This is a genomic window from Sphingomonas sp. RS6 (assembly GCF_054489705.1).
On the sequence record NZ_JBTMWM010000004.1, the window covers coordinates 165907 to 219164 of the forward strand.

The 53258-nt window shown below is 67.0% G+C and carries 61 protein-coding genes and 2 tRNA genes (2 of these 63 only partly in view); 36 read left to right on the forward strand and 27 right to left on the reverse strand.

The window, feature by feature from the left end; all coding sequences use genetic code 11:
- The 3 genes from ACX40Y_RS10040 to ACX40Y_RS10050 form a co-directional block, all read right to left on the reverse strand.
- Positions 1 to 139 carry the 5' end (the start) of a GH25 family lysozyme gene (locus ACX40Y_RS10040; RefSeq protein ID WP_459119413.1) on the reverse strand. Its footprint begins 716 nt before the window's first position, so the window shows 139 of its 855 coding nt (coding positions 1–139); its start codon is at positions 137 to 139; the stop codon falls past the left edge of the window.
- Entirely contained in the window at positions 139 to 474 is a 336-nt protein-coding gene (locus ACX40Y_RS10045; protein WP_459119414.1) for a hypothetical protein, read from the reverse strand. The genes ACX40Y_RS10040 and ACX40Y_RS10045 overlap by 1 nt, the downstream gene beginning before the upstream one ends.
- Before the next feature lie 167 nt (positions 475 to 641).
- Entirely contained in the window at positions 642 to 1172 is a 531-nt protein-coding gene (locus ACX40Y_RS10050; protein WP_459119415.1) for a porin family protein, read from the reverse strand.
- A gap of 239 nt (positions 1173 to 1411) precedes the next feature.
- Between ACX40Y_RS10050 and ACX40Y_RS10055 the strand changes: the two genes are divergently transcribed.
- From ACX40Y_RS10055 to grxD, 13 genes are all read left to right on the forward strand, one after another.
- Positions 1412 to 2119 carry a CoA transferase subunit A gene (locus tag ACX40Y_RS10055; protein WP_459119416.1) on the forward strand — a complete coding sequence of 236 codons (708 nt, stop codon included), beginning with the start codon at positions 1412 to 1414 and terminating at the stop codon, positions 2117 to 2119.
- Complete coding sequence (locus ACX40Y_RS10060) at positions 2116 to 3015, forward strand: 5'-nucleotidase, lipoprotein e(P4) family (protein ID WP_459119417.1); 900 nt, start codon at positions 2116 to 2118, stop codon at positions 3013 to 3015. The genes ACX40Y_RS10055 and ACX40Y_RS10060 overlap by 4 nt, the downstream gene beginning before the upstream one ends.
- Entirely contained in the window at positions 3015 to 3665 is a 651-nt protein-coding gene (locus ACX40Y_RS10065) for a CoA transferase subunit B (protein ID WP_459119418.1), read from the forward strand. The genes ACX40Y_RS10060 and ACX40Y_RS10065 overlap by 1 nt, the downstream gene beginning before the upstream one ends.
- 114 nt (positions 3666 to 3779) lie before the next feature.
- Complete coding sequence (locus ACX40Y_RS10070; protein WP_459119419.1) at positions 3780 to 4742, forward strand: bile acid:sodium symporter family protein; 963 nt, start codon at positions 3780 to 3782, stop codon at positions 4740 to 4742.
- 245 nt (positions 4743 to 4987) lie between these two features.
- Entirely contained in the window at positions 4988 to 5374 is a 387-nt protein-coding gene (locus ACX40Y_RS10075) for a hypothetical protein (protein ID WP_459119420.1), read from the forward strand.
- Between the two features lie 95 nt (positions 5375 to 5469).
- On the forward strand, positions 5470 to 6912 hold the full coding sequence (gene leuC / locus ACX40Y_RS10080; protein WP_459119421.1) for a 3-isopropylmalate dehydratase large subunit: 1443 nt from the start codon (positions 5470 to 5472) through the stop codon (positions 6910 to 6912).
- A gap of 20 nt (positions 6913 to 6932) precedes the next feature.
- Entirely contained in the window at positions 6933 to 7073 is a 141-nt protein-coding gene (locus tag ACX40Y_RS10085) for a hypothetical protein (protein ID WP_459119422.1), read from the forward strand.
- A gap of 98 nt (positions 7074 to 7171) precedes the next feature.
- A complete protein-coding gene (gene leuD / locus ACX40Y_RS10090) occupies positions 7172 to 7801 on the forward strand; it encodes a 3-isopropylmalate dehydratase small subunit (protein ID WP_459119423.1) in 630 nt (209 codons plus the stop codon).
- Positions 7764 to 8765: an NADPH:quinone oxidoreductase family protein gene (locus ACX40Y_RS10095; RefSeq protein ID WP_459119424.1), complete on the forward strand. Its 1002-nt coding sequence runs from the start codon at positions 7764 to 7766 to the stop codon at positions 8763 to 8765. Before leuD ends, ACX40Y_RS10095 begins: the two co-directional genes overlap by 38 nt.
- Before the next feature lie 101 nt (positions 8766 to 8866).
- Positions 8867 to 9265 carry a hypothetical protein gene (locus tag ACX40Y_RS10100; protein ID WP_459119425.1) on the forward strand — a complete coding sequence of 133 codons (399 nt, stop codon included), beginning with the start codon at positions 8867 to 8869 and terminating at the stop codon, positions 9263 to 9265.
- A 138-nt stretch (positions 9266 to 9403) separates the two neighbouring features.
- Positions 9404 to 9727 (forward strand): DUF1476 domain-containing protein, encoded by a 324-nt coding sequence (locus ACX40Y_RS10105; protein ID WP_459119426.1) that lies wholly within the window; start codon positions 9404 to 9406, stop codon positions 9725 to 9727.
- 1 nt (position 9728) lies between these two features.
- Positions 9729 to 9968: a BolA family protein gene (locus ACX40Y_RS10110; protein ID WP_064313164.1), complete on the forward strand. Its 240-nt coding sequence runs from the start codon at positions 9729 to 9731 to the stop codon at positions 9966 to 9968.
- A gap of 3 nt (positions 9969 to 9971) precedes the next feature.
- A complete protein-coding gene (gene grxD, locus ACX40Y_RS10115) occupies positions 9972 to 10304 on the forward strand; it encodes a Grx4 family monothiol glutaredoxin (RefSeq protein WP_459119427.1) in 333 nt (110 codons plus the stop codon).
- A gap of 308 nt (positions 10305 to 10612) precedes the next feature.
- On the opposite strand, the gene ACX40Y_RS10120 is transcribed toward grxD, so the two are convergent.
- Positions 10613 to 11137 (reverse strand): PEPxxWA-CTERM sorting domain-containing protein, encoded by a 525-nt coding sequence (locus ACX40Y_RS10120; RefSeq protein ID WP_459119428.1) that lies wholly within the window; start codon positions 11135 to 11137, stop codon positions 10613 to 10615.
- 395 nt (positions 11138 to 11532) lie between these two features.
- On the opposite strand from ACX40Y_RS10120, the gene ACX40Y_RS10125 reads away from it, so the two are divergent.
- The 6 genes from ACX40Y_RS10125 to nadA all read left to right on the forward strand — a co-directional run bounded on the left by ACX40Y_RS10125 (position 11533) and on the right by nadA (position 17168).
- Positions 11533 to 11901: a BlaI/MecI/CopY family transcriptional regulator gene (locus ACX40Y_RS10125; protein WP_459119429.1), complete on the forward strand. Its 369-nt coding sequence runs from the start codon at positions 11533 to 11535 to the stop codon at positions 11899 to 11901.
- Complete coding sequence (locus ACX40Y_RS10130; RefSeq protein WP_459119430.1) at positions 11898 to 13535, forward strand: M56 family metallopeptidase; 1638 nt, start codon at positions 11898 to 11900, stop codon at positions 13533 to 13535. Before ACX40Y_RS10125 ends, ACX40Y_RS10130 begins: the two co-directional genes overlap by 4 nt.
- Before the next feature lie 121 nt (positions 13536 to 13656).
- The gene (locus ACX40Y_RS10135) at positions 13657 to 14529 is read left to right on the forward strand and encodes an MBL fold metallo-hydrolase (RefSeq protein WP_459119431.1); all 873 of its coding nucleotides are present in this window, start codon (positions 13657 to 13659) and stop codon (positions 14527 to 14529) included.
- Positions 14530 to 14618: 89 nt separating this feature from the next.
- Positions 14619 to 15377, forward strand: coding sequence for a hypothetical protein (locus tag ACX40Y_RS10140; protein WP_459119432.1), 759 nt, complete (start codon positions 14619 to 14621; stop codon positions 15375 to 15377).
- Positions 15378 to 15429: 52 nt separating this feature from the next.
- Positions 15430 to 16080, forward strand: coding sequence for a PEPxxWA-CTERM sorting domain-containing protein (locus ACX40Y_RS10145; RefSeq protein WP_459119433.1), 651 nt, complete (start codon positions 15430 to 15432; stop codon positions 16078 to 16080).
- Positions 16081 to 16157: 77 nt separating this feature from the next.
- Positions 16158 to 17168: a quinolinate synthase NadA gene (gene nadA / locus ACX40Y_RS10150; RefSeq protein ID WP_459119434.1), complete on the forward strand. Its 1011-nt coding sequence runs from the start codon at positions 16158 to 16160 to the stop codon at positions 17166 to 17168.
- On the opposite strand, the gene ACX40Y_RS10155 is transcribed toward nadA, so the two are convergent.
- Entirely contained in the window at positions 17163 to 17531 is a 369-nt protein-coding gene (locus ACX40Y_RS10155; RefSeq protein WP_459119435.1) for a helix-turn-helix domain-containing protein, read from the reverse strand. The two genes, nadA and ACX40Y_RS10155, sit on opposite strands and share 6 nt — an antisense overlap.
- A 94-nt stretch (positions 17532 to 17625) precedes the next feature.
- Between ACX40Y_RS10155 and ACX40Y_RS10160 the strand changes: the two genes are divergently transcribed.
- The 3 genes from ACX40Y_RS10160 to ACX40Y_RS10170 are packed head-to-tail and all read left to right on the forward strand — an operon-like array spanning position 17626 to position 20250.
- Positions 17626 to 18639: a winged helix-turn-helix domain-containing protein gene (locus ACX40Y_RS10160; RefSeq protein ID WP_459119436.1), complete on the forward strand. Its 1014-nt coding sequence runs from the start codon at positions 17626 to 17628 to the stop codon at positions 18637 to 18639.
- A 32-nt stretch (positions 18640 to 18671) separates the two neighbouring features.
- Entirely contained in the window at positions 18672 to 19517 is an 846-nt protein-coding gene (nadC, locus tag ACX40Y_RS10165; protein WP_459119437.1) for a carboxylating nicotinate-nucleotide diphosphorylase, read from the forward strand.
- Positions 19518 to 19533: 16 nt separating this feature from the next.
- Positions 19534 to 20250, forward strand: coding sequence for a ribonuclease T2 family protein (locus ACX40Y_RS10170; protein ID WP_459119438.1), 717 nt, complete (start codon positions 19534 to 19536; stop codon positions 20248 to 20250).
- A 15-nt stretch (positions 20251 to 20265) separates the two neighbouring features.
- On the opposite strand, the gene ACX40Y_RS10175 is transcribed toward ACX40Y_RS10170, so the two are convergent.
- A complete protein-coding gene (locus ACX40Y_RS10175) occupies positions 20266 to 20688 on the reverse strand; it encodes a DUF4112 domain-containing protein (protein ID WP_459119439.1) in 423 nt (140 codons plus the stop codon).
- Positions 20689 to 20693: 5 nt separating this feature from the next.
- Positions 20694 to 22151, reverse strand: a complete 1458-nt coding sequence (locus ACX40Y_RS10180; RefSeq protein ID WP_459119440.1) for an ABC transporter substrate-binding protein — start codon at positions 22149 to 22151, stop codon at positions 20694 to 20696.
- A gap of 115 nt (positions 22152 to 22266) precedes the next feature.
- Between ACX40Y_RS10180 and ACX40Y_RS10185 the strand changes: the two genes are divergently transcribed.
- Positions 22267 to 22770: an NUDIX domain-containing protein gene (locus ACX40Y_RS10185; protein ID WP_459119441.1), complete on the forward strand. Its 504-nt coding sequence runs from the start codon at positions 22267 to 22269 to the stop codon at positions 22768 to 22770.
- Between the two features lie 11 nt (positions 22771 to 22781).
- Here ACX40Y_RS10185 and ACX40Y_RS10190 read toward each other — a convergent pair.
- From ACX40Y_RS10190 to aroA, 5 genes are all read right to left on the reverse strand, one after another.
- A tRNA-Leu gene (locus tag ACX40Y_RS10190) sits at positions 22782 to 22868 on the reverse strand.
- 47 nt (positions 22869 to 22915) lie between these two features.
- Positions 22916 to 23194 (reverse strand): integration host factor subunit beta, encoded by a 279-nt coding sequence (locus tag ACX40Y_RS10195; protein ID WP_459119442.1) that lies wholly within the window; start codon positions 23192 to 23194, stop codon positions 22916 to 22918.
- 177 nt (positions 23195 to 23371) lie between these two features.
- Complete coding sequence (rpsA, locus tag ACX40Y_RS10200; protein ID WP_459119443.1) at positions 23372 to 25084, reverse strand: 30S ribosomal protein S1; 1713 nt, start codon at positions 25082 to 25084, stop codon at positions 23372 to 23374.
- A 275-nt stretch (positions 25085 to 25359) separates the two neighbouring features.
- Positions 25360 to 25992 (reverse strand): (d)CMP kinase, encoded by a 633-nt coding sequence (locus tag ACX40Y_RS10205; RefSeq protein WP_459119444.1) that lies wholly within the window; start codon positions 25990 to 25992, stop codon positions 25360 to 25362.
- A gap of 59 nt (positions 25993 to 26051) precedes the next feature.
- Entirely contained in the window at positions 26052 to 27380 is a 1329-nt protein-coding gene (aroA, locus tag ACX40Y_RS10210; RefSeq protein WP_459119445.1) for a 3-phosphoshikimate 1-carboxyvinyltransferase, read from the reverse strand.
- A 103-nt stretch (positions 27381 to 27483) separates the two neighbouring features.
- On the opposite strand from aroA, the gene ACX40Y_RS10215 reads away from it, so the two are divergent.
- The 3 genes from ACX40Y_RS10215 to ACX40Y_RS10225 all read left to right on the forward strand — a co-directional run bounded on the left by ACX40Y_RS10215 (position 27484) and on the right by ACX40Y_RS10225 (position 28449).
- Complete coding sequence (locus tag ACX40Y_RS10215) at positions 27484 to 27807, forward strand: TIGR02300 family protein (RefSeq protein WP_459119446.1); 324 nt, start codon at positions 27484 to 27486, stop codon at positions 27805 to 27807.
- Between the two features lie 82 nt (positions 27808 to 27889).
- Positions 27890 to 27965 (forward strand) — tRNA-Ala (locus tag ACX40Y_RS10220).
- A 25-nt stretch (positions 27966 to 27990) separates the two neighbouring features.
- Positions 27991 to 28449 carry a DUF1810 domain-containing protein gene (locus ACX40Y_RS10225; protein ID WP_459119447.1) on the forward strand — a complete coding sequence of 153 codons (459 nt, stop codon included), beginning with the start codon at positions 27991 to 27993 and terminating at the stop codon, positions 28447 to 28449.
- Here ACX40Y_RS10225 and ACX40Y_RS10230 read toward each other — a convergent pair.
- Complete coding sequence (locus ACX40Y_RS10230) at positions 28422 to 28769, reverse strand: L-rhamnose mutarotase (protein WP_459119448.1); 348 nt, start codon at positions 28767 to 28769, stop codon at positions 28422 to 28424. The genes ACX40Y_RS10225 and ACX40Y_RS10230 overlap by 28 nt on opposite strands.
- A gap of 179 nt (positions 28770 to 28948) precedes the next feature.
- On the opposite strand from ACX40Y_RS10230, the gene ACX40Y_RS10235 reads away from it, so the two are divergent.
- Positions 28949 to 29365 carry a flagellar basal body rod protein FlgC gene (locus tag ACX40Y_RS10235; RefSeq protein ID WP_459119449.1) on the forward strand — a complete coding sequence of 139 codons (417 nt, stop codon included), beginning with the start codon at positions 28949 to 28951 and terminating at the stop codon, positions 29363 to 29365.
- A gap of 52 nt (positions 29366 to 29417) precedes the next feature.
- Here ACX40Y_RS10235 and ACX40Y_RS10240 read toward each other — a convergent pair whose 3' ends face one another.
- The gene (locus ACX40Y_RS10240) at positions 29418 to 29843 is read right to left on the reverse strand and encodes an organic hydroperoxide resistance protein (RefSeq protein WP_459119450.1); all 426 of its coding nucleotides are present in this window, start codon (positions 29841 to 29843) and stop codon (positions 29418 to 29420) included.
- Between the two features lie 136 nt (positions 29844 to 29979).
- Between ACX40Y_RS10240 and ACX40Y_RS10245 the strand changes: the two genes are divergently transcribed.
- Entirely contained in the window at positions 29980 to 30411 is a 432-nt protein-coding gene (locus ACX40Y_RS10245) for a MarR family winged helix-turn-helix transcriptional regulator (RefSeq protein ID WP_459119451.1), read from the forward strand.
- A gap of 61 nt (positions 30412 to 30472) precedes the next feature.
- Here the strand turns inward: ACX40Y_RS10245 and ACX40Y_RS10250 are convergent, their stop codons facing one another.
- Positions 30473 to 31630, reverse strand: a complete 1158-nt coding sequence (locus ACX40Y_RS10250; RefSeq protein ID WP_459119452.1) for a saccharopine dehydrogenase family protein — start codon at positions 31628 to 31630, stop codon at positions 30473 to 30475.
- Positions 31631 to 31801: 171 nt separating this feature from the next.
- Between ACX40Y_RS10250 and ACX40Y_RS10255 the strand changes: the two genes are divergently transcribed.
- Entirely contained in the window at positions 31802 to 33412 is a 1611-nt protein-coding gene (locus ACX40Y_RS10255; protein WP_459119453.1) for an NAD(P)/FAD-dependent oxidoreductase, read from the forward strand.
- A gap of 72 nt (positions 33413 to 33484) precedes the next feature.
- Positions 33485 to 35254 carry a putative bifunctional diguanylate cyclase/phosphodiesterase gene (locus ACX40Y_RS10260; RefSeq protein ID WP_459119454.1) on the forward strand — a complete coding sequence of 590 codons (1770 nt, stop codon included), beginning with the start codon at positions 33485 to 33487 and terminating at the stop codon, positions 35252 to 35254.
- Between the two features lie 150 nt (positions 35255 to 35404).
- On the opposite strand, the gene ACX40Y_RS10265 is transcribed toward ACX40Y_RS10260, so the two are convergent.
- Positions 35405 to 35728, reverse strand: coding sequence for a hypothetical protein (locus tag ACX40Y_RS10265; RefSeq protein WP_459119455.1), 324 nt, complete (start codon positions 35726 to 35728; stop codon positions 35405 to 35407).
- Between the two features lie 41 nt (positions 35729 to 35769).
- The gene (locus tag ACX40Y_RS10270; protein ID WP_459119456.1) at positions 35770 to 37548 is read right to left on the reverse strand and encodes an ABC transporter transmembrane domain-containing protein; all 1779 of its coding nucleotides are present in this window, start codon (positions 37546 to 37548) and stop codon (positions 35770 to 35772) included.
- 152 nt (positions 37549 to 37700) lie between these two features.
- Between ACX40Y_RS10270 and ACX40Y_RS10275 the strand changes: the two genes are divergently transcribed.
- Complete coding sequence (locus ACX40Y_RS10275; protein ID WP_459119457.1) at positions 37701 to 38933, forward strand: polyhydroxyalkanoate depolymerase; 1233 nt, start codon at positions 37701 to 37703, stop codon at positions 38931 to 38933.
- 27 nt (positions 38934 to 38960) lie between these two features.
- Here the strand turns inward: ACX40Y_RS10275 and ACX40Y_RS10280 are convergent, their stop codons facing one another.
- From ACX40Y_RS10280 to ACX40Y_RS10305, 6 genes are all read right to left on the reverse strand, one after another.
- The gene (locus ACX40Y_RS10280; RefSeq protein ID WP_459119458.1) at positions 38961 to 39329 is read right to left on the reverse strand and encodes a YkvA family protein; all 369 of its coding nucleotides are present in this window, start codon (positions 39327 to 39329) and stop codon (positions 38961 to 38963) included.
- 31 nt (positions 39330 to 39360) lie between these two features.
- Positions 39361 to 39852, reverse strand: coding sequence for a pyridoxamine 5'-phosphate oxidase family protein (locus tag ACX40Y_RS10285; RefSeq protein WP_459119459.1), 492 nt, complete (start codon positions 39850 to 39852; stop codon positions 39361 to 39363).
- 44 nt (positions 39853 to 39896) lie between these two features.
- Complete coding sequence (locus ACX40Y_RS10290; protein ID WP_459119460.1) at positions 39897 to 40844, reverse strand: glucokinase; 948 nt, start codon at positions 40842 to 40844, stop codon at positions 39897 to 39899.
- Between the two features lie 93 nt (positions 40845 to 40937).
- Positions 40938 to 41429: a DUF805 domain-containing protein gene (locus tag ACX40Y_RS10295; protein WP_459119461.1), complete on the reverse strand. Its 492-nt coding sequence runs from the start codon at positions 41427 to 41429 to the stop codon at positions 40938 to 40940.
- Positions 41430 to 41516: 87 nt separating this feature from the next.
- Positions 41517 to 42692: an acetyl-CoA C-acyltransferase gene (locus ACX40Y_RS10300; RefSeq protein ID WP_459119462.1), complete on the reverse strand. Its 1176-nt coding sequence runs from the start codon at positions 42690 to 42692 to the stop codon at positions 41517 to 41519.
- A gap of 98 nt (positions 42693 to 42790) precedes the next feature.
- Positions 42791 to 43222 carry a MaoC family dehydratase gene (locus ACX40Y_RS10305; RefSeq protein ID WP_459119556.1) on the reverse strand — a complete coding sequence of 144 codons (432 nt, stop codon included), beginning with the start codon at positions 43220 to 43222 and terminating at the stop codon, positions 42791 to 42793.
- Between the two features lie 157 nt (positions 43223 to 43379).
- Here ACX40Y_RS10305 and ACX40Y_RS10310 point away from each other — a divergent pair, with 157 nt between their 5' ends.
- Positions 43380 to 46313, forward strand: coding sequence for an L-glutamate gamma-semialdehyde dehydrogenase (locus ACX40Y_RS10310; protein WP_459119463.1), 2934 nt, complete (start codon positions 43380 to 43382; stop codon positions 46311 to 46313).
- A 414-nt stretch (positions 46314 to 46727) separates the two neighbouring features.
- Here ACX40Y_RS10310 and ACX40Y_RS10315 read toward each other — a convergent pair whose 3' ends face one another.
- Together ACX40Y_RS10315 and ACX40Y_RS10320 are read right to left on the reverse strand one after the other, a co-directional pair.
- A complete protein-coding gene (locus ACX40Y_RS10315) occupies positions 46728 to 47909 on the reverse strand; it encodes a mechanosensitive ion channel family protein (RefSeq protein WP_459119464.1) in 1182 nt (393 codons plus the stop codon).
- A 13-nt stretch (positions 47910 to 47922) separates the two neighbouring features.
- Positions 47923 to 48936 (reverse strand): DNA topoisomerase IB, encoded by a 1014-nt coding sequence (locus ACX40Y_RS10320; RefSeq protein ID WP_459119465.1) that lies wholly within the window; start codon positions 48934 to 48936, stop codon positions 47923 to 47925.
- Positions 48937 to 49050: 114 nt separating this feature from the next.
- Here ACX40Y_RS10320 and ACX40Y_RS10325 point away from each other — a divergent pair, with 114 nt between their 5' ends.
- Together ACX40Y_RS10325 and ACX40Y_RS10330 are read left to right on the forward strand one after the other, a co-directional pair.
- Positions 49051 to 49602, forward strand: a complete 552-nt coding sequence (locus ACX40Y_RS10325; RefSeq protein WP_459119466.1) for a type 1 glutamine amidotransferase domain-containing protein — start codon at positions 49051 to 49053, stop codon at positions 49600 to 49602.
- Between the two features lie 259 nt (positions 49603 to 49861).
- Entirely contained in the window at positions 49862 to 50710 is an 849-nt protein-coding gene (locus ACX40Y_RS10330) for a hypothetical protein (protein WP_459119467.1), read from the forward strand.
- A 3-nt stretch (positions 50711 to 50713) separates the two neighbouring features.
- On the opposite strand, the gene ACX40Y_RS10335 is transcribed toward ACX40Y_RS10330, so the two are convergent.
- Complete coding sequence (locus tag ACX40Y_RS10335) at positions 50714 to 50887, reverse strand: hypothetical protein (protein ID WP_459119468.1); 174 nt, start codon at positions 50885 to 50887, stop codon at positions 50714 to 50716.
- A 430-nt stretch (positions 50888 to 51317) separates the two neighbouring features.
- On the opposite strand from ACX40Y_RS10335, the gene ACX40Y_RS10340 reads away from it, so the two are divergent.
- Together ACX40Y_RS10340 and ACX40Y_RS10345 are read left to right on the forward strand one after the other, a co-directional pair.
- Positions 51318 to 51938 carry a S24 family peptidase gene (locus tag ACX40Y_RS10340; RefSeq protein WP_459119469.1) on the forward strand — a complete coding sequence of 207 codons (621 nt, stop codon included), beginning with the start codon at positions 51318 to 51320 and terminating at the stop codon, positions 51936 to 51938.
- Positions 51935 to 52570, forward strand: coding sequence for a class I SAM-dependent methyltransferase (locus tag ACX40Y_RS10345; RefSeq protein ID WP_459119470.1), 636 nt, complete (start codon positions 51935 to 51937; stop codon positions 52568 to 52570). Before ACX40Y_RS10340 ends, ACX40Y_RS10345 begins: the two co-directional genes overlap by 4 nt.
- A gap of 81 nt (positions 52571 to 52651) precedes the next feature.
- On the opposite strand, the gene glnA is transcribed toward ACX40Y_RS10345, so the two are convergent.
- On the reverse strand, positions 52652 to 53258 hold the final stretch of the coding sequence (gene glnA, locus ACX40Y_RS10350) for a type I glutamate--ammonia ligase (RefSeq protein ID WP_459119471.1). It continues 806 nt past the right edge of the window; 607 of the gene's 1413 nt are visible here — the last part of the coding sequence; its start codon lies beyond the right edge, outside the window; it ends in the stop codon at positions 52652 to 52654.

The following is a 53258-nucleotide window of genomic DNA, read 5'->3' on the forward strand; positions in this document are numbered from 1 at the left end:
GATCGCCGGTCACGACCTTGCTGATCGCCAGCACCGTGCCCGGGTTCATCGTCGCCACTCGCGGCGAATCGAGGCGGGGCGCGCCGCGGCGCAGATTGAGCCGGGTGGTGACACGCAGCCGGCGCTCGCCCGCCGCCATCAGCGCGCGCCCGTCAGCCGGCTTGCGCCTCCGACGATCCCTTCGACGAAATCGGCGCCCGCATAGCCGGCGGCGATCAGCGCCAGCGCCTGTTCGGTCGCGATCCGGCTGGCGTCGCCGATGACGACCACCGCTGCGAGCGCGCCGGCAATCGCCCCGATCAGCAGGGTGACGGCGATGCGAGAGGCGTCGGCGCCGAGTTCGAGCGGTGCGCCGGGTGCTGCAAGCAGCCGCTTGTGGATGCCCAGCGCCAGCCGGATCGCCTGGCCGATCAGCCCGGCAACGCCGCCAAGTCCCAGAAGCACGAGCCAGTTGAGCGCGTCGTTCGTCGCCATGTCCGATGTTCCTCGCTGCCAGACCGGCCGAATCGCCGATCGATGAACGAAATCCGGCTGCGTCACCTACATTGCAAGATTTTTGTATCTGCTTTGTTCCAACGCAAGGCGCAAAAAAAGGGCGGCGCCGATGGTTCGGCGCCGCCCCCTTTGCTCGATCGCTGCGATCAGAAGCGATAGCCGATGCCGGCCAGCACCTGATGGCGCACCACGTCCTGCGACGCGTTGGTGTAGCGATACTCGACCTTGCCATAATAGTGGCCGAAGGTCCGCTCGACACCGGCACCGAGGCGGACGCCGTCGAGGTCTTCGGTCAGGCGGACGTCTTCGACGCGGCCGATCACGCGGCTGTTGTCATAGCCGACCTTGCCGTACAGCAGGGTGCCGGGCGCAACGACGTAACCGATGCGGGCGCCGGCGTAGAAGTCGCGGCCGCCCTTCACGTTGACGGTGCCGATCGTCTTGTCGGTGGTGGTGCCGGTGACTTCGCCGTCGATGCCGAGCACGACGTTGCCGCGCTGCAGGTCATAGCCGATCGCGCCGCCATAGACGAAGCCCGAACCGCTGAGGCCATCGGTCTTGATGTTGTCCCAACCGGCGACTGCTTCGACGCGCGGACCCTGGAAGGTCGCGTCCTGGGCGAGGGCGGGGGTTGCGACTGCCGTCAGGGCGAGCGCCGTCACTGCGAAAATACGCATGATGTTATACCTTTGGACTTGATACTTGTTATATCCGGATGGCCATCCAGGCCCCCTAGTTAGGCGTCCGGTTCGCAGGTGCAATATTACAAATGCATTACATTGGTATGTGTTGCACAAGTGCAACGGTCGGCGATTCCGCAGGGGAAGGCGATCGAGTTGAAAGTCGGTTCAGGTTCGCTTGACCCGCGCCGCCCGCCGGTACTATCGCCGCCGCAACCAGATGGAGGGAATCGCCGATGGACAAGCTCTACCCCAACGCGGAAGCAGCGCTGGAAGGGCTGCTGTTCGACGGGATGATGATCTGCGCGGGCGGTTTCGGCCTATGCGGCATTCCCGAACGGCTGATCGATGCGATCCAGGCTTCGGGCGTCAAGGACCTCACCATCGCCTCGAACAATGCCGGCATCGATAACGAGGGCCTGGGCAAGCTGCTGCGCACGCGCCAGGTCAAGAAGATGATCTCCTCGTACGTCGGCGAGAACAAGGAATTCGAGCGGCAGTATCTCTCCGGCGAGCTGGAGGTGGAGTTCTGCCCGCAGGGCACGCTCGCCGAGCGCTGCCGGGCAGGGGGCGCGGGCATCCCCGGCTTCTACACCAAGACCGGCGTCGGCACGAAGGTGGCCGAGGGCAAGGAAGTGAAGCTGTTCGACGGCGAGGAATATGTCCTCGAGCGCGGCATCCGCGCCGATATCTCGATCATCAAGGGCTGGAAGGCCGACGAGGCGGGGAATCTCATCTTCCGCAAGACCGCGCGCAACTTCAACCAGCCGATGGCCACCGCCAGCCACCTGTGCGTGGCCGAGGTGGAGGAAGTGGTGCCGGTCGGCAGCCTCGACCCCGACCAGATCCACCTGCCGGGCATCTATGTGAAGCGGCTGGTGGTCGGCGCGCCCTACGACAAGAAGATCGAGTTCCGCACCGTGCGTCCGCGCGAGGCGGCGTGATCCGGGCCGCGCTGCTGCTGGCGGCGTCGGGTCTGGCGCTGTCGGGCTGCGTCGTCGACGCGAGCGTGACGCAGGCGCCGCCTGCGCCGGCGCCCGCTGCTTCGGGCGGGGTCCCGGCCGGGATGCAATATCTCTATGGCTCGGGCGAGGCGGCGGCGCTGAGCGTGCAGGCCTATAACGCGCTGGTCGACCAGGTCCGCGCGCGCATGGCGAAGGACGATCCGAACGGCCCGCACCCCCGCAACTCGGTGGTGCTGACGCCCGACTCCACGCTGGCCACCCCGCGCTTCCAGTCCTGCGGCAACAAGCCGGCGGCGGCGGTATTCGACGTCGACGAGACGATGCTGCTCAACCTCGGCTATGAGGGGGACGATGCGAAGCGTTCGGGCGGCTGGGATTCCGCGCGCTGGGATCGCTGGGAAAAGACCGGCGCGATGAAGGTCGCCGCCGTCCCCGGTGCGCTCGACGCGGTGCGCGCGCTCCGGGCGATGGGCGTCACGGTGATCTTCAACACCAATCGCGCCGCCGCCAATGCCGAGGAAACCGAGGCGGCGCTGAACTTCGCGGGGCTGGGCCCGGCGAAGCATGGCGAGACGCTCTTCCTCAAGGGCGATGTCGGCGGCAAGTCGGGCAAGGATGCCCGCCGCAACGCGATCGCCCAGCGCTGGTGCGTGGTGGCGATGGGCGGCGACCAACTCGGCGACTTCACCGACCTGTTCGCGGGTCTTACCCCGCCCGAGCGGCGCGCGGCCGCCGCGAGCCCGGCGATCGCCGCGCTATGGGGCCGCGGCTGGTTCGTGCTGCCCAACCCCGTCTACGGAACCGGGCTCGGTTCCACCTATGACCAAACCTTCCCGCCGGCGACGCGCTGGGCGGATCCGCAGGAGAAGCACTGATGGCCTGGACCCGCGACGACATGGCGGCGCGCGCCGCGAAGGAACTGCAGGACGGCTTCTACGTCAATCTCGGCATCGGCATCCCGACGCTGGTGGCGAACCACATTCCCGAGGGGGTGGAGGTGACGCTCCAGTCCGAGAACGGCATGCTCGGCATCGGCCCGTTCCCGCTCGAGGGCGATGAGGATCCCGACCTTATCAACGCCGGCAAGCAGACGATCAGCGAACTGCCCAGCTCGGTCTATTTCAGCTCGGCCGACAGCTTCGCGATGATCCGCGGCGGGCATATCGACCTGACCGTGCTCGGCGCGATGGAAGTGAGCCAGGCCGGCGACATCGCCAACTGGATGATCCCGGGCAAGATGATCAAGGGCATGGGCGGCGCGATGGACCTGGTCGCCGGCGTGAAGAAGATCATCGTGGTGATGGAGCACAACGCCAAGGACGGCAGCCCCAAGTTCATCCCCGAGTGCACGCTGCCGCTGACGGGGAAGAACGTGGTCGACATGATCATCACCGATCTCGCGGTGTTCCAGCGCGTGGACCATGCCTCGCCGTTCCGGCTGGTCGAACTGGCGCCGGGCGTGACCGCGGAGGAAGTCGCCGCCAAGACGACGGCGCACTATGAGGTCGCGTTGGCGACGGCCTGATCCGCCGGCGCGCGGTCGTGCGCCTGTCGTCAAGCTGGATGGCGCCTGCGCCGCTTGCAGCCCGGCACGCGGGGCGCCATTGCGGCGCACACCCATTGTATCGCGAGTGTCTGCATGGCCGCCCTTCGCCGCTGGATCGACCCCTATCTGTTGCTGCTGATCGCGACCGTGGCATTGGCCGCTGTGTTGCCGGCGCGGGGGATATGGGCGCCGGTGGCGGACCAGGCGGTGTCGATTGCGGTCGCGCTGCTGTTCTTCCTCTATGGCGCGCGGCTGGCGCCCGCCGCCATCTGGGCAGGGCTTACCCACTGGCGGCTGCAACTGACGGTGTTTCTCAGCACCTTCCTGTTCTTTCCGCTGATCGGCATGGGCGCGTTCGCACTGGCGGGAAAACTGCTGCCGCCCGGCATCGCCACCGGTATCCTGTTCCTGTGCCTGCTGCCGTCGACGGTGCAATCCTCGATCGCCTTCACCTCGATCGCGCGGGGCAATGTTCCCGCAGCCCTGTGCAGCGCATCGCTTTCCAATCTTGTCGGCGTGCTGATCACGCCGCTGCTCGTCGCGCTCTTGCTGCCGCACGCGAGCGGGGCGGGTTTCTCGCTGTCCTCGCTCGAATCGATCGCGATGCAGATCCTGCTGCCCTTCGCGGCGGGGCAGGCGGCGCGACCGCTGATCGGCACGTTCATCCTGAAGCACCGCACGCTGACCATGGTGGTGGATCGCGGATCGATCCTGCTCGTCGTCTACGCGGCCTTCAGCGAAGGCATGGTGGCGGGGGTGTGGAGCCGGGTGTCGCTGGCCGATCTGGCGCTGGTGCTGGCGTTCAACGCGGTGATCCTGGCCATCGTGATCGTCGCGACCACGATCGGCAGCCGCCAGATGGGGTTCAGCAAGGAGGATGAAATCGCGATCGTCTTCTGCGGATCGAAGAAGAGCATGGCGAGTGGCATCCCGATGGCGACGATTCTGTTCGCCGGCGGTACCGTAAGCCTGATCGTGCTGCCGCTGATGATCTTCCACCAATTGCAGCTGTTTGTCTGCGCGGTGCTGGCGCGGAAATATGGGGCGCGGGATTGATGTGTGACTCGCGGCACAGCGTGTGTATTTGCGGGGACGGCGCCGGTTGGAATTGATGGATCACAATTGGGTTGGAAGTAGTGATTTTTGTGTCTAGCTTGCGACGACAGAGTTAGGGGGAATTGATCGTGGCATGTCGCGTTGCCGTGCTGTTAGCATCGGGCTTCTTGTTGGTTTCAATGCCCAGTTTGGCGAATGACTGGAAAATCGCGGCCCCTAGCAGTGGCCACGGCGAGACACTCTCCGTGGAAATCGATCCGCAGCGATCCTACACGTTCGAGTGCACGCCGGACGCTGTTGCCATTACCTACGCTGGCGCAACCGATCTGCTTAACATCCGCGGTGAGGGCAAAGTCGGCGATGCGCCCGGATCCGCTATGCCAGAGGGGGCCGCAATGATGGCCCTTTACACCGGCAAGGACGAACCTCAGTTCATGCCTGCCGAGTATAAGCCCAGTGCGGGGCAAGGCTGGGATTTGACGATCCGGCTGGCGAAGAATGACAAAGCGCTGAAAGGCTTGGAGCGGGCCGACATGCTTTCGCTCTTCACAACGGGCTATACGGCTGCGCGTCCGCTGGATGCGGACGCGCGCGCGCAGATCAAAGGTTTTCTGGCGCGCTGCCGGGGCTGATGGGAAACTTGCGACCTATCCTCCCTCCGTGAGTGAGGTAGGCAGAAAATGTCCCTCAACCTTGCATCTGCGCACGATTCGATTAAAGCGCGGCCATGTCGCGTGAACCTCGCACCCTGTATGAAAAGATCTGGACCGACCATGTCGTCGAGCGCCGGGACGATGGCACCTGCCTGATCTATATCGATCGGCACCTCGTCCACGAAGTCACCAGCCCGCAGGCCTTTGCCGGGCTTCGCGCGGCGGGCCGCAAGGTGCGCCGTACCGATCTTACCCTCGCGGTGCCCGATCACAATCTGCCGACCACCCCGCGCGTCGATGCCGCCGGCAACCCGCTGCCGATCGCCGACCCCGCCAGCGCGGGCCAACTCTCCGCCCTGCGCAGCAATGTCGCCGAGTTCGGCGTGCCCTATATCGACGCGCTCGATGCGCGGCAGGGGATCGTCCATGTCGTCGGGCCGGAACAGGGCTTTACCGTACCGGGCGCGACGCTGGTGTGTGGTGACAGCCACACCTCGGCGCATGGCGCGCTGGGCGCACTGGCGTTCGGCATCGGCACCAGCGAGGTCGAGCATGTGCTCGCCACCCAGACGCTGCTGCTCAAGCAATCCAAGACTATGGAAATCCGCGTCGACGGCAAACTCGGCCACGGCGTCAGCGCCAAGGATGTGGTGCTGGCGATCATCGGCAAGATCGGCGCGGCGGGCGGCACCGGCTATGTCATCGAATTCACCGGTGAGGTGATACGCGACCTTTCGATCGAGGGGCGGCTCACCATCTCCAACATGTCGATCGAGGGCGGGGCGCGCTCGGGCCTGATCGCGCCGGACGAGAAGACCTTTGCCTATCTCAAGGGCCGGCCGCTGGCGCCGACCGGCGAGGCATGGGATCGCGCTATCGCCTATTGGCAGACGCTGCCGACCGATGCCGGCGCCCGCTATGACGCAGTGGTGAAGCTCGACGCGACCGACATCGCACCGTCGCTGACCTGGGGCACCAGCCCCGAGGACGTGGTGCCGATCACCGGCGTCGTGCCCGATCCGGAAAGCTTTGCCGATCCCTCGAAGCGCGCCGCCGCGCAGCGCTCGCTCGACTATATGGGGCTCACCCCCGGCACCGCGATGCAGGATATTCCGGTCGAGCACATCTTCATCGGGTCGTGCACCAACAGCCGGATCGAGGATCTGCGCGCCGCCGCCGCGGTGGTGCAGGGCCGCAAGGTTGCCGACCGCATCCGCCAGGCGCTGATCGTGCCGGGCTCGGGGCTGGTCAAGCGCCAGGCCGAGGAAGAAGGGCTCGATCGCATCTTCCTGGAGGCGGGCTTCCAGTGGCGCGAGCCTGGCTGCTCGATGTGCCTGGCGATGAATCCGGACAAGGTTCCCGCCGGAGAACGTTGTGCTTCCACTTCGAATCGCAATTTCGTAGGACGCCAGGGTCCCGGTGCCCGCACGCACCTCGTCTCGCCCGCAATGGCGGCGGCGGCGGCGGTGACCGGGCACCTGACGGACGTTCGCGAGTTGATGGCGAACCAGGCGTAAGACGTAAGGGGATAGACGCCATGAAAAAGGCGCTGGTCGCATTGATTGCCGGAACGATCCTGAGCGGTGTCGCCGCTGCCTATGCGGGTGCCTATCCGCGGCCCGAGACGCCGATCAAAACTACCCCGGCGCTCGAGCGGGTGGTCGTCGCACCGCGCTGACGCGGGCGGCGGATTGCCGAAGAATTGGGGTGGCCTCCGCCACTCGTTAGGAAAGCTGTGTCCATGCATCTGAACACCGTATCGGCGGAGCGCCGCTGATGGAGCCGATCCAGCAGGTTTCGGGTCGCGCCTATCCTTGGGGCGCCAAGAACATCGATACGGATATCATCATCCCCGCGCACTGGCTGAAGACCACGACGCGCGAGGGGCTGGGCAAGGGCGCGTTCGAAAGCGTCCGCGCGGAGCCGGGCAATCTGTTCGACGATCCCCGCTATGCCGGCGCGCCGATCCTGGTGGCGGGCGAGAATTTCGGCTGCGGCTCCAGCCGCGAGCACGCCGCCTGGGCGCTGGCCGACATGGGCATCAAGGCGGTGATCGCGCCGAGCTTCTCGGACATCTTCTCGGGCAACGCCTTCAAGAACGGCATCGTCACCGTGGTGCTGCCGCAGGAGGCGATCGACCGGCTGGTGCAGGTGGCGACCGCCAACGAGATCACCGTCGACCTGGAGACGATGACGGTCACGACCGACTTCCAGGACCGCTTCGCCTTCGCGCTCGACCCGTTCCGCCGCGACTGCCTGATGCAGGGGCTGGACGAGATCGGCATGACGCTGGCACAAGATACCGCGATTTCGAAATTCGAATCCGCGGTTGCGCACGAACGCCCGTGGATCGCTGTAGGAGGCGGACATGAAGGCGTTGCTGTCGAAGGCATCGGGCGGACCTGATACTCTAAGCCTGGAAGAGGTGGCTGACCCGCAAGTCGGGAAAGGCCAGGTGCTGGTTGGCGTGCAAGCCTGCGCGATCAACTATCCCGACGTGCTGATCATCGAGGATCGCTACCAGTTCAAGCCGCCCCGGCCGTTCGCGCCGGGCGGCGAGATCGCCGGCGTGGTCGAAGCCGTGGGCGAGGGTGTCACCGACTGGGCGCCGGGCGACCGGGTGATCGCCGTGCCGGGCCATGGTGGGCTGGTCGAGAAGCTGGTGCTGAGCCCGGCGCAGCTCTACCGGCTGCCCGAGGGCCGCAGCTTCGAGGACGGCGCGGCGCTGCTGCTCACCTATGCGACGACGATCCATGCGCTGCTCGATCGGGGCAGGCTGAGCGCCGGCCAGACGCTGCTCGTGCTGGGGGCGGCGGGCGGCGTCGGGCTCGCGGCGATCGAGCTGGGCAAGGCGTACGGCGCGACGGTGGTGGCGGCGGTCTCCTCCGAGGAAAAGGCCGAGGCAGCGCGGGCGGCGGGGGCGGATGCGACGCTGGTCTATCCGCGCGGGCCGCTCGACAAGGAGGCCTCGAAGGCGCTGGCCGAGGCGTTCAAGGCGGCGGTCGGCCCCAAGGGCGCGGACGTGATCTACGATCCGGTCGGTGGCGACTATGCCGAGCCGGCGCTGCGCGCGATCGGCTGGGAGGGGCGCTATCTGGTGGTCGGCTTCCCGGCGGGCATCCCCAAGCTGCCGCTCAACCTCACCCTGCTCAAAAGCTGCGACGTGTGCGGCGTGTTCTGGGGCGCCTTCGCCGCGCGCGATCCCCAGGCCAACCGCGCGCATGTCGACACGCTGTTCCGGCTGTGGAGCGAAGGCAAGATCGCGCCGCGGGTGACGGAGGTGTTTCCGTTCGCCGAGGGCGGCGCTGCGATCGCCAAGATGGCGGCGCGGGCGGTGATCGGGAAGGTGGTGGTGCGGGTGGCGGGTTAGGTCCCGAGGCCTCGCGATTGCGCCGGCAGACCGACGCTTGCGTCACGTTGGCCTCAAATGTCTCGCCGGATTATAGTGGAGCGAGACGCGGGAGATTTCGCTTGTTCGGCTGGCTTACGAGAAAGCGTGCTCGGATCGTTGATCGGCCCGTGTTTGCTGCGTTCCGCTTCGACAAGATCGATACGGTCAAGCGGTCGGCTCAATATGGCAACACGGGGCCGCAAGGTTGGGGGTTCACGCTTTGGGGATCTTCCGATGGCGACGAGTTCATGTATCGCCATCTCCTCGAGACGTTTGCGGCACAAAATCGAGATGCCCTGCTCACCCTCCCGGAATGGACCGAATACGAGGACCTCATTGAGGGTGCGCTTCTTTGGCGCTCACACACCATCTGGGTTTGGTACGAAACCGTGCTGACCCACATCTGGCTGTGGTCGACCGACAAGCAGGTTATGGAAGACCTGCGGGTCGAATTGATGAAGCTGGTAAAAGCGAGCTGATCGTCAGCCGATGAGTCTCTCTGCGCTTGGCGGATGCCTTGTAACCGTATCGCCAACCCCCGCCATCCGGAACCTCCCCCGTTGCCAGCGCGGCCCCGCCCTCCTATCTCGGGCCCGAGTTTAGCTAAGGGGCATATGATGACCGCATTCGACGATCGCGAACGGGCGTTCGAGGCGAAGTTCGCGCGCGACGAGGATATGGCGTTCCGCATCACCGCGCGCCGCAACAAGCTGCTCGGCCAGTGGGCCGCCGCCAGGATGGGCCTCACACCCGAAGAGACCGACGCCTATGCCAAGGCGGTCGTCCAGGCCGATTTCGAGGAAGCCGGCGACGAGGACGTGATCCGCAAGCTGCTCGGCGACATGCTCGCGGCGAATGTCGAGATCGACGACGCCACCGTGCGCCGCGCGATCGAGGAAAAGACCGTCGAGGCCCGCCGCCAGCTGATGGAATCCCAGTAACATGCCGATGCCCGCTGCCGAGATCGAGGCGCTGATCCGCGCCGGCATCCCCGACGCCCAGATCGAGATCACCGATCTGGCCGGCGACGGCGACCACTATGCAGCGCGGGTTGTCGCCCCCATGTTCCGGGGCATGCCGCGCGTGCGGCAACACCAGGCCGTCTATGCGGCGCTGGGTGGACGGATGGGCGGCGTGCTCCACGCGCTCCAGCTGACCACCGAAGCGACGCCCGAGGAGTAAGCAATGACCGACGATACCCAGGCCCGCATCCAGCAGCTGGTCGACGGCAGCGACGTGCTGCTGTTCATGAAGGGCAGCCCCCTGTTCCCCCAGTGCGGCTTTTCCAGCCGCGCGGTGGCGATCCTCAACCATCTCGGCGTCGAGTTCGAGAGCGTCGATGTGCTGCAGGACCAGGCCGTCCGCCAGGGCATCAAGGCCTTTTCCGACTGGCCGACTATCCCCCAGCTCTATGTGAAGGGTGAGTTCGTCGGCGGTTCGGACATCATGATGGAAATGTACGAAAGCGGCGAGCTGACCCAGCTGATGGCCGACAAGGGCGTCGCGGCTTCGGCCTGACTTCGCGCCCGGTACGGCCGACGACAGAAAAAGGCCCTCGCGCTGCGGGGGCCTTTTTTCGTGTCATGGCTGCGTGCTGCCCGGTGCGGGCGGGTCGATGCGAGACCGGTTGAGCATCGACCCGCCCGGAAGCGTCAGGGAACGCTTGGGGTGTCTTCCTTCTAGCAGGGTGCGTGCCAAAATCACGAAAGCCCGGGTTTGCGCCCACACGATGGTTAATTCGCGAACCGGACGGCACGCAGGTGTAAGACATTCCGACAACGCTGCTCCGCTCGGGCGCCTGACCGAGCGGAGGCTGGTTGCGGTGCTTAGGCGTAGGTAACCTTCACCCGTGCGCGGTGACGGACCGCCGAGCCTGCGAGCGCAAAGCCGCCGATCAGCATGCCCCACGCGGCCGGTTCCGGCACGCCCGCGGGCTCCAGCGCGGTGACCGCGATCGTGCCATCGGGATAGCCGTCCGGAATCGTCAGGATCTGGAACGACAGCGTGTCGCCTGCCTGCAGATAGATCAGCCCGCGCGTGAACTTGCCGGAATCATAGGCCGCGTCGGGGTCGGTCAGATAGGTACCGTCGTCGATCGGCGACAGGGCAGAGGCGAAAATGACGCCGTTGATGAAGATGTTATACTCGTCGCCGATCACGTAAAGATCGGTGAACTTCGCCGTGATGGCGACGGGCGCGTAATAGGTGTTCTCGAAAAAATCGCCCGGTTCGCCGAAATAGTCCTGAATGTCCCAGGATCCGATCAAGGTCGTCAGGTCGATCGGGTCGGCCATTGCCGGAACGGGTGCCAGCGCCAGCGCCGGGATTGCAATGCTCAATAGCTTGGTCATGCGCATGATGTACCCCCATCACTACGAATCGCTGCTGCGGTGCAGCAAGCCAAAAATCACGAAAATCAGCAATGGAGTCAATTTGAATATTCATTGTATAAAAACGACAATAGCATCCTATTTTGACGAAAATATTTTCGTTACGTTCTCGTAATACACCAAAGATAGTAATTTACGTCGCAATTCAATTGCTTTGGCGCCGTATTTGGTGTGCGCTGCATCGTGTGTTTAGGCGGTGCGGCTTGCCCCTCATGCCGCACTGCAACCTGAAATGGTGCGATGCGGGCGGCGAAGCGGATTGTTTTCGCCACGAACCGAGTGGCGGCGAGGGGCACGGCACCGCTTGACTACATGCGTAATCAATGCGACTACGGGTGTAGTCATGAGAGGGTGGTATGAGCGAGCGTATCAGTGAAGCCGAACATGCAGTGATGGAAGTGCTGTGGGAGGAGTCGCCGCTCACCGCGCAGGAAGTCGCCGAGCGCGTACCCGCCGAGCGGGCGTGGAGCGCCAACACGGTCAAGACACTGCTCGGCCGGCTGCTGGCCAAGAACGTCATCGCGCATGAGGAGGAGGGGCGCCGCTATCGCTATCGGCCGCTCGTCGCGCGCGGCGATTATGTTGTCGGTGAATCGCGGCGGCTGATCGATCGGCTGTTCGACGGCAAGCTGACGCCGCTGGTGGCGCATCTGGCGGAGCGCGACGCCATCACCGATCAGGACATCGCCGAGATCGAGGCGCTGCTCAAGGCGCTCAAGCAATGATCGGCTGGTGGATCGAAACCCTCGCGGCAAGCACGTTGCTGATGCTGCTCGCGCTTGCCCTGCGCGGTCCGGTCCGCCGCGCCTTCGGGCCGCAGCTTGCCTATGCGCTGTGGCTGCTGCCCGCTGCCAGGATGGTGCTGCCGCCGATGCCGGGCCAGTGGCAGCTGAGCCATTGGCTCGCGCCGCTGACGCGCTCGGCCGAACAGGGGCAGGGCGTGGTGATGGGCGTGCTGAACCCCGCCACCTTGCCGCCGACGGCCGACCAGGGGGCGGTGCTGGAGATCGACCTCAGCGCGCTGGGCCATCATCAGCCCGCCGCGCTGGTCGCGCCGACGCATGTCGCTGGCGGGCCGAGCGTGGCGATATTGCTGCTCGGGCTGTGGGCGATCGGCGCGCTGCTGTTCCTCGGCTATCACCTGATCGCGCATCGCCGCTTCTGCCGGCACCTGCTCTCTCGCGCGCGCGTCGACCGCACGGTCGCGCAGGGCCGGGTGAAGGTAATCGAAACCGATGCCGCGCACGGGCCGCTGGCCTTTGGCATCTTCCGCAAGTTCGTCGCGTTCCCGCGCGACTTTTCGGAGCGCTATGACGAGGTCGAACGCGATCTCGCGCTGGCGCACGAACTCGGCCACCATCTGCGCGGCGATCTGATCGCCAACTGGGTCGCGCTGATCGTGCTGGCCGCCCATTGGTTCAATCCAGTCGCATGGCGGGCGTTCCGCGCCTTCCGTGCCGATCAGGAAATGGCCTGCGACGCCCTGGTGCTCGCCGGCCGCGCCCAGGCACTGCGCCATGCCTATGGCCGTGCGATCGTCAAGTCCGCGCATGGGGGCGCGGTCTCGGCGGCATGTCATCTGCACACGATCAACGACGTCAAAGGGAGGTTACGCATGCTCTCGATCCACCGGAAGCTTTCCCCCATCCGCATCGGCGTGGGGCTGGCCGGAATTGCCACGGTTTCGCTCGCCGCGCTGGCGCTGACCGCATCGGGCAGCGAGGCGGCCGAGCGGCTGCGCGACGGCGTGGCTGCCGCCGGGCAGGAACAGGCGGTGCCGGCGCCCCCGGCGCCGCCCGCCGCGCCTGCGGCCCCGGCCCGACCCGCAGTGCCAGCGGCACCCGCAGTGCCGGCAGCGCCCGCCGCGTCCGCTGCACCGGCAGCGCCGGCCGCACCGGCTGCGCCCGAAGCGCCGAGCGTCCGGCACCAGATGGTGCGTGTCGATCGCACCGTGACTGATGGCCGCGCGATCGAGAAAATGGTGATCGTGCGGCGCGACGGAAAGCGGCAGGAAATCACCATGCCCGACATGGCGGCGATCCAGGCGAGCATCCCGGAGATCCGCGACGGCAATTGCGGCAAGGGGGACTGGGCCACGGTCGAGCACCGCACCGAAGGCACCAGGAAGATCATGATCATTTGCCAGGATCGGATTGCCGCAATGACCGCCGAAGCCACGCGGATGTCGATGCACGACAAGCAGATGGCGATGCGCAGCGCGCAGGCGAGCCTGGCGTTCGCGCGCCGCACCGTGGAGGCGCAGTCGGGCCTCACCGCCGAACAGCGCGCCGACGCGCTGAAGGGCATCGACGAGGCACTGGCCGAACTGCGCGACGACGCGAACGACGACGGAGATTGACCACAGGGCGCCGCCGCGCAACCGGGCGGCGGCAACCCTGGCGGGGCCGGCCTGTTCCTTCGGGGCCGGCCCCGCTCCCCACCGGCTTGCCTCGGCGCGCGGAATGCCCAAATGCGCTTGCATGACCGATGATGCGCCCACGGGCCTTGCGATCGCGCTCGAGCCGCTGGTGACGCGGGTCCTCGCGAACAATCCCTCGCCCTTCACCAACACCGGCACCCAGACCTATCTGGTGGGGGTCGACGATCTGGCGGTGATCGATCCCGGCCCCGACGACGCGGCGCACCTGGCCGCGCTGCTCGCGGCGATCGGCGGACGGCCGGTGCGGGCGATCCTGTGTACCCATACGCACCGCGATCACAGCCCCGCCGCGCCCGCGCTCAAGGCGGCGACGGCGGCACCGGTCATCGGCTGCGCCCCTCTGGCACTCGCCGATGACGGCCCGCGTGCCGATGCCTCGTTCGATACCGGCTATGCGCCCGATCGGGTGCTGGCGGATGGCGAGCAGGTTGCGGGGCAGGGCTGGACGCTGACCGCCGTCGCGACGCCGGGGCACACGTCGAACCATCTTTGCTTTGCGCTGGAGGAGCGCGGCGCGCTGTTCACCGGCGATCATGTGATGGGCTGGTCGACGACGGTGGTGGCGCCGCCGGACGGGAACATGGCGGACTATATGGCAAGCCTCGACCGGCTGATGGCGCGCGAGCAGGATCGCATCTATTATCCCGCGCACGGTGATCCGATCGAAAAGCCGCGCCGGTTCGTGCGCGGGCTGGCGGGGCATCGCAAGCAGCGCGAGGGGCAGATCGTTCGGCTGCTGGCGCAGGGCGTGACGGCCGTTCCGGCGATGGTCGAGCGCATGTATGTCGGGCTGGACCCGCGGCTGACCGGTGCGGCCGGGCGTTCGGTGCTGGCGCATCTGATCGAACTCGAAGCGCGGGGGCGCGCGGTGCGCGACGCCGATGGCTGGCGGGCAGGGCGCGTCGCGGACTGATCGCTTGGTCGCAGGCCCGTCGCACGGGCATGAAACGAATCTTAATTATGCACTAATGCGCCGGCATCGAAACTGTAACGGACGATGTCATGGCAACGGTTCTGCGACCTTTTTCTCAGGATCATGCGGACGATACGCGATTCTTCACGATCATGGCCTGCATCATGTCGGGATGGCTGGTGCTCGGCTTCTCGACGAGCCTCGTGCTCGGCCGGTCGAGCTTCGCGCTGCCGCTGATCTTTCATATTCACGCCTTTGTATTCTTCGGCTGGGTGGCACTTTATCTTCTCCAGAACGTGCTGGTGGCGAACGGCAATGTGCGCCTCCACCGGCGGCTGGGCTGGCTCGCGCTGCTCTGGCTGCCGATGATGCTCTCGCTCGGGATCGCGATGACGGTCACGTCGGTGCGCCGGGGCGCGCCGTTCTTCTTCGACGTCAACCAGTTCCTCATCAGCAATCCGCTGCATCTCACCATATTCACGGGGCTCGTCCTCGTCGCGATCCGGCTGCGGCGGCAGACCGACTGGCATCGCCGGCTCATGTTCTGCGCCTTTGCGCTGCTCACCGGCCCGGCCTGGGGCCGGCTGCTGCCGATGCCGCTGATGATCCCGTTCGCCTGGTGGGGGTGCCTCGCCGCGACGATGATCTGGCCCGCGATCGGCGCGATTGCCGATGTCCGGCGGCGCGGCCGGGTTCATCCTGCCTTCGCCTATGGCGTCGCCGCGATCCTCGCCTCGCAGGTGCTTGCCGACGTCATCGCCTATAGCCCGGCCGGCTATGCGATCACGCGGCAGGTCGTGGCGGGCACGCCGGGCGCCGATCGGCCGATACGCGCTTATCTGCCCTGATCCGCAGCGGCCGATGGTTTTTGACGGAGACTGACCAACAAAGGGGATTGTCATGGGGTTCACACGGATCGGACTGGCCTTGGCGGCGAGCCTGTTCGCCTTGCCGGCCGCAGCGCAGACATTTTCGTTCGAGTTCGCCTTTCCCTATTCGGGGCTCCCGGAGATCCCTGGTTCGGAGCTGCTGGCGTCGAACGAATATGTGACGACCGAGGTGACGGTTTACAGCCCCACCCGGCTGTCGCTCTATCGCCTCCGCCAGTCGGATTCGGACAGTCTCCTGAACTTCCTGCCGCCCGGCTCCGACGTCGATCTCGTCATCGGCGGGAACCGGTTCGAGGTGGACGATCGCGCCTTTGATCTCACCGGCGATCTGCTCGGCACCTTCTGGTTCAGCGGCGGCATGAAGAACAATCTGGGCCTGACGTTCGAAGACGGCGGCGAGGTTACGCTCTACTATGCCGATCTGCCGTTCGAATTCTATATCGACGCCAGCGCCACCTATGACGGTATCGGCCCCTTTGTCGGCCATTCGGATGTCATCTACTTCACGATGCCCGGCGATAGCGGCCTGTATCGCCTTCAGACGGCGGTGCCCGAGCCGGCCGCATGGGGAATGCTGATCGGCGGCGTCGCGCTGGCCGGCGGCATGCTTCGCCGGCGCCGCGTGCCGCCACGCGGCCAAAAGCCTGCGCCTGCCGCCTGAACGATTGGCGCGCGTCCATCGGCTCTTGATCCGTCCGGCCCGGCGGGCCACATGCCGGCTCGACAGTGGAGGATCGGATGGACGCGCGTAACGGTATCGGTGGCAGCCTGACGGGGCTGGATCTTCGCGCGGAAATCGATCGGCTCCGCAACGAGCGCAACGCCGTCATCCTCGCGCATTATTATCAGAAGCCCGAGCTTCAGGACCTGGCCGACTTTGTCGGCGACAGCCTCGATCTCAGCCGCAAGGCGGCGGAGACCGACGCCGATGTCATCGCATTCTGCGGCGTGCGCTTCATGGCGGAAACGGCCAAGATCCTGTCGCCGGACAAGATCGTCGTGCTGCCGGACATGGATGCCGGCTGCAGCCTCGAAGACAGCTGCCCGCCCGACCAGTTCGCGGCGTTCCGCGCCGCGCACCCCGATCACATCGCGCTGACCTATATCAACTGCTCGACCGAGGTGAAGGCGCTCAGCGACATCATCGTCACCAGCTCATCGGCCGAGAAGATCCTCGCGCAGATTCCGCCCGAACAGAAGATCATTTTCGGCCCCGACCGCAATCTCGGCGGCTATCTCCAGCGCAAGGTCGGCCGAGAGCTGCTGCTTTGGCCCGGCGTGTGCATCGTCCACGAAGCGTTCAGCGAAACCGAACTGCTCAAGCTGAAGGCACAGCATCCCGGCGCGCCGATCGCCGCGCATCCCGAATGCCCGGCCTATATCCTCGATCACGCCGATTATGTCGGGTCGACCAAGGGTATCCTCGATTTCTCCAAGTCGATCCCCGGCGACACGCTGATCGTCGCCACCGAGCCGCACATCATCCACCAGATGGAAAAGGCGATGCCTGACAAGCGCTTCATCGGCGCGCCGGGCGCGGACGGCAACTGCAACTGCAATATCTGCCCCTATATGGCGCTCAACACGCTTGAAAAACTGTATCTGGCGCTGCGCGACCTGACGCCGCGCATCGAGATCGAGGAGGGGCTGCGGCTGCGCGCGAAGACCAGCCTCGATCGCATGCTCGATATGGCCGGGGCCACGGTGGGGCAGGGCGATCTCGGCCCGGTGTCGTTCAGCGGATCATGATCGCGGGCGCGGCGCGCGCCTGAACATGCTTGCCGCGACACCGATCTCGCGGAGCGCCGAACGGCGCGGTGCCGGCGCCGGTTCGATCGATGCGGGCTGGCGGCCGGCCAGCCCCGCCTTCACGCCTTGCGCCACCGTCAGCTCGGGCACGCCAAGCGTACGCGCAACCGATCGGGCAAAGCCGAGCGCGTAGATCGGTGCGCCGCACCGATCGAACCGGGCCGCTTCGATCGCAATGAGATGATGATGCGAAATGCGCGTCCGCTCGGCGAGCGTCTCGAGCGACAGCCCGGCCGTTTCGCGGGCGGAGCGAAGCGTTGCCGCGGTGGTGGCCCATTCTTCAGGCAGTTGCTGGGATACCATAATTGGACAGCCGGCCTCGATGTATCGTTCCGTGTTAGTCGATAATGTGTTAAGCAATCGCAAACGTTCGCATGCTGGTCACGGGTGGGGAGGTATGCTGACGAACTGGAACCGCTCCGCCTCGGGTGCGCCGCTGTCCATGCAGGATACGGTTCGAACGTCCTTGCCGAACGACGGCGCCTCGCCATCCTTTGCGCAGGGCAGGCTGGTCGTCCGGCTGATCTCGGAGCTGCAGACGGCGATGGTCGCGGCCGGCATTCAGGCGCTGGATGGTGATCTCGATCGCGCGATCATCTTCATGGTCGTCGCCCGCGCCAGCGAGATGCGGCTGCCGGGGTCGCCGGGCACGCCGGACGATGGCCGGCCGCCAAAGGCGATCAGCATCAATGCGTTGGCGGCGTCGCTCAGCCGGCCGTTCGAAACCATGCGCCGGCATATCCACGCGCTTTGCGGGCAGGGGCTGTGCCTGCGCACCGCCGCCGGCGTGATCGTCCCCCCCGAGGTGCATGACCGTCCCGCGATCGCCGCGCTGTTCAACGCGCATCACGATGCGATGGTGCGCTTCACCGAGGATCTCGCCGGCTTCGGCGTGACGTTGCCGGAGACGCGCGGGCATGTTGTCTATGACTGGGCGGCGGGGCTCGCGGCGGCGCATGATGTCCTGCTCACCGGCATCGAATTCCACGCGCATCGCTTTCAGTCCTGGACCGACATGATCCTCGTCAACGCGATCATGTGCGCCAATGCCCGTCCGTTCACCCATGATCCCGAAATCGCGCGCCTTTATGCCGATTTCGACTCGGTTCCGCCGGAGGCGCTGCGCAAGCCGGTCTCGACCGGCGCCGTCGCGCGTGCGCTCGGCCTGCCGGCATCCACCACGCATCGTCGCGTCGCGGCGATGGTGGATGCCGGCGTGCTCACGCGCCGCTCGCGTGGCGTGATGCTTGCCGAATCGACGCTCAGCGATCCCGCCCGGATCGAGGACAGCCGCACCGGCATGGTCCATACCCGCCAAATCCTGATCCGGCTGGCGGCGGCCGGCTTCCGCTTCGATGCGCCGGCAAGCTGCTATCTCGCCGGACGACCGCCGCTGGTGCAGTTCGAATAGACGCGCGTGCGCTGCGCTTCTACAGCCCCGGCATGACCTTCGCGCTCGACCGCTTCGATCTCGACCAGTTCGTCCGCACCACGCTTGCTGAGGATCTCGGCGACGGCGGCGACATCACCTCCGCCGCCGTCATCCCGGCCGATGCGCTTTTCGAAGGCGTCATGGCATGCCGCGAGCCGATCGCGGTGGCGGGCCTGCCGATTGCCGAAGCGTTTTTCCGCGCGCTCGACCCGGATGTCGAGATCGAGCGTCTTGCGGGCGAGGGCGAGCGTGTCGCGGCGGGCGGCGTGCTGTTGCGGCTGCGCGGCCGCGCCCGCGCCATGCTGACGGCGGAGCGATCGGCGCTCAACACCGTCCAGCATCTCAGCGGCATCGCCACGATGACGCGCAGCTATGTCGACGCCATCGACGGCACCGGCGCCACCCTGCTCGACACGCGCAAGACGCTGCCTGGCCTGCGGATCCTCGAAAAATACGCGACGCGCATGGGCGGCGCGACCAATCACCGGATGGGGCTGTGGGATGCGGCGATGATCAAGGACAATCACGTCGCGGTCGCCGGATCGGTGCAGGCGGCCACCGCCCGTGCGCTGGCTGCCGGGATCGAGCGCATCATCGTCGAGGTCGATCGGATCGAGCAGATCGAACCCGCGCTCGCCGCCGGCGCCACGCATCTGCTGCTCGACAACATGGCGTCGCCGATGCTGCGCACGGCGGTGGCGCTGGTCGCCGGGCGCGTGCCGACCGAGGCGTCGGGCGGCGTGCGGCTCGATACGATCCGCGCGATCGCCGAATCCGGTGTCACCCACATCAGCGTCGGCCGCCTCACCCAGTCGGCGCCCGCCGTTGACATCGGCCTCGATTTTCGCGCCTTGTAACCTTACGGAGGGGGATATGATCAGACGGACGATCGGAATGCTGGCCGGCTTGGCCACGCTGCTGCCCGGCGCGGCGCTGGCGCAGGCGGCGATGTGCGTGACTCCGTCGCGCGTAGAGCGACCCCGGCCCGATCTGCCCAGCGCACGCGAGCCGCGACGCATTTTGCCGATCGGTGGCTACACGCTCGCGCTCACCTGGAGCCCCGGCTATTGCCGCGCGCACCGCGATGATCCGCGCAGTGCCTTTCAATGCGGCGGCGATAATCGCTTCGGCTTTACGCTGCACGGGCTGTGGCCCGATGGGCGGGGCAAGCAATGGCCGCAATATTGCGCCCCTACGACGATCCTGTCGCCGTCGCTGATCCGCAAGACGCTGTGCGCCACGCCGTCGGCCCAGCTGATCCAGCATGAATGGGCCAAGCATGGCACCTGCATGCGCGGCACCGCGGCCGAGTATTTCGATCGCTCGACCCGGCTGTATCGTGCGCTTCGCTATCCGGACATGGATCGCCTGTCGCGCGGGCGGACGACCGTCGGCGATTTCAAGCGCGCCTTTGCCGCGCGCAATCGCGGCATTCCCGCCCAGGCGATTCGCGTGACGACGACGCGCGACGGCTGGCTCGACGAGCTTTGGCTCTGCCTCGACACCCGCTTCCGCTACACCCGCTGCAAGCCGAGCAGCGGCGGCGTTGCGGATAATACGCCGCTCGCGATCTGGCGCGGCGCGCGGTGACCGCCCGCTGATCTCTCAGGGTTGCTCGATGACGCGGCTCGCCGGGTGGTGCTTGTCGAGATAGCGTTTGATCAGCCGTACGTTGCGCGTGTTCGATCGGAAGAAGAAATCGGGGATCGCGCCGACGAACGGAATCATCCCGAGCGCCCAGTCGACACCGATATTGCCGGCCATCCGCGCGATAGTGCGCTTCGGCATGCCCAGGTTGCGCGCCTCCCAGGCCAGGTAGGCGCCCATCGCCGCCGCGACGCTGGGGCCGATGCCGGGGACGAAATCGAGTACCACGTCGAGCCCCAGTTTCTGGCTGGTGCCGGGAATCGTCAGGCTGCGTTCGAGCAGATGCTCCATCGCCTCGATGCGCTGGCGCACCGCGGCGGCGTCCCGGCCGAGCGGAAGCCGATCGGTAAAGCCTTGTTCCATCCGTCGTGCGCGGGTCATGCGGTTCACTCCTTGCGGAGATGGTTCAACGGGTGCACCGCGCGGGCGTTCCCCTGCCAGGCACTCAGCCGAAGCGCGACGATCGACCATCGCAGCGGCTGGGCGATCGGAATGAAACTGTTCTCGGCGGTCAGCAGCGCGTCCGCCTCGGCGATACGGTGCTGGCGGTTGTAGAGATCGGGTGCATCGCGCGCGGCCGCGATCAGCGTCGCGGCATCCTCCGAACAGCGCTGGCACGCGGTGGCGAGATACCAGCGCGCACTGTCATAGGGGGCCACCGCGTCGATCAGCTTCAGCGCGGCCCCGGGATCGTCGATCGCGACGCGTCGCGGATCGAGCCCGACGCGAATGAGCGAGGCGGCGAGATAGCCCCATAGTCTCGTGGCGCCGGGCCCCGCCGGCAGCGCGATCGCAATCTCGATACGTCCGGGATTCGCCTTGCGCCAGGCGGCGACGCGCTCGCGGGCGGTCTTCAGCCGGGCGTCGGCGTCCAGCTCGGCCCAGGCGGGGCGGGCGGGCGGGGCCGCCGAATCGAGCTGCGCGGGCAACAGCGTCTCCGTCGCGCTCCACTTCGGCGCCAACGCGCCCGTCAGCGCGGCCCGATCGATCGCCATCGCGATCGCGGCACGATTGTCGGCGCTCGCCAGAAAGCCTTCGGGGCGCGTCACGGCTAGGCCGAACAGGCCCGTTGCTGGATCGAAGTGGATATTCTCGGCCGCGATCCCCGCCTGGCCCACCAGCGGCCAGTCGGCGATCGTGCCGCCGAGCACCAGATCCGATGCCGCCTTGCGAAACCGCGCCACCGCCCGGGCCGCGCGTTCGCCGTGCAGGCGCACCATCGTCTCGGGCGGTGGTTTCGGATCGCCTTCTTCCTCGGGCAGGCGGGCGGGTTCGAGCAACAGCCCCGCCCGTTTCCCGTCGACCACCCGGAACGGGCCAGTGCCGGTAAAGCTGCGCGGGCGGAACACCGCCATTTCGGGCTGGGCGAACAGATTGAGCAGATCGGGCCGCGGATGTTTCAGCCGAACCTCGATCACCTGCGGCGTCATCTCGACGATCTCGTCGATCACCGCCAGATGTTCGGCCAGCCGGCTTCGCGACGCCTGCGCGGTTGCCCGCCGCAGCGCGCGCACCACTTCGCCGGCGGTGACCGGTTCGCCGTCCGGCCAGGTGGCATCGCCCAGCCGGAAGATATAGCTGCGCGCGTCGTCGATGACATTCCAGCGCTCGGCAAGCGCCGGCTCGATCTGGCCATTGGCGTCGAAGCGCACCAGCCCCTGCGCCGTCGCGGTGAGCGCCACGTCCTGCGCCGGCGTCAGCGGGCCGGCATTGGGATCGGCAAACAGGCGGGGGCCGCCGATCGCACTGACTACCACCGGCATGTCATCGGGGCGCTGCCCCTCCGGCCCGCACGCCGCCACGGCGAGGACTAGGGCGATCAGGGGCAGGGGGGTGCGGGGCATGGCGGCTCCGGGTGGCGAGGACAGGCCGAGGTCTATGGGCGCGGGCTCGCGCTGCCAACCCCCTGCGGCGCGGCCACGGTTGATGACGGGGGGCCGCACCGGCTAGGGCGGCGCGATGGACAAGGGGCGCATCAGACGGGCACCACGTGCCGCCGGACCGATCGGCATGGCCCTGCGCGCCTATCTGCTGGTTCGGACGATCGGCTGGTTCTTCACGCGCCCCGCCACCGGCGGCGTCCGCGCGATCGCGGTGACGCCGGAAGGGCGCGTCGTGCTGGTGCGCCACAGCTATCTCCGCGGCTGGCACCTGCCGGGGGGCGGGCAGAATGCGAAGGAAACGCCGCACGATGCGCTGCTGCGCGAGTTGCGCGAAGAGATCGGGATGATCGGGCACGGTGATGTCCGGCTGCTCGGCACCTTGCGCCACCAGCCCAATTTTCGGCGCGATACGGTAACGCTCGCCGTGGTCGAATCGGTCCGTTACGCCTTTCGGCCGTCGCTCGAGATTATCGATGCATCGGCATTCGATCCGCGGGCGCTGCCGGCCGATACCGGCCCTGCCACGCGCAGGCGGATCGAGGACTGGTTGGCCGACCGGCGGCCGCCCGCCGACTGGTAGGGCAAGGCCGCTGGTGCGGACGGCGGGACTCGAACCCGCACGCCCCGAGGGGCAGAAGATTTTAAGTCTCCGGCGTCTACCGATTCCGCCACGTCCGCGTTGCCCGCACGCATGACGAAGCGAGCCGCCCCGTCAAGTGGCACCCTCACATGTTGAGGCGCGCGCGCATCTCTTTGCCGGGTTTGAAATAGGGAACACGCTTGGCCTCGACGGCCACCGATTCGCCGGTGCGCGGATTACGCCCGACGCGCGCATCGCGCGACCGGGTGGAAAAGGCGCCGAAGCCGCGTAGCTCGACCCGACCGTCCGCGCTCAACCGTTGCACGATTTCGTCGAAGAAGATGGAAACGATTGTCTCCACCTCGGCGGTCGAAAGCCCCGGGTTATCCTGCGCCAGCAACTGCACCAACTCAGAACGGATCATCCGCTCCCCTCCCTTGGGGTACGCGAGCCCCAAGGCCCATGTACCGCTATCCCCAAGGAAACCCTAGCGCTGTTGTGCAATCTTCATCAACCCGAAGATTTAAAAAATATTGCAATTCTTGTAAGATAAAGGGGCATTGAAGGGTGCGGGGGCGGCCGATGCCGCCCCCGCGACCGATCAGTTGCGCTCGTTGCGCGCCTTCAGCGCCTCGCCGAGGATGTCGCCCAGCGACGCACCCGAATCGGACGAGCCATACTGCTGAACGGCCTGCTTCTCTTCGGCGATCTGCATCGCCTTGATCGAGAAGGTCGGCTTCTTCGAACGATCGAAGCCGGTGACCATCGCATCGAACTTCTGGCCGACCTGGAAACGCTCCGGACGCTGCTCGTCGCGGTCGCGGCCGAGATCGGTGCGCTTGATGAAGCCGGTCGCGCCGTCCTCGCCAACCTGCACTTCGAGGCCCGCGTCGCGAACTTCGAGCACGGTGACGGTGACGATCTGGTTCTTGCCCAGGCGATCCGCACCGCCGGTCGAACCGGCAGCGGCAACGCCGCCACGCTCGAGCTGCTTCATGCCGAGCGAGATGCGCTCCTTGTCGGCTTCGACGGCCAGAACGATCGCGGTGACGGTCTCGCCCTTGCGGTGCAGGTTGAGCGCGTCTTCACCCGAAATGCCCCAGGCGATGTCGGACATGTGGACCATGCCGTCGACGTCGTTGTCCAGGCCGATGAACAGGCCGAACTCGGTGGCGTTCTTGACTTCGCCCTCGACGGTCGAGCCCACGGGATGTTCTTCGGCGAACTTTTCCCACGGATTCTGCTGGGCCTGCTTGAGGCCGAGCGAGATGCGGCGCTTTTCCTGATCGACTTCGAGGACGACGACTTCGACTTCCTGGCTGGTCGAAACGATCTTGCCCGGATGGACGTTCTTCTTGGTCCAGCTCATTTCGGAGACGTGGACCAGGCCTTCGATGCCCGGCTCCAGCTCGACGAACGCGCCATATTCGGTGATGTTCGTGACGCGGCCCGACAGCTTCGCGCCGACCGGATACTTCACGCCCGCGCCATCCCACGGATCGCTCTCGAGCTGCTTCATGCCCAGCGAGATGCGCTGCGTGTCGCGGTTGATGCGGATGATCTGAACGCGAACGGTGTCGCCGATGTTCAGCACTTCCGACGGGTGGTTGACGCGCTTGTAGCTCAGGTCGGTGACGTGCAGCAGGCCGTCGATGCCGCCCAGGTCGACGAACGCACCGTAATCGGTGATGTTCTTGACGACGCCGTCGATCACCTGGCCTTCGGCGAGGCTCTGGATCAGGCCCGAACGCTGCTCGGCGCGGGTTTCCTCGAGCACCGCGCGACGCGACACGACGATGTTGCCGCGCTTGCGGTCCATCTTCAGGATCTGAAAGGGCTGCGGAATGTCCATCAGCGGGGTGACGTCGCGCACCGGGCGGATATCAACCTGCGAACCGGGCAGGAAGGCCACGGCGCCCGACAGGTCGACCGTGAAGCCGCCCTTGACGCGGCCGAAGATGACGCCTTCGACGCGGGCCGACTTGGCGAATTCGGTTTCCAGCTTGTCCCAGGCGGCTTCGCGGCGGGCGCGGTCGCGGCTGAGCATCGCTTCGCCGTTCGCATTCTCGACGCGGTCGACATAGACTTCGACTTCGTCGCCGACCTTCAGGTCAGCCTTCTGGCCTGGCGCGGCGAATTCGCGCAGCGGCACGCGGCCTTCGGACTTGAGGCCGACGTCGATGACCGCCAGGTCGTTCTCGATGCCGGTGACGGTGCCGATCACGACGCGGCCTTCAAAGCCGTCCGCCTGACCGAGCGTCTGGTCGAGCATTGCCGCGAAATCGTCGCGGGAGGGATTTGCCACAGTGGCCATAAAAGTTTGTTTCCTAATTCGTTTTTTCCGGCCAACCGGTTGGATCCGGCGGTCTTGAGGGCCAGAAACGCCGCGGCGGCCCCATGCCGGTCGCGGCATCGCACGGGCGAGGGCGTGTTGAGGATGGCCGGACGCGCATAAACGCGAAACGGGCGCATGGAGTCGCACTCCAGCACCGAACCTCCGCAAGCGCCCGCTCGCAGGACGCGCGCGCCTTAGCGCCATTTGCCCGGGATCGCAAGGTTTCCCTGGCGCTGCCGCCCCGGACGGCCGGCCTACTGCTCGGTCGCGCCCCGGCGCTGCTCGACGATCTCGATCGCGCGCTGCACGGCGGCATCGATCGACAGGAAGCTCGTGTCGAGCGTCGCCGCGCCTTCGGCCTGCGTCAGCGGCGCCGCGCTGCGGCCGGAGTCGCGCTCGTCGCGGGCGCGGATGTCTGCCAGCACCTTGTCCAGGCTCGCCGCGATGCCGGCCTTGCGCAATTCGGCGTGGCGGCGTTGGGCACGGATCGTCGGCGTCGCCTTGACGAACAGCTTCACATCGGCGTCCGGCGCGATCACCGTGCCGATGTCGCGCCCGTCGAGCACGGCGCCGCCGGCCTGCTGCGCGAATTTCTTCTGCCGGGTCATCAGCGCCGAACGGACCAGCGGATGCGCCGAGACCACCGATGCGATCTGGCCGACCTCATCGCTGCGCAGCCACGGATCGGCCAGCAGCGCATCGTCGAATCCGCACGCGGCAACGGCATCGGCTTCCTTTTCCGGGTCGAGTTCCTCGCGCAGCACCGTTGCCGCCACCGCACGATAGAGCAGGCCGGTATCGAGATGCGGCAGGCGGTAATGGCGGGCCAGGGCGCGGGCGATGGTGCCCTTGCCCGACGCGGCGGGTCCGTCGACGGCGATAATCATGCGTTCCCCTCGCCACTGCGCATGGCGACGTCAAGGGAGTCGGGGTGAAACGGCACCGCTCAGCCGGCGGTCAGCGCGTCCAGCGTCGCAAAGAAGTCGGGATAACTGGTCGCCACCGGCGCAACGTCGTCGATCGCGATCGGCTTGGCAGCGGCGAGCGCCGCCACCGTCATGCTCATCGCGATCCGGTGGTCGAGCTTGGTCGCCACCGATCCGCCGCCGGGCAGGGCGGCACCCGCCGAACCCTCGATGGCCAAGCCGTCCTCATATTCCTCGGTCACCACGCCGCACGCTTCCAGCGCGGTGCGCATCGTGGCGATCCGATCCGATTCCTTCACGCGCAGCTCATGCGCCCCGCGCGCCACCGTGCGGCCCTTGGCGAGCGACGCGGCGACGAACAGCACCGGATATTCGTCGATCATGCTGGGCGCCAGCTCGGCGGGCACCTCGATCGCGTTCAGCGGCGCGTGGCGCACCACCAGATCGGCGACCGGCTCGCCGCCGACGGTCCGCGCATTGGTTTCGGCGATGTCGGCACCCATCATGCGCAGCGCAGTGATCAGGCCGGTGCGCGTGGGGTTCATGCAGACATTCGCGATCGTGATCTCCGATCCCGGCACGATCGACGCCGCGACCATCCAGAAGCCGGCCGAGGAGGGGTCGCCGGGCACCACGATATGCTGCGGCTTCAACTCGGCCTCGCCGGTGATCGAGATGATCTTGCCCTCGGGCGAGTCCTCGACGGTCAGCTCGGCGCCGAACCCGCGCAGCATGCGTTCGCTATGGTCGCGCGTCGGCACGGGTTCGATCACGCGGGTGATTCCCGGCGTGTTGAGGCCCGCGAGCAGGATCGCCGACTTCACCTGTGCAGAGGCGACCGGCAGCACATATTCGATAGGCACTGCCGGGCAGAGCCCACGCACCATCAGCGGCAGGCGGCCGCCCGGCGTCGCGGTGATCTCCGCGCCCATCTGGGCAAGCGGCTCGATCACCCGCCCCATCGGCCGGCCCGAGAGCGATGCGTCGCCGATGAAGGTCGCGGTGATCGGATGGCTGGAGACCAGGCCCATCAGCAGCCGGGTCGACGTGCCCGAATTGCCCATGTCGAGCGCCTGGGCGGGCTGCATCAGTCCGCCGACGCCCACGCCGTTCACCCGCCAGACGCGATCGTCGCCGCGTTCCACCTTCGCGCCCATCGCCCGCATCGCCGCGGCGGTGGCGAGCACGTCCTCGCCCTCCAGCAGCCCCTCGATCCGGCTTTCGCCCACCGCCAGCGCCGAAAACATGATCGCGCGGTGGCTGATCGACTTGTCCCCGGGAACGGTGACAATGCCCTTGAGCGGGCCGCGGGCGGAAAGGGTGAGGGGGGAGGCTTCTGCGTGCGACATGGGCGCGGCTTTGACAGGCGGCTTGCAGCATGGCAAGGCGCGCCCCACTTTCCGGGATCACAACCCGAAACTCCGAATAATCGAAAGGCTAAAGAGGCACACTATGGTGAAGCCGGAATGGGGCACCAAGCGCACTTGCCCGAAATGCGGTACGCGCTTCTACGATCTGCAGAAGGACGATCCGGTGACCTGCATCAATTGCGGCGTCACCTGGGAGCCGGAACCGATCCTGAAGTCGAAGCAGCCGCTGCCGTTCGAAGCGGCCAAGGCTGACAACGAAAAGGCCGAGAACGCTGATTCGGATCTGGGTGACGAGGATCTGGACATCGGCGCCGATGACGAGGAACCCTCGGCGGATGACGATGTCGATCTCGGCGGCGACGACGATCTCGGCGTCGAGGCCGTTTCGGACGACGACGAACAATAATTTCGGAAAAATGGCGAGGATGGAAAAACCATCCTTGCCAACCCGGCGAAGCCCTTCTAAAGGGCTCGCCTCCCAAGGGAATGGGGCCGTAGCTCAGCTGGGAGAGCGTCGCAATGGCATTGCGAAGGTCAGGGGTTCGATCCCCCTCGGCTCCACCATTCCCTCCCCCGAACAGAAGCAGCGATGAACGCTGAGGATCGCGGATCGCTCGATCGATTCGTCGATGCGCAGGACGCCGTCTATCGGGCTGCCCTCGCCGAAATCCGGCACGGGCGAAAACGCTCCCACTGGATGTGGTTCATCTTTCCCCAGCTTGCCGGGCTCGGCCGCAGCGACACGGCGCGGTTCTACGCCATTCGCGATCTCGCCGAGGCGCGCGCCTATCTCGCGCATCCATTGCTCGGCGCCCGCTATGTCGAATGCGTGGAAGCGCTCCAGGATCTCGAAACGGCCGATCCGGTCGCCGTGTTCGGCGGGATCGATGCGATCAAGCTGCGCTCGTCGCTCACGCTGTTTGAAATCGCGGAGCCGACGCCGCTTCTGGCCGCCGCGCTCGGGCGGTGGTTCGGCGGCGTCGGCGATCCCGAAACGTTACGCCTTCTGGGGGCGGCCGGTCATTCCGGCTGGTCGGCAAGCGAATAGATGCGCTCGGTCGGCACCCATTTGGTGTCGGCGGGGGCAAAGGCGATGCGGCGCTGAAATCCGTCCATCAGCCGCTCCCATGCCTGCACATCGGGATCGGCGGCATCCCGCGCGGCCTTGGCGGCCGGATCGAACGCGTCGCTGGTCTCCATCACCATCACCAGCCGGTCGCCGGCGTGCCAGATTTCCATGTTGCTGATGCCGCTCTCGCGAATCGACCGGTTCACGGCGGCAGGCGGGCCGCCCGGGCGGTGCCAGTGCCGATAGGCCTCGATCGCCTCCGGTTCGTCCTTCAGGTCCAGTATCAATATGTGGCGCATCCATCGCTCCCCTAATGATCGTGTGGGAGGTAGCGCGGATGACGGCGATGTTCGAGCCGCATTCAGCGCCGGTTCCATCGCCGGCCAACGAGCGTGAAGGTGGCAAACGGGCGCTTAACGCCATTTCATAAGCAGGCGGTAACGGCCAGCGAGCGATCATTCCGCATTGGAGTTGAGCCATGATCGCCGCCAACGTCGCCTATACCGGATTGCAGGCCAGCGTCGCCCGACTGAATGTCAGCGCGCAGAATCTGGCCAACGCCAACACGACCGGCGAGACCGTCAAGGCGGTTCCGGCCGTCGCCGCGGCAGGGCGCGTCGAAAACAGCGCCTACCGGCCGGTCGCGCTGTATCAGGCGGCCGCTGCGGCTGGCGGCGTCACCTCGCGCGTCGTGACGAGCGACCCTGGCACCGTCCAGCGCTATGACCCGGACTCGGCCGACGCCGATGAGGACGGGATGATCGAGGCGCCCGATGTCGACGAAGGGGCCGAGGCGGGCGAGCAGGTAAAGGCCTTGTCGGCCTATCGTGCGAACCTGTCAGTCATTCGCGCCGACGATCAGATGCAGGGCACGCTGCTCGACATGGTCGCGTAACCGAGCACGCCTGCGGCGCCGTACCGCAGGCGTGCCCGGGCGCCGAGTGACGTCAGGCCAGTGTCAGGCCGACATCGACATTGTTGCGGGTCGCATTCGAATAGGGGCAGACCTGGTGCGCGGCATCGACCAGTTTCTGCGCCTCCGCACGATCCAGGCCGGGCAGATCGACCAGCAGATCGGCCGTGATGCCGAAGCCGCCTTCGGAACGCGGGCCGATGCCCACGGTCGCGGTGACCTTTGTCTCGGCCGGCACCTTGATCTTCAGCTGTGCACCCACCGCCTTCAGCGCGCCGATGAAGCATGCCGAATAGCCCGCAGCGAACAGCTGCTCGGGATTGGTGCCGTCGCCGCCGGCGCCGCCCAGTTCCTTCGGGGTGGAGAGTTTGACGTCGAGCACGCCATCGGCCGAACGCGCGCTGCCGTCGCGACCGCCGGTTGCAGTTGCCTGGGTGCTGTACTTCACATCGACCGACATGGGTATCTCCTTGCTGTACGATAATGATTATCGCGATAATGTTTAGATAATGCGGCACGTCGCCCTTGTCCAGCCGATTCGTTATCGCGATATAGGATTTGTCCCGCCAAGGTCGGCGGGCAGGAGTGTTTTGAAGATGCCAGCCCCGCTTCCGCTCGACGGTCAGCTCTGCTTCTCGCTGTACAGCGCCAGCATGGCGATCACGCGCGTCTACAAGCCGATCCTCGACCGGCTGGGGATCACCTATCCGCAATATCTGGTGCTGCATGCGCTGTGGGAAGCGGATGGCCGTACGGTCGGCGCGATCGGCGAGCGGCTGTCGCTCGAATCGAGCACGATCACGCCGCTGGTCAAGCGGCTGGAAGCGGCCGGCCTGGTGACGCGCAAGCGCAGCCCGGCGGATGAACGCCGGGTGCAGGTGTTCCTCACCGAGGCCGGCCGCGCGATCCGCGAAGAATGCGGCTGTCTTGGCGAAGCGGTGCTCGAAAAGACCGATCTGTCGCTCGATCGCCTGGCGACGCTCAACCGCGAGGCGCAGGCGCTGCGCGATTCGCTTTCCGGCGACTGAGAGAGCATTTGGAAATTCGATCGGGTCGGCCGCCGAATTCCCAAACGGTCTCTGAGCGCCGTCACTCGACGGTGAAGGTCAGCCCCGCATGGGCCTCCAGCCGCTTCCGGAGTTCGCCCGGCATCAGCGCGCCTGCGGTCCAGATGCCGCCATCGCCCGCCACGTCGCGCACCAGGCACAGCGCGCTTTCGGCGATCATCTTGCTGGTCGATCCGTAGCCGGGATCGCGATCGCCCTTCACGCTCAGCCGCACCGATTGTCCGTCGGTCGCCTCGGCGATGAACAGGATGTCGTAATGGCCGCTCTCGCGCTCTTCCTTGCTCGGGCCTTCGCCGGGCGCGGGGCCCTTGTCTGCGGCCATCGGGTTCAGCTTGGCGAGCGCCTCGGCCGCCGCCTTGCCGATCTCGCCCAGTCCCGGCACGACCATCATCTCGTCATAGCGAAAGTCGCGGCCATAGGGGAAATCGCCAAGGAAGTTGGTGCGGTGGACGTTCTTGGTGTTGATCACCGCCATCATGAACGGCGCCACCCAGGCATCGACCGCCTCGTCGTGATGCGGCACCATCCCGTTCGGCTGATGCGGCCCTTCAAAGCCGGGGGCGAGCGCAAAGGGATCGATCATCAGCTTCATGATCGATGGATCCTTCGCGGCGGCCGCCATCGTCGCCTTGCCGCTGGCGAAGGTGCCGCCGGACATCGTGCCTTTCATCGCGCGGATGCGGCACTTCACGCGGGGTGCCGGCTTGCCGAAGCGCCGGATCGCCTCCTGCTGGACGGCATGGACGCCCAGATCGAACGGGATCGAATCGAACCCGCAGGAAAACACGATCCGCGCGCCGCTCGCTTTCGCTGTGCCCTCATATTTGTCGATCATCTGGCGCATCCAGGCGGGTTCGCCGCACAGGTCGACATAGGCCGTGCCGGTCTTCGCGCAGGCGGCGAGCAGTGCCTCGCCGTGCAGCTGATAGGGGCCGACCGTGGTGATCACGACGCGGGCGCGCGCGACCAGCGCCTCCAGCGCCGCCGGGTCGGCGGCATCCGCCATCAGCAGCGGGGTATCGGCCGGCGCGCCGATCTCGTCGCGCACCTGCTGGAGCCGGGTGAGCGAACGTCCCGCCATCGCCCAGGCCAGATCGGGATAGGTGGCGGCGACATAGTCGGCCACGAGCCGGCCGGTAAAGCCGGTGGCGCCATAGACGATCAGGTCGAACTCCGCCATTTTCCTCTCCTTTGCGATACCCGATGTTCCAACTTCGCGTGTCATCGGTGTGGTGGTGCCATACCCTTACCGCGATTGTCGCGCATGTGCCAGCGCCTGGCGGCCGGCCCTTGCCGCCCGCGCGCTTGCGGCTACATGGAGGGTTCGCCCCTATCGCCGGACCCGCACCCCATGCTTCGCCTTTCTGGACTATCGTTGCCGCTCGATCATCCCGCCGACGCGCTGCCCGGCGCGATCGCGGCGCGGCTCGGCGTGGCACCGGCGGCGGTGCGCGGTTTCACCGTGTTCAAGCGCGGCAACGACGCGCGGCGGCGCAACGCGATCCAGCTCGTCTATACCGTCGATGTCGATCTGGCGGACGAGGCCGAGGTGCTGGCGCGGCTGGCCGGCGACAAGGATGTGCGCCCCACGCCGGACATGGTCTATCGCCCGCCGGTGCACGCGCCCGAGGGCTGGCAGGGCCTGCGCCCCGTGGTGATCGGCGCCGGGCCATGCGGCCTGTTCGCCGGGCTGATCCTCGCGCAGATGGGCTTTCGCCCGATCATCCTCGATCGCGGCAAGATCGTGCGCGAGCGGACCAAGGACACCTGGGGCCTGTGGCGCCGTTCGGAGCTCAACCCCGATTCCAACGTCCAGTTCGGCGAGGGCGGGGCGGGCACCTTCTCCGACGGCAAGCTCTATTGCCGGGTAAAGGACCCGCGCTTCCTCGGCCGCAAGGTGCTCGAGGAGTTCGTGAAGGCGGGCGCCCCCGACGACATCCTCTGGCAGGCGCACCCGCATATCGGCACCTTCCGCCTCGTCACGATGGTGGAAAGCATGCGCCGCACCATCGAGGAACTGGGCGGCGAATATCGCTGGCAGACCCGCGTCGACGGCGTCGAGCTGGACGCGCAGCGCAACGTGCGCGGCCTGCACCTGCACGACGGCAGCTTTCTCGAGGCGGATCATGTCGTCCTCGCGGTCGGCCACAGCGCGCGCCCGACCTTCGAGATGCTCTACGGCCGCGGCATTCATATCGAGGCCAAGCCCTTCTCGATCGGCGTGCGGATCGAACATCCGCAAAGCTGGATCGATCAGGCGCGCTTCGGCAATTGCGCCCGGCATCCCGATCTCGGCGCGGCGGCCTATGCGCTGTCGCACCACTGCGCGAACGGGCGGACGGTCTACAGCTTCTGCATGTGCCCCGGCGGCCGGGTGGTCGCAGCAACCTCGGAAGAAGGCCGCGTCGTCACCAACGGCATGAGCCAATATTCGCGCGCCGAATTCAACGCCAATTCCGGCCTCGTCGTCGCGATCGATCCGGCGCGCGACTATCCCGGCGGCCCGCTCGCCGGCATCGAACTGCAGCGCAAGTGGGAGGATGCCGCCTTCGTCGCGGGCGGTTCCAACTACAACGCGCCGGGCCAACTGGTCGGCGACCTCCTCGCCGGACGCCCCTCGACCGCGCTCGGACAGGTCGTGCCCAGCTACAAACCCGGCGTCACGCCCACCGATCTCGGCCAGTGCCTGCCCGGCTTCGTGATCGAGGCGTTCCGCGAGGCGCTGCCCGTGTTCGGCCGCCAGATCGCGCGCTACGACCATCCAGAAGCGGTGATGACGGGCGTCGAGACGCGCACCTCCTCGCCGATCCGCATCACGCGCGGCGCCGATTTCCAAAGCATCAACACGCCGCATCTGTTCCCGGCGGGCGAGGGCGCCGGCTATGCCGGTGGCATCCTTTCGGCCGCGATCGACGGAATCAAGGTCGCCGAGGCGGTGGCACGGAGCATCACAACGGCCTGATCGGCGGCTTAACCACGATCTTGCCGCCCGGCGGAACACCGGTGTCCTATAATGGACGCGAAGGGATGGTCTGTGCGGCACTACAGTGAAGAGGCGCGGCTCGACGCGCTAAATCAGCTCAAGCTTCTAGACACGCCGCCCAGCGAGACGTTCGATCGCATCACCCGTATGGCGAGCCAGATCTTCGCGCTGCCGATCGCAGCGGTTTCTTTGACCGATCACGATCGCCAATGGTTCAAGTCGCGGGTCGGCGTCGAGCATGACTCGATCCCCCGTGAAAAGGCGCCCTGCGCCGAAGTGGCGGAAACCTGCGCGTCGCTGGTGATCGAGGATTTCGCCGCGGACCCGGTGTACGCCGACAGCCTGTTGGCGCGCATGGGCACCCGTTTCTATGCCGGCGCGCCGCTGATCACCACCGAAGGCTATGGCCTCGGCTCGCTCTGCGTGCTCGGCACCGAACCGCGTCGCGCGAGCCAGGCGGAGCTGGCGGCGCTCACCGATCTCGCGGCGATGGTGATGGCGCAGATCGAGTTGCAGCATGCGTTCGGCCGGGTCGATCCGGTCAGCGGCCTGCCGACGCGCACGCAGTTCCGCGACGATCTGCTCGACCTTGCCCGCGATCATGCAGGCGAATCCCGCTATGCCGTCCTCGTCGATCTGGCGCGCGACGATCAGGTCAGCCGCATCCTCCGCGCGATGGGGAGCGCCCGGCTCGACGAGATGCTGCGCGAAGCGGCGTCCTCGCTCCAGGCCCTGCTCGGGCCGGAGCGCCCGGTCTATCATGTCGGCAACGTCCAGTTCGCGTTCGTGTCGCCGCCCGGGATCGAGCAATCCGCCTATCTCGCCAAGATCCAGACCGGCTTCGATATCTTGCGCGCAACCTCGTCGGCGCGGTTCGTCACCAGCGTGGCAATCGGCGTGCGGCCGTTCCGCGTCGGAGAGGTGGGGGCCGACGATCTGCTGCGCGGTGCGGCCAGCGCGGCGCAGGATGCACGAAAGGCCGATGGTGCGATCGCGCTCTACTGCGCGTCGAGCGATATCGCGCATCGCCGCAAGTACCAGCTACTGCAAGATTTCGGCGCCGCACTTGAGGCGAGCGATCAGTTGAGTCTCGTCTTTCAGCCGCGGGTCGAACTGGCAACCGGCCGTTGCGTCGGCGCCGAGGCGTTGCTGCGCTGGCGCCACCCCCTGTTTGGCGACGTGTCGCCCGCCGAGTTCGTGCCGATCGTCGAGCAGACCGCGCTGGCCCGGCCGACGACGCAATGGGTGATCCAGACCGCGCTCGATCAGCTGGCACGCTGGCGCGATGCCGGGTTCGATCTCGCAATGTCGATCAACATCTCGGCCGCCAATCTGATGGAGCCCGATCTGGTCGAGCGCATCCAGCTCGGCCTGATGGCGCGCGCGCTGCGGCCCGACCGGCTCGAGATCGAGATCACCGAAAGCGCGATGATGGAAAATCCCGACGCGGCGCTCGCGATGCTGCGCGAGCTGGCCGACGCCGGTATTCCGCTGGCGGTCGACGATTTCGGCACCGGCCACAGCAGCCTCGCCTATCTCCAGAAGCTGCCGGTGCAGGTGGTCAAGATCGACCAGGCCTTTGTCCGCGACCTCAGCGATGCAGCCGGGCCCGACTTTCTCCTCGTCGAGGCGATGGTGGGGCTCAGCCACAAGCTCGGCTACCGGGTGGTGGCAGAGGGGATCGAGACGGCCCAGGCAGCGGCGGTGCTCACCGCGATGGGGTGCGAGGAGGCGCAAGGCTATCTGTTCGGCGCCCCGATGGACGTAACGGCGTTCGCAGGCTGGCTGGCGCGCGGAGACGCGCGGGAGAGCGCGGCCTGACTTGTCCGGGCGGGCGCCCCCCATCTGATCCTCCCCCGGAGGGGGGGACCGGCGAAGCCGGTGGAGGGGTAGTCTCCGCGAGCGATAACGACAATGTGGCGGATCACGCACCACTTTCGGCCGTTCGCAAGGTCGGCTACCGCTCGACCCTCAACTTGGAGGTTGTATGTCGGGGTTTGCGAATAGCGGGGATATACCTTTCTTGTTGGGCTTCTTTGTAGTGATCGCCGCGATCACGGCTGCTATCACGATTTCCGCACAGCGCTTTCGACCGAACGCCAGTAGTGCTGCCGTCGCCATCGCTTCGGCATTGGTACTCCCAGCTTTCGTCTTTGCCTTGGGTTTCGTAGCATTCGTGTTGATGAGCACCGAAAACTCGCCAGATGCAGCTGGCATGCTTTTGGCTGGAGTAATCGGTATGACGATCGTTGCCTTGCCAGTCAGCTTACTGACTTCCGTCGTGGTGGTTTCCATGTATCGACGGTGAACGTCCGTTCTCGACCAACGTCCGCCCCTTACCCCGCCTCCTGAAACTGCAACGCCGAAAGCCGCGCATAGAGCCCGCCCTTGGCGACCAGTTCGGCATGGGTGCCCGTCTCGACGATCCGGCCCTCGTCCATCACCACGATGCGCCCTGCCGCGCGGACGGTGGCGAGGCGGTGGGCGATCACCAGCGTCGTGCGGTTCGCCATCAGCCGGTCGAGCGCATCCTGCACCAGCCGCTCGCTTTCGGCGTCAAGCGCGCTCGTCGCCTCGTCGAGCAGCAGGATCGGCGCGTCGCGCAGCAGCGCGCGGGCGATGGCGAGCCGCTGGCGCTGCCCGCCGGACAGGCGCGCGCCGCCTTCGCCCAGGAACGTCTCCAGCCCCTGCGGCAGATCGCGCAGGAAATCGGCCGCATTCGCCGCCTCCGCCGCGGCCCAGATCGCCTCGTCCGATGCGTCCCATTTGCCGTAGCGCAGATTGTCCCGCGCGCTGGCGGCGAAGATCACCGTTTCCTGCGGCACCATCGCCATGCGGGCACGCACATCGGCGGGGTCGGCGCGCGGGACCGGCACGCCGTCGATGCGGATTTGGCCGGCTTCCGGATCGTAGAATCGCTGGAGCAGCTGGAACAGCGTCGACTTGCCCGCGCCCGACGGGCCGACCACCGCCACCGTCTCGCCCGGCGCGACGAACAGCGAGAAATCGCTGAGCGCCGAGACTTCGGGCCGGGTGGGGTAGCGGAAGGTGACGCAATCGAACGCGATCGCGCCTTCCGCCGGGCGGGGCAGGGGCAGCGGCTCCGCCGGCGGCGCGATCTCGGGCTCGGCGACGAGCAGTTCGGCGAGCCGGCTCGCCGCGCCCGACGCGCGCAGCAGGTCGCCATAAACCTCGGTGAGCGCGCCGAACGATCCGGTGACGAGCCCGGCGGTGATCACGAACGCGGTGATCGAGCCGCCCGAAATCGTGCCGGCCGCGACGCCCGACACCGCATCCCACATGATCAGCGTCACTGCGGTGAACAACAGCCCGATGATCAGCGCCGTCATCACCGCACGCAGGCCGAAGCGCTTCTTGGCGGCGGCGAAGCTGCGTTCGACGGCCAGCTCGAATCGCTGGCCCTCGCGCGGCTCCTGGCCGAACGCCTGGACGATGCGCATCGCGCCCAGCGCCTCGGATGCGATCGCGCCGATATCGGCCACCCGGTCCTGGCTCGATCGCGACAGCTGGCGGATGCGGCCGCCCAGCCAGACGATCGGCAGCACCGTGATCGGGATGCCGACGATCAGGAACGCGGCGATCTTCGGCGCCAGCGCAAACAGATAGATGACGCCGCCGACGCCGGTCAGGAAATTGCGCAGCGCGATCGAGACGGTCGATCCCACCACTTGCTCGACGATCGCGGTGTCAGACGTGAGGCGCGAGGCGATCTCGGACGGCCGGTTCTCCTCGAACCAGCTTGGCGACAGGCGCAGCAGGTTGCGATGGACCGCGACGCGCAGGTCGGCGACGGTGCGTTCGGCCACCCAGGAGACGAAGAAGAAGCGCACGGCGGTGGCGACCGAAAGCACCGCGACGACCGCGAGCAGACCCTGGAAATAGACGCCGATCCGGCTGGTGTCGGCGCCCGCCGCGAAACCGTTGTCGACGATCTGCTTGAACGTGCGCGGAATCCACAGCGTCGCCGCCGAGGAGGTGAACAGCGCCAGGATGCCGATCGCCAGTTGCAGCGGATAGCGGCGGGTGAAACGCCAGATGACGAGGAGGTTGCTCAGCTTGCGGCGCGGCTGCGCTGGCGGGGTCGGTTCGGCCATGCGCGATCGAGTAGCGCGGTTCGCGGGCAAGGGGAACACCTACGCACTGTCCCGTTTCAGTAGGGGCCCGGCGTTGCGGCGCACAACGCGGACGCCTATACTGTATAACAAGGCCCCCGCCGTTCGAGATCGGGGCGTGGGGAAGGGACGCGATGCTGTACGACGCTTATGAGATTCAACGCTCGATGCTTGCAGGGGCCAGCGCACTGGCCAATTTCAGCGCCGGGCTGCTGAACAACCCCGCCAACCCGTTCGCCTATTTCGGCGGTGGCCCGGTCCTCGCCTCCGCGCTGGAGGTCTTCGCCCACGCCTCGGCGCCCCGCGGCAAGCCTGCGTTCGGGCTCGATCACACGATGATCGACGGCCGCCGGGTCGAGATTGTCGAGGAAGTGGTGTTGCGCAAGCCGTTCGGCCAGCTCAAGCGATTCGCTCGCCAGGGTGTCGAGGGCGGGCCGAAGCTGCTGATCGTAGCGCCGATGTCCGGCCATTATGCCACGCTGCTGCGCGGCACGGTCGAGCGGATGCTGCCGGTCGCCGATGTCTATATCACCGACTGGCGCGATGCGAAGCTGGTGCCGACGTCCGAGGGCCGCTTCGATCTCGACGACTATATCGATTACATCATCGCCTTTCTCGAGCAGATCGGGGCAGAGGGCGATCCCCGCCCGCACATGCTCGCCGTCTGCCAGCCTTCGGTGCCCTGCTATGCCGCCGCGGCAGTGATGAACGCTGACAGCCATCCCAATCGCCCGCGCACGCTGACGATGATGGGCGGTCCGATCGACACGCGCGAGGCGCCGACGGCGGTGAACACGCTCGCCACCGAACGGCCGTTCAGCTGGTTCGAGCAGAATGTGATCGCCACCGTGCCGATGACCTATTCGGGCGCCGGCCGCCGCGTCTATCCGGGCTTCCTCCAGCTTGCCGGCTTCATGACGATGAACCTCGGCAATCACCTGATCTCGCACTGGGAGATGTTCAAGCATCTCGTCCAGGGCGATGAGGACAGCGCCGATGCGACGATGAAATTCTATGAGGAATATCGTTCGGTCTGCGACATGACCGCCGAATTCTACCTCCAGACGATCGACGTCGTGTTCCAGTCGCACGCGCTGCCCAAGGGCGAGATGATGCATCGCGGCCGGCGCGTCGATCCGGCGGCGATCACCGATGTCGCCATCCTCGCGATCGAGGGCGAGCGCGACGATATTTCGGGCATCGGCCAGACCAAGGCCGCGCTCACCATCGCCACCAACCTGCCCGAAACCCACAAGCAGTATCACCTCGCCGAGGGCGTGGGGCATTACGGCATCTTCAACGGATCGAAGTGGCGGACGCGGATCGCACCGGTGCTCGAACAGTGGATGGCAACGCACGGCGGCTGATGCCGTCGCCCGCGATGCCGCGCCCGCTCAGTCGTAGCGGGTCACCAGCCAGCCCCATACCAGCCAGGCGGTGAGCGCCCACACGCCCAGCACGATCGCGATCCCGCCCCAACTCACCGGCCGCTTGCTCGCTTCCTCGGCGGCGGCACGGTGCTCGGCGAACTGATCGGCGGGAATCAGCCGCTCGAACAGCCAGACGCCGAGCGGGATCAGGATCGCATCGTCGATCAGCCCGAGGATCGGCACGAAATCGGGGATCAGGTCGATCGGCGACAGCGCATAGGCGGCCACCAGCAGCCCGACGATCCGCGCCGCCAAAGGCGTGCGCGGATCGCGGATTGCCAGCCATACGGCGTGCGCCTCGGTGCGGACGCGGTGCGCGAGGGAAGGGCCCATGCGCGCTGGATCGCCGAACGCGCCGGCCGGGTCAATCGCGCGTTTCGCCCTCGGCCGTGGTCGCCACCTTCGCGTGGCTGCCGCTTTCGTCCGAGCGGATCTGGCCGCCGAACAGCATCTTCACCTTGCCGGTGATCGAAACGTCGCTTTCCCACAGTTCGGCATCGTCGATGTCGAAGCGCAGCAGCGCGAGGTTGGGGTCGTTCTTGCCGCCCGGAAACCAGGCCTCGACCTGGTTGTTCCATAGCTTGTCGATCATCGCGAAATCATTGTCGATGCGCGCGATCCCGGCCAGGCAGGCGAACAGGTCGTGCCCCTTGGAAACGAATTGCGCCATCGCCGGACCGCCGGCGGCGAGGCGATTGTCCTTGCCGATGAAGAAATAGAGCGTGTCGACCTGATCCTCGTCGAGCTGCGCGGTCAGCGGCTCGCTGTGCTGCCCGTCCTGCAGCCCCACCATCATGAAGGGGCTCGACGACAATTTCGACCAGAAGTGCTTTTTCAGTTCGGCGGTGTCGGCCATGTGCTGCTCCCGTATTGGTTCGTCCGGGTAACGTGCAGGGCCGCTCAGCCGTTCCGCAGCGCGGCCGCGCCGATCAGTTCCAGGTCGTTGCGATTGACCAGCGCCACCGGCACCTCGGCCAGCTGGCGGCGAAACGCCATCCGCGCCTCCATCCGCCGGCGCACGCCGGGATCGGTCAGCTGCGGGTGGAGCGCGCGGACGATCGCGCCGGTCAGGAACACGCCGTCCCACGCACCGAAGCTGAGGACGAGGTCGCCGATGAACGCACCGAGATATTCGGCGAACAGCCGCACTACCGCGGTCGCGGCCGGATCGCGGCCGATATTGCGCGTCACGTCCTCCGGCGCCGGCACGCGCTTTCCGCCCGACAGCGCCTCATAGGCGAGCATCAGCCCCCCGGCGCTGAGCAGCGTCTCGGCCTCGACCAGCATGCCGCGCGCCCGGCAAAAGCTGGCGAACGTCGTCTCCTCGGCGGTTTGCGGTGCGAAGCCGATATGGCCCGCCTCGCTCTGCACCGGGATCAGCCGGTCCTCCGCGCTGACCAGCGCCGCGACGCCCAGCCCGGTGCCGATCCCGATGACCGCAAAGCAGCCGCCGGGCTGCACCGGCCTGGGCGCGGGGCCGGACAGCGGCGTGAACGCGGCGGGCGGCAACCGGGTCAGCGCCAGCGCGTTGGCGGCACATTCGTTGAGCGCGCGCGGCGGCACCCGCAGCACCGCCTCGACGCCGGAGAGCGAGATGTACCAGCGGCTGCCGGTCAGGTTGATCATGTCGCCGCGCGCCGTACCCGCCACCGCCAGCACGCTCGGCAGCCGCGCGTCGCGAAGTCCCTGTGCGGTGAGATAGGCGACGAGCGCGCTGGTGAAGGTCGGGTGATCGGTGTTGCAAAATCGCTGCACGTCGCGCGGTTCGGCCCCCGCCTCGCCACCCGCCAGCCCGAAGCGCACCGATTGGCGGCCGATATCGGCCACCAGCGTCAGTTCGTCCACCATGTCACCCCTCCACGCCGGCTCCGTTTTCGGAGCTCGGTCGCTGATATCGCTAACAATGGTTTGCGAAGCAAGAAGTCGTTTCGACCCCGGGCGTTAGCCGCGCGGATCGGGGCCGCATCGGTTGGCCCCGCGCGCCGGGCTCCACAGCAGCGCCACCGCCAGGATCAGCGTGCTCACCGCGCCCGCCGGCGGCAGCATCGGGATGCCGGGGTGCAGCCCCACGGCAACCTGCAGCTGCTCGATCCGCGCCATCACCGCGATTCCCGCCAGCAAAAGCCCGGGCATCGCCGGCAACCCCACATCGTGCAGCCGCCGCACGATCAGCGCGGGGAGCGGCGCCAGCAGCGCGATCGAAACCGCCTGCTCGAACGCCAGATGGCGCCACAGCGTCTCGATCCCCGTCGCCGTCGGCGGATGGAAGAAATGCGTCACCAGCCGCCACAGCAGCTCGGCAAGGCCGATCAGAATCAGCGCGCTCACCAGTTCGGTGCGGGTCGATCGCCCGCGAAACACCAGGCTGCGCGCGATCGCGCCGATCCCGGTGCGGATCGAAACGCCGTCGCGATACGAAAGGGCCGTCGTCATCCGCTCAGCCTGCCGTCACCCCCGGCCGCTGGTCAAGCGCGAACCGGGGGTGATGTGACGGGCCGCTGGCCGATTTCGGTACGCGGGTTACAGCACCTCGAACAGGCCGGCCGCGCCCTGGCCACCGCCGATGCACATCGTCACGACGACATATTTCGCGCCACGGCGCTTGCCCTCGATCAGCGCATGGCCGGTCATCCGCGCGCCCGACATGCCATAGGGATGGCCGATCGAGATCGCGCCGCCGTTGACGTTGAGCAGTTCGTTGGGAATGCCCAGCTTGTCGCGGCAATAAAGCACCTGCACCGCGAACGCCTCGTTCAGTTCCCACAGGCCGATATCGTCCATCTTCAGGTTGAAGCGTTCGAGCAGCTTGGGGATCGCGAACACAGGGCCGATGCCCATTTCGTCGGGCTTGGTGCCCGCCACCGCCATGCCGACATAGCGGCCGAGCGGGGTGAGGCCGCGCTGCGACGCCAGCTTCTCCTCCATCAGCACGCAGGCCGAGGAGCCGTCGGACAGCTGGCTGGCATTGCCGGCGGTGACGGTGCCGTTCGGCAGCACCGGCTGCAGCGCCTGAAGCCCTTCCAGCGTCGTTTCCGGCCGGTTCCCCTCGTCCCTGGCAACCGTCACGTCCTTCTGCGTGACTTCCTTGGTCTCCTTGTTGACGAGGTTCATCGTCGCGTTCACCGAAACGATCTCGTCGTCGAACTTGCCGGCGGCCTGCGCGGCGGCGGTGCGCTGCTGCGACTGGAGCGCATAGGCGTCGCACGCCTCGCGGCCGATGCCATAGCGCGCGGCGACCACTTCGGCGGTCTGGAGCATCGGCATATAGGTGTCGGCGTGCAGTTCGATCAGCGAACGATCGGGCTCGACGCGCATCGCCGGCGTCTGCACCGTGCTGATCGATTCGAGCCCCCCGCCCAGCGTGATGTCCATCTGGTCGACCACGATCTGCTTCGCCGCAGTGGCGATCGCCATCAGGCCCGAGGCGCACTGGCGATCGACCGACATGCCTGGCACGCTCACGGGCAGGCCGGCGCGGAGCAGCGCGAGGCGGGCAATGTTGGGGGCCTGCCCTCCTTGCGGAAGCGCGGCGCCGAACACCACGTCGTCGACCTGGCCCGGCTCGATGCCGGCGCGCTCGACGGCGGCCTTGATCGCATGGCTGCCCAGCGTCGCCGCCGGCGTCGCGTTGAAGCCGCCGCGATAGGCGCGGCCGATGCCCGTGCGGGCGGTGGAAACGATGACTGCGGAGCGCATTTCCTTCTATCCTCCAACGCGTTACCCCAGCGGAAGCCGAGGTGGTTCAATATTCTGCCCCGCCGTGATGCCGGTGTTCGCCGGCGTCGCGGCCTTGGCTAGGCGTAGATCAGCGCGATCCACTCGGCGATCAGCGCCGGCTTTTCCTCGCCTTCGATCTCGAGCACATAGTCCTGCACCTGTTCCCAGACGCCCGGCTGGCGCTCGATGAATTTTTTGAGCGTGAAGCGCCCGCGCACCCGCTTGCCCGAGCGGACCGGCGTGAGGAACCGGACCTTGTTGCCCCCGTAATTCACGCCCATCCGCGCGCCTTCGATTCCCGGCGCATCGGTGTGCGCGGCGAGCATCGGCATCAGCGAAAGCGACAGGAAACCATGCGCGATCGTGCCGCCGAACGGCGTCTGCGCGGCGCGGGCGGGATCGACATGGATGAACTGGCGGTCGCCGGTCGCCTCGGCGAACTGGTCGATCATCGCCTGCGTGACCTCAACCCAGTCCGAGACGCGCTCGGTGCCGATCATTCCGGCCATCTCTTGCGGCGTCACGGTCGCTGCCAAGACTATCCTCTCGCGCAATTATCTTTCATAGGCCCGCATCATCTACTGAATGCACGGGGCTCCCCGCAAGCCTTGGCCGACCGGAAATTGGAAAATGTCGACTGCCGTACCGTCACGTCACCGCAAATTGATGGCCGATCTGCACCGAAAGGCCGAACCCGATGTTCTAAAACCGCTTCTGGAGCGGGCGCGACTCACCCCTGAGTCGCGCGAACGGGTGATGGGCCATGCCCTTGCGCTGCTGGCGGACCTGCGCGCGGCGCAGAACCGAGGCTGGGTGAACCAGTTTCTCCAGGAATATCGGCTCAATTCGTCCGAGGGTGTCGCGCTGCTCAGCCTGGCCGAGGCGTTCCTGCGCGTGCCGGATCCCGAAACCGCCGACCTGCTGATCGCCGACAAGATCGGCGATGCCGACTGGAAGGCGCATTCGGGCAAGTCCAACTCGGTGCTGGTCAATTCGGCCACCTGGGGCCTGATGCTGGGCCGCGCGCTGGTCGGCGACGAGAAGACCGGGGCGCTGCGCCGCCTGATCTCGCGCGCCGGCGAGCCGTTCGTGCGCCAGGCGGTGGGCGCGGCGATGAAGCGGATGGGCGAGGTCTTCGTGATGGGCCGCACCATCGACGAGGCGATGAAGCGGATGAAAAAGCCCGAGAACAAGGGCTTCACCGCCAGCTTCGACATGCTGGGCGAGGCCGCGCGCACCAAGGCCGATGCCGAACGCTATTTCCAGGCCTATTTCGAGGCGATCCGCGCAGTCGGCCGCGATCCCAAGGCGGGCCATTCGATTTCGGTGAAGCTCTCCGCGCTCCACCCGCGCTACGAAGTCGCGCAGTACGACCGCTGCGTGCCCGAGCTGACCGACATGCTCGCGCAGCTTGCGTCGGAATCGGCGGCGCAGGGCATCCCGCTCACCGTCGACGCCGAGGAGAGCGAGCGGCTGGACATGAGCCTCGACATCATCGGCGCGGTCGCCCGCCGGCCCGAGCTGAAGGGCTGGGCCGGCTTCGGCATGGCGGTGCAGGCCTATGGCAAGCGCGCCCGCGCGGTGATCGGCTGGGCAGACGATCTCGGCCGTCCGATGCATGTCCGGCTGGTCAAGGGCGCCTATTGGGACAGCGAGATCAAGCGCACGCAGGTGGAGGGCCTGCCCGACTATCCGCTGTTCACGCGCAAGGCGGCGACCGACGTGTCGTACCTCGCCTGCGCGCGCGACATGCTGGCGGCGAAGAACATCGTGCCTGCCTTTGCCAGCCACAATGCGCTGACCGTTGCAACGATCCTCGACTGGGCCGGTGACAGCCGTGACTTCGAATTCCAGCGGCTGCACGGCATGGGCGAGGGGCTGTACGAGCGCCTCGTCAACGAACAGGGCTATCACTGCCGTATCTACGCGCCGGTGGGCGGGCATCGCGACCTGCTCGCCTATCTCGTCCGCCGCCTGCTCGAAAATGGCGCGAATTCCAGCTTCGTCCACCAGCTTGCCGACGAGCAACTGAGCGAGGCCGAGCTGCTCGCCGATCCGGTCGAGAAGATCGCAGCCGTGAGCGGCACGCGGCACCCGAGCATCCCGCTGCCGGTCGATCTGTTCGGCGCGTGGAAGAATTCGGGCGGTATCGATCTCGCCGAGCGGACCATCCTGGCGGAGACGGCAGCAGCGATTGCAGCCAAGCCGCTGCCCAGTGTCACCCCCAACGCGGCACCCGATGTAAGGGCGGCCATCGACCGCGCCTCGGCCGCCTTCCCGGCATGGTCCGCGACGCCGCTCGCCACCCGTGCGGCGGTCCTCGAACGCCTGGCCGACCTGCTCGAGGAGAATCGCATCGAGCTGATGGCGCTAGCGGTGAAGGAAGCCTTCAAGACCATCCCCGATGCGCTCGGCGAGGTCCGCGAGGCCGCCGATTTCTGCCGCTACTATGCGCTCCAGGCCCGCACCGGCCTCGCGCCGATCGCCCTTCCAGGGCCGACGGGCGAGCGCAACGAACTTCGCATGGAAGGCCGCGGCGTCTGGGCGACGATCGCGCCGTGGAACTTCCCGCTCGCGATCTTCCTCGGCCAGACTGCCGCGGCGCTGGTCGCGGGCAACGCGGTGGTTGCCAAGCCCGCCCCGCAGACCCCGGAGATCGCCCGCGCCGCCGTGCGCCTCGCCCATCAGGCAGGCGTTCCCGAGGACGCGCTGGTGCTGGTGACGGGCGGCCCGGAGGTGGGCGCCGCGCTCACCGCCGATCACCGCATCGCCGGCGTCGCCTTCACCGGTTCGACCCCCACCGCCAGGAAGATTGCCGCGTCACTGCTCGAAGGCGAAGATCGCCCGCTCGTCCCGCTGATCGCCGAAACTGGCGGCATCAACGCGATGATCGTCGATTCGACTGCGTTGCCCGAACAGGTGGTGGCCGACGTGCTCACCTCGGCCTTCCGCTCGGCCGGCCAGCGCTGCTCGGCGCTGCGCCTGCTGCTGCTGCAGGAGGAGATCGCCGAAGGCGTGATCGAGATGCTGCGCGGCGCGATGGAGCTGCTGGTCCTCGGCGATCCCGCCGATCCGCGCACCGATATCGGCCCGGTGATCGACCAGGCGGCCTATGACAAGCTGATGGCCTATCGCGACAGCGCCAAGGCCAATTGGATCAAGACCGTCCCGGTCCCCGCCACCGGCCTGTTCGTGCCGCCCACGATGATCCGCATCGACCGGCCGGAAGTCCTGACCCGCGAATGGTTCGGCCCGATCCTCCACATCGCCACCTGGAAGGCCGGCACGCTCGCCGAGACGGTGGCGCGGGTCAACGCCAAGGGCTTCGGCCTGACGATGGGCCTGCACAGCCGCATCGCCCGCTCGGCCGAGCTGGTCGAGGCGGAGGCGCGCGTCGGCAATCTCTACATCAACCGCTCGATGATCGGCGCGGTAGTGGGCTCGCAGCCCTTCGGGGGCGAGGGCCTGTCGGGTACCGGCCCCAAGGCCGGCGGACCGCACTATCTGCACCGTTTCTGCGCCGAGCGGGCGGTGTCGGTCGATACCACCAGCGCCGGCGGCAATGCGACGCTGCTCAGCCTCGACGAAGGGGGGATTTGACCGGCGCGGATACGCCCTGCCGGCTTGCAAAGTAGGATTATGCCGGCTCAGCTGGCGTGGGCGGGGTTGTGGCCCGCCCACGCTCTTTGAACGCGCTGGTCGGATCACTGTCTTCACGCCGCTCGTCTCGCGCGCGAGTCAGTGTGAACTTTGTGAACTTTGGGCGGGTGCCGGATCGGTCCCGCCGCGAACGCGCTGGTCGGATCACTGTCTTCACGCCGCTCGTCTCGCGCGCGAGTGAGTGTGAACTTTGTGAACTTTGGGCAGGTGCCGGACCGGCCCCGCCGCGAACGAGCAGGATCGGCTGACGGCCTTCACGCCGCTCGTCCCGCACGCGAGTGAGTGTGAACTTTGTGAACTTTGAGCAGGTGCCGGGCCTGTATTGGGGCCGCTGCCGGGGCGGCGCCGCCACGGCTATCGCTCGCCGGCGTCCTTGTCGACGCGCATCACCGGCTGCACCTGCGGATAGGGCAGGATCAGCTTGCCATCCGGCCCGGCGGTGTATGTCGTCTGAGTGGGGAAGGGGATTGTCAGCTCTTCTTCGGCGAATTTGCGGACGATGCCGATGATCACCTGGTCGCGGGCCTTGTGTGCGCTTGGCCAGTCGTCGCCGGGAACGTCAAACCACAGCTTGAAGTCGATCGAGCTGGCGCCGAACCCCTCGAAGCTGGCGCGGGCAACCGTCATGCCGGTTTCCTCGACGATCTTGGTCAGCATCTCGGGCAGCGCTTCCAGCTTTTCGGGCGGCGTTTCATAGGCGACGCCGACGTCGAGCTGGATGCGGACATGCTCCCGGTCCGAAATGTTCTGGATTTCCTTGTCGAGCAAGTTGCGGTTGGAGATGATCCGCTGCTCGCCGGTGAAGGCGCGGATGCGCGTCGATTTCAGGCCGATCGTTTCGATGATGCCGATCGTGTTGTCGTACGACACCTTGTCGCCGCGGCGGAACGGCCGGTCGAAGATGATCGACAGCGCGGCGAACAGGTCGGCGAAGATGCCCTGCGCGGCAAGACCGATGGCGATGCCGCCGACGCCGAGACCGGCGACCAGGCCGGTGACGTTGACCCCCAGATTGCTCAGCACCACCACCAGCGCAATCGCGAACAGCGCGAAGGTGACGAGGACGCGGATCAGTCCCAGCGCATTGAGCAGCGATTCGCCGTGATAGCCCTCGGACTGGGTGCGATACTCGATTGCGCCCAGGATCAGCTCGCGGGCCCAGATCGCCGCCTGGAACGCCGCCGCGATGGTGAACAGGAATCGGACCGTCGTCTCCACCACGTCGGGGGCATAGGCATAGCCGGAGACGAGCTTGGCCGATGTCATCAGGATGAAGAAGTTGCCGGTGCGGGCGATGGCGCGTCCGATGATCGCGCCCCATCCCGCCACGCCCGGCGTGCGGTTGCACAGCTTCATGCCCCAGCGGCGCACGGCGTGCAGCAGCATGAAGATCAGCAGGCCGACGCCCGCCGCGATCAGCACCTGCAGCCAGTGATCCTCGATCCAGACGCTGCTTTCGCTGACGAAGGTCTGCGCCTGCAGCTGGAGGCGTTCGCCCGAGAAATTGTGGGTCGGCGACGGGGTGGGCGTGGGCATGGAATCCTTTCGGTCAGGCGGCGGCAGCGTCGGGCTGCGCACCGGCGTTCAAGTAGGCGATCAGGCCGCGTTCGTGCCGGTCGAGGTACCGGGTGGTGCGGGGCAGGCGCAACCCCGCCCGGAACGCGGTCTGCGCCTCGCGGTCGCGGGCAAGCGCGATCAGGTTGGGGTGGACATAGGATTTGCGTGCGATCGCCGGCGTGTTGCCGAGCGCTTCGGTCACCGGGGCGAGCAACGCCTTGATGCCGATTGGCTCGGCGGCATCGGCGATCGTGCGGAACGCGATGACGCTCGCGCCCCAGGTGCGGAAATGCTTGGCGGTGAAGTCGCAGCCCATCGCCTCGCGGATATATTCGTTGACGCAGGTGGACGTCACCGGATGCGTATCGCCATCGGGATCGACCCAGCGGAACAGGTGCTGGCCCGGCAGGTCCTGGCAGCGCTTGACAAAGCGGCTGAGCGAGCCGTCGGTGACGATCATCGTCCGCAGCTTGCCCGATTTAGCGCGAAACTGGAGCCGCAGCGTCTGGCCCTTCACCCGCGCGTGCCGCTTGCGCAGCGTGGTCGCGCCGAAACTCTTGTTGCTCTGGGCATAGGCTTCGTTGCCGATCCGGATCGAGCCCATGTCGAGCAGCCGGACGACGGCGGCGATCGCCTTGTCCTTGCACAGCCCGCGCAGCCTCAGATCGGCCTCCACCCGGGCGCGCAGCCGCGGCAGATGCTCGCCGAAGCTCACGCAGCGATCATATTTCGCCGCCTCCTGCGCCTCGCGGAAGCCGGTGTGATAGCGATATTGCTTGCGCCCCTTCGCGTCATAGCCGGTCGCCTGGATGTGCCCCCCGGGATCCGGGCAGAACCAGGCGTCGCGATAGGCCGGCGGCAGGCCGATCGCATTGAGCCGGTCGATCTCGTCGCGGTCGGTGATGCGGGCGCCCTCGGCATCGAAATAGCCCCAGCCATGCCGCATCTTGCGTCGGGTGATGCCGGGTAGATGATCGTCGACATAGACGATGCCGGGACTGTTCATCGTGGTTCCTTGCACGGTGGCGGGGAAATGCGCCGGGCATCGATTTCGTTCCGGAACCCGCCGGCCGAGGCGTGGGTTGGCTGTTCATCACCCCATTTCAAAAAGGATCTGATGATGGCCCAGCTGACCAATGCCCGCGTGCTGATGATGGCGACCGACGGTTTCGAGGAATCGGAACTGTTTGAGCCGCGTCAGGCGCTGCTCGATGCCGGCGCGGAGGTAACGCTCGCCTCGCTCGAAACCGACCCGATCACCGGCGAAAGCGGCGGTGAGAAGGGCAAGAGCATCACGCCGGACAAGGCCATCGATGCCGTCGATCTCGACGAATTCGACGCGCTTGTCCTTCCCGGCGGCGTCGGCAACCCAGACAAGCTCCGCATGAACGCCCGTGCGGTCGAGATCGCGCGCACGTTCATGGACAGCAACCGGCTGGTCGCTGCGATCTGCCACGCACCGTGGCTGCTGGCGGAAGCCGATGTGATCGCCGGCCGCCGCCTGACCGGATGGCCGTCGATCCGCACCGATCTCGCCAATGCTGGCGCCGATGTGGTCGACGAGGAAGTGGTGGTGGACCGCAACCTGATCACCAGCCGCAAGCCGGATGACATCCCCGCCTTCAACCGCGCGGTGATCGCCGCACTCGAGGATGTCACCGCATCGGCCTGATCGCTGCGTCACTGGCCCGCCCCGCCAAATGCCCGTTTCGGCCGCCGCCGAGCGGGCGGCGGGGCGGGGTTCTCCCACGGCCTGGTTCAGTTCCTGCGCGCCTTGTGGTATGGAGGGGCAAGTTCGAGCATGTTGGCGCGTCACCGCCCCGTCGGCGTTGCGATCGCGGAATAAAACGCGCCCAGTATGAGTCTGTTTACCAAAAGCTTGCCATAAATGCAGGCATGAACACGACTGGGTCGCAATCGCTGGTGAAGCAATGAGACTGCCGCTCGCACCTGTCATAGCCGTGCCGCTCGGCGCCCTTGCCGCGTTGGGCGTGGTCGCGATGCCGGCGGCGATGCTCCAGTCGCTCGTTGCGCCCAGCGGCCTTACTGACCTTCTCCCGGTTCTGGTGCCGCCCCTCGGCCTGGCCGGGCGCATGTTGCTGAGCGTTGCCGCAGGCGCTGCCGTTACCGCCATTTCGGGTCTCTTCACCTATATGCTGGTAGGCCGCAGTGCCATTGGCGGCGGGCATGATGCCATGCCCGACTGGGACGCCGACCCCGACTCGCTGGCAATGCCGGTGTTGCGGCGCGCCGACGCGCATCCCGACGCACCGGCGCGGCCGCCACTGCTCGCCACCCGCGATCTCGGCACGCCATTTGCGGCGGAAATCGCCGAAACCGCCGCAATCCGTGCGGAACGTTTCCAGGTCGTGTCCGCGATCGAGGCTGTCGAGATCGACGAGGAGCGCCCGCTGCCCACCGATCTCGATCAGGTGCTCGCCGCCTATGATCCGGGCGCCATTCCCGATGTGCCGATCGCACCGCCGACCTCGCCTTACCGCGCCGCCGCCCCCGAAACCGCGCGCCCGGCCGACGAACCGCTCGAACGCCTCGATCGTCGCGCACCGGCACCAGCGGCGCCGTACGCCTTCCCCGAAGAACCGATCGCGCATCCCGCAACCGAAGCAACCGTTCACGCGCTGCTAGAGCGGCTGGAACGGGGCGTATCGCGCCGCGCGGCGGCGCAGGCGAAGTCGTCGCCTGCCACTGCGTCCCGCCGCCCGCAACAGGGGCTGGAGGATGCGCTCGCCACGCTTCGCAACCTCGCCCGTCAGGCCTGAACGTTATCGATCGTCGACGGTCAGCACCTCCAGGTCGATCCGCACCGACTCGCGATCCCGACTGACCCCCGCCACCACCAGGTCGGCAACCAGATGCCCCGCCATCGCCAGCTCGGTTTCCGGCAGATCGCCGAGCCACACGTCGAGCGCGCTGCTCTGCTGACCGATCAGAACCAACCGGTGCCGTGCGCCCTCGAAACATGCGCTGGCCCAACTCGTCCAGCTCGAATCGCCGACCCGAATCCAGCAGGCCGAGGCTCGCGCTGAATCGATCAATGCGCGCGAGAGCCGACGCCCGACATCGCCGCGCCCGCTCATCGCGAAGCCCTCCCGTCGCCTGAAGAGGCAGCTTGCCGTGCGAGGAACGCCCGCAGCCGGGCCGATAGACGCGGACCGACTTCACGGCCCCGGCGCAGATCCTGGACGAGGCGCGGATCCCCCGCAGCCAGCCGTCCGAAGGTCGAAGGCGGCATATCCGTCCGCCGCAGGAATTTCTCGATTTCGCGATGAACCGACACGCGTTCCTCCCGTGAGTCGCAAATAATGATCCTGGTTTGTTCTAATTCTCCTACTTGTCTAGGAAAATTCCTACTGCTATGGAGCAAGCATGAAGCCGGATGCGCAACGCTCGGCGCTGCTCGCCGCAATGGCCGCCCAGGGCGCGACCCTGGCGGAGCTGTCACGCGTCATCGGGCGAAATCCGGCCTATCTTCAGCAATATGTGACGCGTGGATCGCCGCGCGAACTTGCCGAACGCGATCGGCATCGGCTTGCCGCCTATCTTGGCATCGACGATGCTGCGCTCGGTGGCCCAACCCCCGCAGAGCCGAAGGCGATATCGCGGCTCGATATCGGGGCATCGGCCGGGCCTGGCGCGCTCGCGGGAGACGGTGCGCAGCGTCCCGCCCTTCGCTTCCCGACCGCCTTGTTGCGGCAGATCGGCGTGCGGGCGGAGTCGGCGTCAATGATCCGCGTGACCGGCGATTCGATGATGCCGACGCTTGCGGATGGCGACGAGATACTGGTCGATGGCGATCGTCGCCGTGTCGATGCGCGGGGCGGGATCTTCGTCGTGCGCCTCGGCGACGAACTGGTGGTCAAGCGATTGCGGGCCGCGGTGGGCGGCGTCGAACTGGTCAGCGACAATCCCGCCTATCCGCCTCGCTTCGTCCGCGCAGGGGCGTTCGAGGTAATCGGGCGCGTTGCGTGGCTGGGGCGGGCGATATGACCGGGACACCCGATGGCGACGAGGCGGTGGCGGCGTTCATCCGGGGGCGGCTGCCGGTGGTGCCCGTGCCCGATGTCGCGGGAATCGTGATGCACAAGGCCGAGCCGGGCACCGGCGTCGGGCGCTGGGCGGCGCGTGGCGCGCCACCCTATTGGGCTTATTGGTGGGCGGGCGGCCTGGCGCTTGCGCGGCATCTGGCCGCTGAACCGGGCTCCGTTGCCGGTGTCCGGGTGCTGGACCTAGGCGCCGGGGGTGGGCTGATCGCGATCGCCGCCGCTCGCGCGGGTGCCAGCCATGTCACCGCGTCCGAATGCGATCCCGACGCGCAGGTCGCGATTGCGCTCAACGCCGGTCTGAACGGCGTGCGAATCGATGCGATCGAGGGCGATCTTTTGGCGGACAGCGTTCCGGCGGTGGATGTCGTGCTGGTGGGCGACCTCTTTTATGACGCGGTGCTCACGGGTCCGGTGCTGGCGTTTCTGGACCGGTGCCTCGCGGCGGACGTGGCGGTGCTGGTCGGCGATCCCGGCCGCGCACCGCTGCCGACCGCCCGGTTGCGGCGCATCGCCGACTATCCGGTTCGGGAAACCGGCACGGCGCGGGCGGCGACGGTGTTCGAGCTTATTCCCTGAGATGGCGCACCGCGCGGGCGGCTGAATGAGAAAGGGCGCCCGGATCGCGCCGGACGCCCTTTTCGCCGATCGGAAGAACGATCAGCCGCTATAGTACATGTCGTATTCGACCGGGCTCGGGGTCATCTCCCAACGGGCGACCTCGGCACGCTTGATCTCGATATAGGCTTCGACCTGGTCGCGGGTGAACACGTCGCCCTTCAGCAGGAAGTCCATATCGGCTTCGAGCGCATCGAGCGCCTCGCGCAGCGAACCGGCGACGGTCGGCACCTGCTCCAGCTCTGCCGGCGGCAGGTCGTACAGGTTCTTGTCCATCGGGTCACCCGGGTGGATCTTGTTCTGGATGCCGTCCAGGCCCGCCATCAGCAGCGATGCGTAGCAGAGATACGGATTGGCCAGCGCGTCCGGGAAGCGGAATTCGACGCGCTTCGCCTTGGTGCCTGCGCCATAGGGGATGCGGCACGATGCCGAACGGTTGCGCGACGAATAGGCGAGCAGCACCGGCGCCTCATAGCCCGGGACCAGGCGCTTGTAGCTGTTGGTCGACGGGTTGGTGAAGGCATTGAGCGCCTTGGCGTGCTTGATGACGCCGCCGATGAAGTAGAGGCACATGTCGCTCAGGCCGGCATAGCCATTGCCCGCGAACAGCGGCTCCTTGCCGTTCCAGATCGACATGTGGGTGTGCATG

Bases quoted from the DNA above. Each gene is read 5' to 3' on its own strand.
- ACX40Y_RS10045 (WP_459119414.1), bottom strand. From the start codon at position 474: ATGGCGACGAACGACGCGCTCAACTGGCTCGTGCTTCTGGGACTTGGC.
- ACX40Y_RS10050 (WP_459119415.1), bottom strand. From the start codon at position 1,172: ATGCGTATTTTCGCAGTGACGGCGCTCGCCCTGACGGCAGTCGCAACC.
- ACX40Y_RS10055 (WP_459119416.1), top strand. From the start codon at position 1,412: ATGGACAAGCTCTACCCCAACGCGGAAGCAGCGCTGGAAGGGCTGCTG.
- ACX40Y_RS10065 (WP_459119418.1), top strand. From the start codon at position 3,015: ATGGCCTGGACCCGCGACGACATGGCGGCGCGCGCCGCGAAGGAACTG.
- ACX40Y_RS10070 (WP_459119419.1), top strand. From the start codon at position 3,780: ATGGCCGCCCTTCGCCGCTGGATCGACCCCTATCTGTTGCTGCTGATC.
- leuC (WP_459119421.1), top strand. From the start codon at position 5,470: ATGTCGCGTGAACCTCGCACCCTGTATGAAAAGATCTGGACCGACCAT.
- ACX40Y_RS10085 (WP_459119422.1), top strand. From the start codon at position 6,933: ATGAAAAAGGCGCTGGTCGCATTGATTGCCGGAACGATCCTGAGCGGT.
- leuD (WP_459119423.1), top strand. From the start codon at position 7,172: ATGGAGCCGATCCAGCAGGTTTCGGGTCGCGCCTATCCTTGGGGCGCC.
- ACX40Y_RS10095 (WP_459119424.1), top strand. From the start codon at position 7,764: ATGAAGGCGTTGCTGTCGAAGGCATCGGGCGGACCTGATACTCTAAGC.
- ACX40Y_RS10105 (WP_459119426.1), top strand. From the start codon at position 9,404: ATGACCGCATTCGACGATCGCGAACGGGCGTTCGAGGCGAAGTTCGCG.
- ACX40Y_RS10110 (WP_064313164.1), top strand. From the start codon at position 9,729: ATGCCGATGCCCGCTGCCGAGATCGAGGCGCTGATCCGCGCCGGCATC.
- grxD (WP_459119427.1), top strand. From the start codon at position 9,972: ATGACCGACGATACCCAGGCCCGCATCCAGCAGCTGGTCGACGGCAGC.
- ACX40Y_RS10120 (WP_459119428.1), bottom strand. From the start codon at position 11,137: ATGACCAAGCTATTGAGCATTGCAATCCCGGCGCTGGCGCTGGCACCC.
- ACX40Y_RS10125 (WP_459119429.1), top strand. From the start codon at position 11,533: ATGAGCGAGCGTATCAGTGAAGCCGAACATGCAGTGATGGAAGTGCTG.
- ACX40Y_RS10130 (WP_459119430.1), top strand. From the start codon at position 11,898: ATGATCGGCTGGTGGATCGAAACCCTCGCGGCAAGCACGTTGCTGATG.
- ACX40Y_RS10135 (WP_459119431.1), top strand. From the start codon at position 13,657: ATGACCGATGATGCGCCCACGGGCCTTGCGATCGCGCTCGAGCCGCTG.
- ACX40Y_RS10140 (WP_459119432.1), top strand. From the start codon at position 14,619: ATGGCAACGGTTCTGCGACCTTTTTCTCAGGATCATGCGGACGATACG.
- ACX40Y_RS10145 (WP_459119433.1), top strand. From the start codon at position 15,430: ATGGGGTTCACACGGATCGGACTGGCCTTGGCGGCGAGCCTGTTCGCC.
- nadA (WP_459119434.1), top strand. From the start codon at position 16,158: ATGGACGCGCGTAACGGTATCGGTGGCAGCCTGACGGGGCTGGATCTT.
- ACX40Y_RS10155 (WP_459119435.1), bottom strand. From the start codon at position 17,531: ATGGTATCCCAGCAACTGCCTGAAGAATGGGCCACCACCGCGGCAACG.
- ACX40Y_RS10160 (WP_459119436.1), top strand. From the start codon at position 17,626: ATGCTGACGAACTGGAACCGCTCCGCCTCGGGTGCGCCGCTGTCCATG.
- nadC (WP_459119437.1), top strand. From the start codon at position 18,672: ATGACCTTCGCGCTCGACCGCTTCGATCTCGACCAGTTCGTCCGCACC.
- ACX40Y_RS10170 (WP_459119438.1), top strand. From the start codon at position 19,534: ATGATCAGACGGACGATCGGAATGCTGGCCGGCTTGGCCACGCTGCTG.
- ACX40Y_RS10175 (WP_459119439.1), bottom strand. From the start codon at position 20,688: ATGACCCGCGCACGACGGATGGAACAAGGCTTTACCGATCGGCTTCCG.
- ACX40Y_RS10180 (WP_459119440.1), bottom strand. From the start codon at position 22,151: ATGCCCCGCACCCCCCTGCCCCTGATCGCCCTAGTCCTCGCCGTGGCG.
- ACX40Y_RS10185 (WP_459119441.1), top strand. From the start codon at position 22,267: ATGGACAAGGGGCGCATCAGACGGGCACCACGTGCCGCCGGACCGATC.
- ACX40Y_RS10195 (WP_459119442.1), bottom strand. From the start codon at position 23,194: ATGATCCGTTCTGAGTTGGTGCAGTTGCTGGCGCAGGATAACCCGGGG.
- rpsA (WP_459119443.1), bottom strand. From the start codon at position 25,084: ATGGCCACTGTGGCAAATCCCTCCCGCGACGATTTCGCGGCAATGCTC.
- ACX40Y_RS10205 (WP_459119444.1), bottom strand. From the start codon at position 25,992: ATGATTATCGCCGTCGACGGACCCGCCGCGTCGGGCAAGGGCACCATC.
- aroA (WP_459119445.1), bottom strand. From the start codon at position 27,380: ATGTCGCACGCAGAAGCCTCCCCCCTCACCCTTTCCGCCCGCGGCCCG.
- ACX40Y_RS10215 (WP_459119446.1), top strand. From the start codon at position 27,484: ATGGTGAAGCCGGAATGGGGCACCAAGCGCACTTGCCCGAAATGCGGT.
- ACX40Y_RS10225 (WP_459119447.1), top strand. From the start codon at position 27,991: ATGAACGCTGAGGATCGCGGATCGCTCGATCGATTCGTCGATGCGCAG.
- ACX40Y_RS10230 (WP_459119448.1), bottom strand. From the start codon at position 28,769: ATGCGCCACATATTGATACTGGACCTGAAGGACGAACCGGAGGCGATC.
- ACX40Y_RS10235 (WP_459119449.1), top strand. From the start codon at position 28,949: ATGATCGCCGCCAACGTCGCCTATACCGGATTGCAGGCCAGCGTCGCC.
- ACX40Y_RS10240 (WP_459119450.1), bottom strand. From the start codon at position 29,843: ATGTCGGTCGATGTGAAGTACAGCACCCAGGCAACTGCAACCGGCGGT.
- ACX40Y_RS10245 (WP_459119451.1), top strand. From the start codon at position 29,980: ATGCCAGCCCCGCTTCCGCTCGACGGTCAGCTCTGCTTCTCGCTGTAC.
- ACX40Y_RS10250 (WP_459119452.1), bottom strand. From the start codon at position 31,630: ATGGCGGAGTTCGACCTGATCGTCTATGGCGCCACCGGCTTTACCGGC.
- ACX40Y_RS10255 (WP_459119453.1), top strand. From the start codon at position 31,802: ATGCTTCGCCTTTCTGGACTATCGTTGCCGCTCGATCATCCCGCCGAC.
- ACX40Y_RS10265 (WP_459119455.1), bottom strand. From the start codon at position 35,728: ATGGAAACCACCACGACGGAAGTCAGTAAGCTGACTGGCAAGGCAACG.
- ACX40Y_RS10270 (WP_459119456.1), bottom strand. From the start codon at position 37,548: ATGGCCGAACCGACCCCGCCAGCGCAGCCGCGCCGCAAGCTGAGCAAC.
- ACX40Y_RS10275 (WP_459119457.1), top strand. From the start codon at position 37,701: ATGCTGTACGACGCTTATGAGATTCAACGCTCGATGCTTGCAGGGGCC.
- ACX40Y_RS10280 (WP_459119458.1), bottom strand. From the start codon at position 39,329: ATGGGCCCTTCCCTCGCGCACCGCGTCCGCACCGAGGCGCACGCCGTA.
- ACX40Y_RS10285 (WP_459119459.1), bottom strand. From the start codon at position 39,852: ATGGCCGACACCGCCGAACTGAAAAAGCACTTCTGGTCGAAATTGTCG.
- ACX40Y_RS10290 (WP_459119460.1), bottom strand. From the start codon at position 40,844: ATGGTGGACGAACTGACGCTGGTGGCCGATATCGGCCGCCAATCGGTG.
- ACX40Y_RS10295 (WP_459119461.1), bottom strand. From the start codon at position 41,429: ATGACGACGGCCCTTTCGTATCGCGACGGCGTTTCGATCCGCACCGGG.
- ACX40Y_RS10300 (WP_459119462.1), bottom strand. From the start codon at position 42,692: ATGCGCTCCGCAGTCATCGTTTCCACCGCCCGCACGGGCATCGGCCGC.
- ACX40Y_RS10305 (WP_459119556.1), bottom strand. From the start codon at position 43,222: ATGGCCGGAATGATCGGCACCGAGCGCGTCTCGGACTGGGTTGAGGTC.
- ACX40Y_RS10310 (WP_459119463.1), top strand. From the start codon at position 43,380: ATGGCCGATCTGCACCGAAAGGCCGAACCCGATGTTCTAAAACCGCTT.
- ACX40Y_RS10315 (WP_459119464.1), bottom strand. From the start codon at position 47,909: ATGCCCACGCCCACCCCGTCGCCGACCCACAATTTCTCGGGCGAACGC.
- ACX40Y_RS10320 (WP_459119465.1), bottom strand. From the start codon at position 48,936: ATGAACAGTCCCGGCATCGTCTATGTCGACGATCATCTACCCGGCATC.
- ACX40Y_RS10325 (WP_459119466.1), top strand. From the start codon at position 49,051: ATGGCCCAGCTGACCAATGCCCGCGTGCTGATGATGGCGACCGACGGT.
- ACX40Y_RS10330 (WP_459119467.1), top strand. From the start codon at position 49,862: ATGAGACTGCCGCTCGCACCTGTCATAGCCGTGCCGCTCGGCGCCCTT.
- ACX40Y_RS10340 (WP_459119469.1), top strand. From the start codon at position 51,318: ATGAAGCCGGATGCGCAACGCTCGGCGCTGCTCGCCGCAATGGCCGCC.
- ACX40Y_RS10345 (WP_459119470.1), top strand. From the start codon at position 51,935: ATGACCGGGACACCCGATGGCGACGAGGCGGTGGCGGCGTTCATCCGG.